Annotated in this window: 46 protein-coding genes (1 of these 46 cut by a window edge); 18 read left to right on the forward strand and 28 right to left on the reverse strand. The window is 59.1% G+C overall.

Features of this window, described 5'->3' with window-relative positions:
• The 10 genes from ABEA08_RS20410 to ABEA08_RS20455 form a co-directional block, all read right to left on the reverse strand.
• On the reverse strand, positions 1-567 hold the 5' portion of the coding sequence (locus ABEA08_RS20410) for a hypothetical protein (RefSeq protein WP_345337276.1). The gene continues 594 nt to the left of window position 1, outside the view; 567 of the gene's 1,161 nt are visible here — the first part of the coding sequence; it begins with the start codon at positions 565-567; the stop codon falls past the left edge of the window.
• The gene (locus ABEA08_RS20415; RefSeq protein WP_345337277.1) at positions 564-1,490 is read right to left on the reverse strand and encodes an ExeA family protein; all 927 of its coding nucleotides are present in this window, start codon (positions 1,488-1,490) and stop codon (positions 564-566) included. Before ABEA08_RS20415 ends, ABEA08_RS20410 begins: the two co-directional genes overlap by 4 nt.
• Positions 1,491-1,534: 44 nt before the next feature.
• A complete protein-coding gene (mshL, locus tag ABEA08_RS20420) occupies positions 1,535-3,211 on the reverse strand; it encodes a pilus (MSHA type) biogenesis protein MshL (RefSeq protein ID WP_345337278.1) in 1,677 nt (558 codons plus the stop codon).
• Positions 3,202-3,516 carry a hypothetical protein gene (locus ABEA08_RS20425; RefSeq protein WP_345337279.1) on the reverse strand — a complete coding sequence of 105 codons (315 nt, stop codon included), beginning with the start codon at positions 3,514-3,516 and terminating at the stop codon, positions 3,202-3,204. Before ABEA08_RS20425 ends, mshL begins: the two co-directional genes overlap by 10 nt.
• A complete protein-coding gene (locus ABEA08_RS20430; protein ID WP_345337281.1) occupies positions 3,464-4,138 on the reverse strand; it encodes a hypothetical protein in 675 nt (224 codons plus the stop codon). The genes ABEA08_RS20425 and ABEA08_RS20430 overlap by 53 nt, the downstream gene beginning before the upstream one ends.
• Positions 4,135-4,737, reverse strand: coding sequence for a PilN domain-containing protein (locus ABEA08_RS20435; protein WP_345337282.1), 603 nt, complete (start codon positions 4,735-4,737; stop codon positions 4,135-4,137). The genes ABEA08_RS20430 and ABEA08_RS20435 overlap by 4 nt, the downstream gene beginning before the upstream one ends.
• Positions 4,721-5,581 carry a hypothetical protein gene (locus ABEA08_RS20440; protein WP_345337283.1) on the reverse strand — a complete coding sequence of 287 codons (861 nt, stop codon included), beginning with the start codon at positions 5,579-5,581 and terminating at the stop codon, positions 4,721-4,723. The genes ABEA08_RS20435 and ABEA08_RS20440 overlap by 17 nt, the downstream gene beginning before the upstream one ends.
• A 208-nt stretch (positions 5,582-5,789) precedes the next feature.
• Positions 5,790-7,682 (reverse strand): EAL domain-containing protein, encoded by a 1,893-nt coding sequence (locus ABEA08_RS20445; RefSeq protein ID WP_345337284.1) that lies wholly within the window; start codon positions 7,680-7,682, stop codon positions 5,790-5,792.
• A gap of 123 nt (positions 7,683-7,805) precedes the next feature.
• Positions 7,806-8,450 carry a single-stranded DNA-binding protein gene (gene ssb / locus ABEA08_RS20450; RefSeq protein WP_345337285.1) on the reverse strand — a complete coding sequence of 215 codons (645 nt, stop codon included), beginning with the start codon at positions 8,448-8,450 and terminating at the stop codon, positions 7,806-7,808.
• Positions 8,451-8,640: 190 nt separating this feature from the next.
• Positions 8,641-9,996, reverse strand: coding sequence for an MFS transporter (locus ABEA08_RS20455; protein ID WP_345337286.1), 1,356 nt, complete (start codon positions 9,994-9,996; stop codon positions 8,641-8,643).
• Positions 9,997-10,204: 208 nt separating this feature from the next.
• Between ABEA08_RS20455 and uvrA the strand changes: the two genes are divergently transcribed.
• A complete protein-coding gene (gene uvrA, locus ABEA08_RS20460) occupies positions 10,205-13,030 on the forward strand; it encodes an excinuclease ABC subunit UvrA (protein ID WP_345337287.1) in 2,826 nt (941 codons plus the stop codon).
• 76 nt (positions 13,031-13,106) lie between these two features.
• Here uvrA and ABEA08_RS20465 read toward each other — a convergent pair whose 3' ends face one another.
• Positions 13,107-13,547, reverse strand: a complete 441-nt coding sequence (locus ABEA08_RS20465) for a YtoQ family protein (RefSeq protein ID WP_345337288.1) — start codon at positions 13,545-13,547, stop codon at positions 13,107-13,109.
• 250 nt (positions 13,548-13,797) lie between these two features.
• Between ABEA08_RS20465 and ABEA08_RS20470 the strand changes: the two genes are divergently transcribed.
• Positions 13,798-14,562: a TerC family protein gene (locus tag ABEA08_RS20470; protein ID WP_345337289.1), complete on the forward strand. Its 765-nt coding sequence runs from the start codon at positions 13,798-13,800 to the stop codon at positions 14,560-14,562.
• Positions 14,563-14,643: 81 nt separating this feature from the next.
• Here ABEA08_RS20470 and ABEA08_RS20475 read toward each other — a convergent pair whose 3' ends face one another.
• The 4 genes from ABEA08_RS20475 to ABEA08_RS20490 all read right to left on the reverse strand — a co-directional run bounded on the left by ABEA08_RS20475 (position 14,644) and on the right by ABEA08_RS20490 (position 16,503).
• Positions 14,644-15,093 carry a MaoC family dehydratase gene (locus ABEA08_RS20475; protein WP_345337290.1) on the reverse strand — a complete coding sequence of 150 codons (450 nt, stop codon included), beginning with the start codon at positions 15,091-15,093 and terminating at the stop codon, positions 14,644-14,646.
• Positions 15,094-15,190: 97 nt separating this feature from the next.
• On the reverse strand, positions 15,191-15,487 hold the full coding sequence (locus ABEA08_RS20480; protein WP_345337291.1) for a hypothetical protein: 297 nt from the start codon (positions 15,485-15,487) through the stop codon (positions 15,191-15,193).
• A gap of 9 nt (positions 15,488-15,496) precedes the next feature.
• On the reverse strand, positions 15,497-16,117 hold the full coding sequence (locus ABEA08_RS20485; protein WP_345337332.1) for a 3'-5' exonuclease: 621 nt from the start codon (positions 16,115-16,117) through the stop codon (positions 15,497-15,499).
• Positions 16,118-16,209: 92 nt separating this feature from the next.
• Positions 16,210-16,503 carry a hypothetical protein gene (locus ABEA08_RS20490; protein WP_345337292.1) on the reverse strand — a complete coding sequence of 98 codons (294 nt, stop codon included), beginning with the start codon at positions 16,501-16,503 and terminating at the stop codon, positions 16,210-16,212.
• A gap of 212 nt (positions 16,504-16,715) precedes the next feature.
• Between ABEA08_RS20490 and ABEA08_RS20495 the strand changes: the two genes are divergently transcribed.
• Positions 16,716-17,135, forward strand: a complete 420-nt coding sequence (locus tag ABEA08_RS20495) for a hypothetical protein (protein ID WP_345337293.1) — start codon at positions 16,716-16,718, stop codon at positions 17,133-17,135.
• 27 nt (positions 17,136-17,162) lie between these two features.
• On the opposite strand, the gene ABEA08_RS20500 is transcribed toward ABEA08_RS20495, so the two are convergent.
• Entirely contained in the window at positions 17,163-18,359 is a 1,197-nt protein-coding gene (locus ABEA08_RS20500) for a response regulator (RefSeq protein WP_345337294.1), read from the reverse strand.
• Positions 18,349-19,794 carry a two-component system sensor histidine kinase NtrB gene (locus ABEA08_RS20505; RefSeq protein WP_345337295.1) on the reverse strand — a complete coding sequence of 482 codons (1,446 nt, stop codon included), beginning with the start codon at positions 19,792-19,794 and terminating at the stop codon, positions 18,349-18,351. The genes ABEA08_RS20500 and ABEA08_RS20505 overlap by 11 nt, the downstream gene beginning before the upstream one ends.
• 183 nt (positions 19,795-19,977) lie before the next feature.
• On the opposite strand from ABEA08_RS20505, the gene ABEA08_RS20510 reads away from it, so the two are divergent.
• The 3 genes from ABEA08_RS20510 (at position 19,978) to ABEA08_RS20520 (ending at position 22,450) form a co-directional block, all read left to right on the forward strand.
• Positions 19,978-20,292 carry a hypothetical protein gene (locus ABEA08_RS20510; RefSeq protein WP_345337296.1) on the forward strand — a complete coding sequence of 105 codons (315 nt, stop codon included), beginning with the start codon at positions 19,978-19,980 and terminating at the stop codon, positions 20,290-20,292.
• A gap of 68 nt (positions 20,293-20,360) precedes the next feature.
• The gene (yegD, locus tag ABEA08_RS20515) at positions 20,361-21,725 is read left to right on the forward strand and encodes a molecular chaperone (RefSeq protein WP_345337297.1); all 1,365 of its coding nucleotides are present in this window, start codon (positions 20,361-20,363) and stop codon (positions 21,723-21,725) included.
• Between the two features lie 185 nt (positions 21,726-21,910).
• Complete coding sequence (locus ABEA08_RS20520; protein WP_345337298.1) at positions 21,911-22,450, forward strand: porin family protein; 540 nt, start codon at positions 21,911-21,913, stop codon at positions 22,448-22,450.
• 233 nt (positions 22,451-22,683) lie between these two features.
• Here the strand turns inward: ABEA08_RS20520 and ABEA08_RS20525 are convergent, their stop codons facing one another.
• Complete coding sequence (locus tag ABEA08_RS20525) at positions 22,684-23,136, reverse strand: hypothetical protein (RefSeq protein ID WP_345337299.1); 453 nt, start codon at positions 23,134-23,136, stop codon at positions 22,684-22,686.
• An 82-nt stretch (positions 23,137-23,218) separates the two neighbouring features.
• Positions 23,219-23,680 carry a hypothetical protein gene (locus tag ABEA08_RS20530; RefSeq protein WP_345337300.1) on the reverse strand — a complete coding sequence of 154 codons (462 nt, stop codon included), beginning with the start codon at positions 23,678-23,680 and terminating at the stop codon, positions 23,219-23,221.
• A gap of 271 nt (positions 23,681-23,951) precedes the next feature.
• Here ABEA08_RS20530 and ABEA08_RS20535 point away from each other — a divergent pair, with 271 nt between their 5' ends.
• The gene (locus ABEA08_RS20535; RefSeq protein ID WP_345337301.1) at positions 23,952-24,674 is read left to right on the forward strand and encodes a response regulator; all 723 of its coding nucleotides are present in this window, start codon (positions 23,952-23,954) and stop codon (positions 24,672-24,674) included.
• A complete protein-coding gene (locus ABEA08_RS20540; protein ID WP_345337302.1) occupies positions 24,671-26,149 on the forward strand; it encodes an ATP-binding protein in 1,479 nt (492 codons plus the stop codon). Before ABEA08_RS20535 ends, ABEA08_RS20540 begins: the two co-directional genes overlap by 4 nt.
• Positions 26,150-26,155: 6 nt before the next feature.
• Here the strand turns inward: ABEA08_RS20540 and ABEA08_RS20545 are convergent, their stop codons facing one another.
• Genes ABEA08_RS20545 through ABEA08_RS20555 form a run of 3 tightly spaced genes read right to left on the reverse strand, consistent with a single transcriptional unit; the run spans position 26,156 to position 27,674 of the window.
• Positions 26,156-26,869 carry a DNA alkylation repair protein gene (locus ABEA08_RS20545; RefSeq protein ID WP_345337303.1) on the reverse strand — a complete coding sequence of 238 codons (714 nt, stop codon included), beginning with the start codon at positions 26,867-26,869 and terminating at the stop codon, positions 26,156-26,158.
• Positions 26,870-26,891: 22 nt separating this feature from the next.
• A complete protein-coding gene (locus ABEA08_RS20550; RefSeq protein WP_345337304.1) occupies positions 26,892-27,152 on the reverse strand; it encodes a TIGR02450 family Trp-rich protein in 261 nt (86 codons plus the stop codon).
• Positions 27,153-27,194: 42 nt separating this feature from the next.
• Entirely contained in the window at positions 27,195-27,674 is a 480-nt protein-coding gene (locus ABEA08_RS20555; RefSeq protein WP_345337305.1) for a glutathione peroxidase, read from the reverse strand.
• 260 nt (positions 27,675-27,934) lie between these two features.
• Here ABEA08_RS20555 and ABEA08_RS20560 point away from each other — a divergent pair, with 260 nt between their 5' ends.
• Positions 27,935-30,106: an OmcA/MtrC family decaheme c-type cytochrome gene (locus tag ABEA08_RS20560; protein WP_345337306.1), complete on the forward strand. Its 2,172-nt coding sequence runs from the start codon at positions 27,935-27,937 to the stop codon at positions 30,104-30,106.
• A gap of 122 nt (positions 30,107-30,228) precedes the next feature.
• On the opposite strand, the gene ABEA08_RS20565 is transcribed toward ABEA08_RS20560, so the two are convergent.
• From ABEA08_RS20565 to ABEA08_RS20575, 3 genes are all read right to left on the reverse strand, one after another.
• Positions 30,229-31,803 carry a methyl-accepting chemotaxis protein gene (locus tag ABEA08_RS20565; protein WP_345337307.1) on the reverse strand — a complete coding sequence of 525 codons (1,575 nt, stop codon included), beginning with the start codon at positions 31,801-31,803 and terminating at the stop codon, positions 30,229-30,231.
• Positions 31,804-32,006: 203 nt separating this feature from the next.
• Positions 32,007-33,461, reverse strand: coding sequence for a hypothetical protein (locus ABEA08_RS20570; RefSeq protein ID WP_345337308.1), 1,455 nt, complete (start codon positions 33,459-33,461; stop codon positions 32,007-32,009).
• 38 nt (positions 33,462-33,499) lie between these two features.
• Positions 33,500-35,563 (reverse strand): alkaline phosphatase PhoX, encoded by a 2,064-nt coding sequence (locus tag ABEA08_RS20575; protein ID WP_345337309.1) that lies wholly within the window; start codon positions 35,561-35,563, stop codon positions 33,500-33,502.
• A gap of 655 nt (positions 35,564-36,218) precedes the next feature.
• Between ABEA08_RS20575 and ABEA08_RS20580 the strand changes: the two genes are divergently transcribed.
• Both ABEA08_RS20580 and ABEA08_RS20585 read left to right on the forward strand, forming a co-directional pair.
• The gene (locus ABEA08_RS20580) at positions 36,219-39,032 is read left to right on the forward strand and encodes a TonB-dependent receptor (protein WP_345337310.1); all 2,814 of its coding nucleotides are present in this window, start codon (positions 36,219-36,221) and stop codon (positions 39,030-39,032) included.
• Positions 39,033-39,051: 19 nt separating this feature from the next.
• A complete protein-coding gene (locus ABEA08_RS20585) occupies positions 39,052-40,899 on the forward strand; it encodes an alkaline phosphatase PhoX (protein ID WP_345337312.1) in 1,848 nt (615 codons plus the stop codon).
• A gap of 200 nt (positions 40,900-41,099) precedes the next feature.
• On the opposite strand, the gene metF is transcribed toward ABEA08_RS20585, so the two are convergent.
• From metF to metB, 3 genes are read right to left on the reverse strand one after another with little or no spacing between them, the layout of a single operon-like run.
• Positions 41,100-41,987: a methylenetetrahydrofolate reductase gene (metF, locus tag ABEA08_RS20590; protein ID WP_345337313.1), complete on the reverse strand. Its 888-nt coding sequence runs from the start codon at positions 41,985-41,987 to the stop codon at positions 41,100-41,102.
• Positions 41,988-42,009: 22 nt separating this feature from the next.
• Positions 42,010-44,349 (reverse strand): bifunctional aspartate kinase/homoserine dehydrogenase II, encoded by a 2,340-nt coding sequence (gene metL / locus ABEA08_RS20595; RefSeq protein ID WP_345337314.1) that lies wholly within the window; start codon positions 44,347-44,349, stop codon positions 42,010-42,012.
• An 11-nt stretch (positions 44,350-44,360) separates the two neighbouring features.
• Positions 44,361-45,506: a cystathionine gamma-synthase gene (gene metB / locus ABEA08_RS20600; RefSeq protein WP_345337316.1), complete on the reverse strand. Its 1,146-nt coding sequence runs from the start codon at positions 45,504-45,506 to the stop codon at positions 44,361-44,363.
• 183 nt (positions 45,507-45,689) lie between these two features.
• On the opposite strand from metB, the gene metJ reads away from it, so the two are divergent.
• The 7 genes from metJ to ABEA08_RS20635 all read left to right on the forward strand — a co-directional run bounded on the left by metJ (position 45,690) and on the right by ABEA08_RS20635 (position 57,249).
• Positions 45,690-46,010: a met regulon transcriptional regulator MetJ gene (gene metJ, locus ABEA08_RS20605; RefSeq protein ID WP_345337317.1), complete on the forward strand. Its 321-nt coding sequence runs from the start codon at positions 45,690-45,692 to the stop codon at positions 46,008-46,010.
• A gap of 64 nt (positions 46,011-46,074) precedes the next feature.
• Positions 46,075-46,818 carry a sulfite exporter TauE/SafE family protein gene (locus tag ABEA08_RS20610; protein WP_345337318.1) on the forward strand — a complete coding sequence of 248 codons (744 nt, stop codon included), beginning with the start codon at positions 46,075-46,077 and terminating at the stop codon, positions 46,816-46,818.
• A gap of 210 nt (positions 46,819-47,028) precedes the next feature.
• Positions 47,029-49,656, forward strand: coding sequence for a glycoside hydrolase family 3 C-terminal domain-containing protein (locus ABEA08_RS20615; protein WP_345337319.1), 2,628 nt, complete (start codon positions 47,029-47,031; stop codon positions 49,654-49,656).
• 117 nt (positions 49,657-49,773) lie between these two features.
• Positions 49,774-50,280, forward strand: coding sequence for a hypothetical protein (locus ABEA08_RS20620; protein ID WP_345337320.1), 507 nt, complete (start codon positions 49,774-49,776; stop codon positions 50,278-50,280).
• Positions 50,220-52,406 carry a glycoside hydrolase family 3 C-terminal domain-containing protein gene (locus tag ABEA08_RS20625; RefSeq protein WP_345337321.1) on the forward strand — a complete coding sequence of 729 codons (2,187 nt, stop codon included), beginning with the start codon at positions 50,220-50,222 and terminating at the stop codon, positions 52,404-52,406. Before ABEA08_RS20620 ends, ABEA08_RS20625 begins: the two co-directional genes overlap by 61 nt.
• A 63-nt stretch (positions 52,407-52,469) precedes the next feature.
• A complete protein-coding gene (locus ABEA08_RS20630) occupies positions 52,470-54,206 on the forward strand; it encodes a family 43 glycosylhydrolase (protein WP_345337322.1) in 1,737 nt (578 codons plus the stop codon).
• Positions 54,207-54,621: 415 nt separating this feature from the next.
• Positions 54,622-57,249, forward strand: coding sequence for a glycoside hydrolase family 3 C-terminal domain-containing protein (locus ABEA08_RS20635; protein WP_345337323.1), 2,628 nt, complete (start codon positions 54,622-54,624; stop codon positions 57,247-57,249).
• Positions 57,250-57,671: the final 422 nt, after the last annotated feature.

The raw sequence follows: 57,671 nt of genomic DNA on the forward strand, positions 1-57,671 counted from the left end.
CTCAGGCGAGATCGCGCTCTGGGCTCTGGCCACAGGCTCTACCGCAGCGTCAGCCACTGGCTCAGGCTCCACCAAAGTGGCCGCATTGATCTCGGCCTGTGCTGCTGTCGTCATCGGCGCCGACGCGCCACGCGCTGCTATCGGTGCTCTCGTGCCTGACGTATCCGCTGGCGGGCTTATCGCCTCAGCGACACCACTCACCGAGGCGCCCTGCGCTTCGTCCACGGATGCCGTCATGGGCTCCGGCGCCTTCGCCAGGGGCTGCTCCAGCGGCGCCTCCGGCGCTGAAACGGCCGGCATCGTGATGGGCTTCGCTGTGTGCTCCACTGTGGTGTCCGCCACGGCCTCGGCGGATACCGACGCCGTCATGCTCGCTGACTGCGGCGGGGTCGACCAAGGTAGCAAGGGCCACCAGATCCCCAGCAGCAACAGCAGCAGCCCCGCCGCCAAGGCCCAACGCCAAGATCGTGTGCGCTTGGCGGGCACCGAGACACGGGGGATCTGCGCCGGGATCCCACGGCGGCCCGCGCGCTCAAGCCGCTGCAATGTCTGGTTGATCACGCTCATTGCCAACCGCCTCCATGAAGCCGCAATACCGTCCCGAGTACGATCAAGCCCAACAATGCCCCCAGCAACAAGCTCCACTGCAGCCGGGTCCCCCCATCCCACTGCCACCAATGGGGCACGATCGCCGCCTCGGTATCGGCGATCGCCGCTCGGATCACCCCGGAGCCAAGCACCTGCTCATTGCGCCCATAGGCCAAGATCAAACTCTTATGCGCCAACACGTTCAACAGCCGCGGAATGCCGCCGCTGGCGCGCCACAACAGCCGACAAGCCAGTGGCGAAAACAGCGTCTGCTCAACCGCTCCCGCCACGCAGAGCCGATGCTGCAGGTAATCCTGGCACTCGCTCAAACTCAGCCCGCGCAGGCGATAGGAGAAGGTGATCCGCTGGCGCAGCTGCCGCAGTTGCGGTTGGGCCAGGCGCTGATCCAACTCCGGCTGACCGAACAGCACCAGTTGCACCAACTTAAAGGTTTCCGTCTCCAGGTTGGTGAACAGCCGCAGCGACTCCAGCGTGTTGTCCGCTAATGCCTGTGCCTCATCCAACACCATCACCACCGGTCGGTTGGCCATGGCGCATTGCAGCAACTTGTCCCCGATCCGGCCGGTCAGTCGCTGCTGATCGGCGCAGGGACGCAACCCCAATTCGAGTGCCACCGCCTGGCGCATCTCGGTGGGATCTAAGCTGGGATTGGGCAGGTAGACCACTTGATGGCGCTCACTGATGTCATTGAGGAACTTGCGACACAGCAGGGTCTTTCCGGTGCCGACCTCGCCGGTGATCTTGATGATCCCCTCCCCAGCCGCCAGCGCCGTATGCAGCACCTGCAGGGCTTCCTGGTGTGGGGCCAATTCGCAGTAAAACTGCGTATTGGGCGTCAGGGTAAAGGGCAAGCGATTGAGCCCGAAATGGTACAGGTACATCCGTGCATCCACTCCTTATTGTCCGCACCGACCACAATGACCACTCAGTGCGTCGCCTCAGTCGAATACCAATCGTCCAGCGTATTGGCGCTGCGCTGTAACTGCTGCTGCCAGGTATCAGGCTCGACGATCACCGGCCGTAATAAGATCACCAACTCGGTTTTCGAGGTGCGATTCGAGCGATTGGTAAACAACTCGCCCAACAAAGGGATCTGCCCCAACACCGGCACCCGGGATTCCAATTGCTGATTCAGCGTCTTCATCATCCCGCCGATCACCACCACATCGCCGCTGCGGGCGCGCACCAGGGTATCGGACTCGCGGATCTCACTCTGTGCCAAGGGCAGTGATAACTCGGTATCCAGTGCGGTGATCACCTTGGTCTGCTCGGTGATATCGGTCACCGACGGGTGGACGTGCAGCAAGACATCGCCGGATTCGCCGATCTGCGGCGTCACATCCAGCGCGATCCCGGAGAAAAAGGGCGTCAGCTCCACATCCGGGCTGGTCACCGGCGTGGTCGAAGCCACCGTGGTGCTGCTGATATCGGTGACAAAGTATTCATCGGTGCCGACCTTGATCACCGCTTTTTGGTTATTCAATGCCGTGACCCGTGGGCTCGACAGGGTATCCACATCCCCTTGCGTATCCAGCAGGGTGACCACCGCGTTGAAATCCGTGCCACTGAAGGACAGCCCGGTCAGCCCGCCAAGGGCCTGGCTGATCTCATTGCCAAAGCTGCCCGCCGAGGTGCCAAATTCGACCCCGACTCGACCCGCATTGCCGATACTGCCGGTGACTTCACTCCAGTTGATCCCCTGTTGATAGCCATCATCCAGCTTCACCTCGAGGATCCGCGCCTCTAAGATCACCTGACGTGACAGGTTTTTCTGCGCCCGTTGCAGGAACTGCTCCACTTGACGCAGTTCATCGGGATAGGCCTTGACCGACACCAATCCCGCCTGCGGCAGGGCCAGCACCGAACGGCCATCGCCTTGACCGATCATGCCCGTCAGCATGGTCTCAAGCTGATCCCAGAAGTGGGTTTCCGTCCGGGTTTCAATAAAGGTCCCATTGCTGAGACCGGACTGCTGAGATCGGCTACCAGAATACCCTCCTGAATCCATTGAACCGGAGCTTTCAGAAGAGCTTCGGTTGCTGGAGCCGCCATTTTGATCCTGATCGCTGATCCGACCCGAGCTGACGGTCGTCAGGCTCACGCCATTGCGCTGCATCAACAAATAATCCACCGGGAAGGTTTCGCTGCGCAGCCCGGCCGGGAAGATCTGCAGCACCTGCCCCTGTCGGCGCACGTCATAACCATAGATATCCCGCACCGTCGTCAGCACATCATCCAGTGTCACCCGGCGAAGATTTAACGAGATGGTGCCCTGCACACCTGGATGAACCGCGATGTTATAGGGGCTGTCTTTCACCAGACCGGCGAAAAACTGTTGCGCATCAACCCCATTGGCCGCCACATCCAGCATCGGCCCTTGCGGCTCGACTGCAGCCGGTGCCAACGGCTGGCGCAATGCCGCCTGGACGGAATCGGGTAAAGGGGGCGGTAATGCCGACTCTGGGTTACTGAGCGCTTGCTGCAGCGCCTGCTGACTGGACACCGGCTCAGGCCGATCCTTGGGCAGATTTTGGCACCCGCCCAGCACCAAGAGCGATCCGAGCAACCCGCCCAGCGCCCAACTTCCTCTGTTCAATCCCATTGCCTCTCCTGGCTTAACTCACTTAACGCGGGAAACAGGCGAATAACCTCGCCATCGCTCAACACGATGCGATCCGCATAGATGGTGCGGATCACGCGCTGATCCCAGCGATCGCCCTCCCTCAGGGTTTCTCCGCCGGCCAACACCAGCTTCTGCTCGCCCTGGATCAGGATCGATTCCAATTTCTGTCCCTCGCTGGGCACCGTCGCCACCGGAGCTGCCCATTGCGGCGGCTCGGTGGGATCGATGCCATCAGCGGCGCCAGCTGGCAGCGCCAGCATCAGCAGTATGATCATGACCAACACGGATCGGCTCCTCCTCTGTGCCCAGGGTATCCAACCGCAGGGTTAACCTGGCAGTGGGGTAGTCACTGACCTGATAGCTAAAATCGCGCCAATAAAAACGCTGCTCTAACTGCTCCATGCGCTGCAGCGCCGCCATCAGATCGAAATAGTTGCCTTGCAGTTCCAGCTCAACGCCATGACGAAATAAGCCGCCTTGCGGCACCAAAGACTCGCTCGCCAGGATCTGCATCCGGATCAAACTGACCCCTTCCGCCCGCGCCAACAACTTGGCCAGCGAGGCCGACATCTGCTCCGGCAAGACCAGATCCACTAGCTCCTGCTCCAGCGCCTCCTGCTGCTGCACGATCTGACGCTCGAGCTGGGCCCGGCGTTGCTGCAGCGGCGCATTGGGATCTTGGTTCAACTGCGCTTCGACCGTACTTATTTGCTGCCGCAGCGTTTGTTGTTCCTGCTGCAACCGCGTCACTTGCTCGGCCTGGCGCTGCTGCTGCACCAATAACGGCTCATAGAGCAGCGCACTGCCGCCCAGCCCCACGGCCAGCCACAAGGATGCGGCGATCAGCACCCGCTCGCGCCGACTGAGTTCGGCGAATTTCACCAGAAACGACCGCAATGCGCTCATGGCCCCTCCTTTTGCGCTGGCAGGCCATGACTCGCCTCAAATCGCACCGGCCCGGAGCCGTCCCCATCGATGACCAACTGACTGAGCGCACGACCTTGCAAGGAAGGCAGCTCACCGAGACGATCGATCCAGGCCGGTACCGCCGTCGCGTTTTGCGCCTGGCCAATGAGGCGAAGCTGATCCCGCGCGACATTAAACTGCTGGAGCCAGACCTGACGATCCGCACTGGTCGACAGATCCTGCATCAGATTGGAAAAGCCGGGCTCGATCAGCAACTGATCCTGATCCAGCAACTGTGCCAGCTGCTGCAAGCCCTGCAACTTCGCCTGAGCCTGGGCCACCGCATCCAGCAATCGTGGATCCGCCGCGTGCCCGCTGAGCTCGCGGCTGCGCACCGCCAACTGCTGCTGCAGCGTCTGCTGCTCATCACGCAACTGGTCCACTTGGCCTGCCAATTCGGCACTGCGCTGACTGGCGTGATACACCAAACCCGACACCAATGCGGCGATCATCAGGGTGACCGCCAATGCCACCGGCGCCGTCAAACGCGGCTTGCGCGGCAGCATCTGCGGCGAAAACAGGTTAATTCGCGTCTTCATCGCTCCCCCTCGCCATGGCGGCAGCGTGTGCCAATATCTGCTGGGGCGAATGGTCAACGTCAACCAGACACTGCACCGACAGGGTCAGATCGCGCTCCAGCATCGGCGCCAGCAGCTGCTGTTGCGCCAGCGGCAACACCAAGGTCAGCCCCTCCGCCGCCGATTGCTTTAACTGCCGCACCAAGTAGTCCCCTGAACGCTGCAGCGCCAGCAACAACTCCTCATACAGCCCCTGACGGATCTCCTCATCGCTCAGCTTATCCAGCAGATTAAAGCCACGAACATTGCGACTGAATAGCAAACGTCCCTCATGGGCCAATAGCAATTTGAGCGGCTGCCCGGGCAGGTGCCATAACAGGATATGTGGGCGGGGCTGAGGCGGCAGCAGATCCAACAACACCAGCTCTTCAATACTGATGAGATCGAGGGTGAGATCGACGTCGTCCGCCCGCTGAACCAAGGCACTCAGCCGGCGCCGATCCGCCACCGCGACGTGTAACTTCTCCCGGCCGTCCGCCGGCGTCGGGGCAGAAAAGTAATCGAGGTGAATGTGTTCGAGCGGGACATTGCTGAGATCCTGCACCAGATAGGGCAATGAGCTTGCCAGCTCCGCATCCAGATGGCCGCTGGGTTTATCGACGGACAACAATTGATAGCAGGGCTCGGATAACACCACTTGCATCCGAACGCGCCCAGCGCGTTGACGCAGCTGTTGCCACGCCGTCGGATCCTTGCCATCCAACGCCGCTCCCTCCGGCCCCTCGGCCAGCCAAAGCTGATCATCCGCCAGCAAGCAGGCGCCAATTACCGGCCGCTCATTCCGATCTTTGCCCCATCCAAGCACGCGATATCCCTTTTCCCGTTCCAGCACCGACTGCCACAACACAGCCCAGTAACGTTTTATTTTCCATTATGTTACACCGCATTATGAACGGATCTTAACCACCAAAGCCAGCCCTCATCACAAAATCACTACCTTTTGCGCCATACGCCACCCGTAAAGTCAAAAAAAACCGGCGAAGAGTCCTCGCCGGTTTTGTTCTGAAGTCGTGTTATTGCGGCAAAATCGCCTTACCTATGTAGTCGCCCTGCACCCCGGCCACCCCAAGTCGCAGCAAACAACGACTCTCCTCTTCGCACTCAACCCCTTCCGCCACCAGCTTGAGCGGCTGATGCGACACCACCTGGCGCAAACTGGTGATCACCAGCTGGCTGTCTCGGCGGGTGTCGATCTGGTGCACCAAACTGGGGTGCAGTTTCAGCCAGTTCAATGGCAGATCATCAATGTAGTGCGCGCCCTCGACCGTGTATCCCACCCCATCGACCGACAGCTGCACTCCGGCCCGATGCCAGGCTTTCAGCAGCGGCACCATCTGATCGGCGTATTGCACCAGCTCGCGCTCATTGACCTCGATGATCAACTGAGTACGGCGCACCGAATAGTTGGCCAACAGCATCATGATCGATTTGCCAAAGCGCGGGTGCAACACCGCTTCAAACGCCAGATTGACCATCACCGGCTCACGCCAACCTTGGGCCTTGGCCTGTTGCAGCGCCAACGCCAGCAGCTCTCGCTCAACCATAGGGATCAAGCCACAACGCCGAGCCATGGGCCGATAGAGCGAAGCGCGCAAGATATTGCCCTGATGATCTCTGATCCGACTGAACATCTCGCGACTCAGGATCTGGCCGTCACCATCAACGATGGGCTGAAATAGGGTCACAAAATCGCGCCGACGCAAGGCCCCGTCCAGCAAGCTGCGCCAACGTACCGAGCCCTGCGCCAGCTCGCGATCCACCGCGCCCTTGTCGTACATAAACCAGTTGCTCTCCCCCTGCAGCTGCGCAGCGCGCAGCGCCTGTTCGGCCTCCTCCAACGCCTGCTCTAGCGGCTCATCCCGGGAGAAGTAGGCTGCGCCGATATGGAGCAGGCGCTCACTGTCCGCCCCTTCCGGCAGATTCAGTCGGTCGCTCAGCTGATGCAATCGCGCGATCAAGGCATCCGCCTCTTTGAGTGGCAACATCGGCACCACCAACCCCAACTCCAGCCAATGCAGACGGGCAAACACCGCATCGGTGTGAGGCCGCACCAAGGGCTGACAGATATCAATGAACTCCTGCAGGACCCACAACCGTACCGGCGGTGTGAGTGCCTCAAGCCCATTGAACTGCAACAGGCAGATCATGCCCTGACTGCGGAACGATCCATTGGGCGCCAGCGAGGCCAAACGGGTATCGAAGAACATCCGATTGCCAAGCCCAGATTCCGGATCCAGACTGGCGTTGGCGCGGATCTGCCGATCCAACTCCAACTTGGCACTGCGCTCACGTCGCCACTGACGATGCAATTTGGTGAGTGCACGCCCGGCGGACAAGGGGCGCTCGCCGCGCACCGGCGTGGCGGCCGCATCAAAATCACCGGCGTTGATCTTAGTGGCCCGAACCACCAACAACTCGACGCCGGCCATCTCCGCCCGAAGCCAGCGACGCCCAAACACCACCATCCCCAGCGCCATGGCCAATCCCATTGCCACCAACAACCACTCTTGGGCACTGAAAGCCGGCAGCAACTGTGGCCGCTTAAGTACCAGCTTGAGCGTTAATCCATTGGACAACTCCCGCCGATAGTGAGCCGTGCCGACGTTGTAGATCTGATCCGGCAGCCATTGATAGACCACCTCTTGCTCCAGCTCAAGCTGCAACTGTTCGGCGCGAAACCCCGCCAGCAGATCCGGCAGCCAATCCTGCATCTGCTCCAACGTCACCCCGCGCTGATACTGATCATCGATCAGCTGTACCAGCGTTTCGACCGCCAAGCGTTGGTTGTGTTTGGTATGAGAGACGCTGGCGCTCCAGGCCGTCAACAGCAGACTCAGGGTCACCACCAGCAGTGACAGCACCCAAAACTGCACCAAGCGTTGAGTCTGTTCGCGATTCTTCTTCATTTCAGCTCCTGCCGTCCCGGCGCTTTATGCTCAACACAGCAATAAAGCGACCCCGTTCTCATCCACTAAAAACACAAATCCCCGCCGAGGCGGGGATGCATAAGACACGATGTTCGCGTTCGCTTAGAACGGGATATCGTCATCCCAACCTTCATCCAGATCTGGCGTGAAGTTTTGATTCTGTTGCTGCTGCGGTGCTTGCTGCGGCTTCGCCTGTGGCGCTGGGGCCGGGCGAGACTGCTGCTGAGGCTGGAAGCCACCTTGCTGCTGCGGTGCCTGCTGCTGTGGTGCCTGCTGCTGCGGCTGGAAGCCACCTTGCTGCTGACCGCCTTGGAAGCCGCCGCCTTGCTGCTGGCCCTGGAAGCCGCCGCCTTGCTGCTGACCACCTTGGAAACCACCGCCTTGTTGACCACCCTGGCCTGCGCCGCGGGAGTCCAACATCTCCATAGTGCCACGCATATCAACAATGATCTCGGTGGTGTAACGATCCTGACCGTTCTGATCCTGCCACTTACGGGTTTGCAGCTTGCCTTCTAGGTACACTTTGGACCCTTTACGCAGGTACTGACCGGCCACTTCCGCCAAACCACCAAACATCGACACTCGGTGCCATTCCGTCCGCTCCTGACGCTGACCTTGCTGATCTTTCCAGCTTTCAGAGGTTGCTACGGTCAGGTTTGCTACCGCTTTACCGTTCGGCATGTAGCGCACTTCAGGATCTTGTCCCAGGTTACCAACCAGGATCACTTTGTTGATGCCACCGGCCATCGTTTTCTCCACGGGTCTATGTCTAATTTCGATCCGCACAGATTACCATAGCCGGCGGGCAAGGATCACTCACCTTATGCCCACCGAAGCAATAAAAGTCCGAACCTACCCAGCGGGTTTCACCCCCACGCAAATAACAAGAGCGTGCCTGGCTCTTTCCCATCAAGCTTAAGGCCAAGGCGGGGAACGACTATGGGTTGAGCGTCGCGCGCGCTTGATCAAGATCGAACGGATCTTCCACCTTGAGATAGGCGGCGTGCTGCTCAGGGATCAGGATCACCTCGATCACGCCGGGCAAGGCTGACAAAGCCGATGCTAAGGCGTCGGTATCACGCCGAGCTAGATCGACGCTTAAGGTCAGGCTGCGCATCTTACGCGGCTCCTGCATCGACCACATAAAGCCAAACCAGAGGGCGATCGCCCCGGCGCACAACAGAAACACCCCTTGCGCGCCCACCGTCTGATAAAGGATCCCACCGAGCACACCGCCAGCAAAGGCGCCAAAAAACTGTGCCGTGGAGTAGATCCCCATGGCGGAGCCCTTATCGCCCGGTGGACTGATCCGAGAAATGAGACTGGGCAGAGCCGCTTCCAAATAATTCAAGCCGGCGAAAAACAGCACCAGACCAATACTCAGGCCCCAAACCGAATCGAGATTGAACGCCATCATCATCGCGGCAGCGAATTGCAGGCCAATGGCAAACAGGAAAGGATTGCGGGTCTGGCCCCGTTTCACCCCGAACAGGATGATCGGCACCATCAGCACGAACGCCAGGATCATCCCCGGCAGGTAGAGGGTCCAATGGCGATCCGCCTGCAGTCCGGCATCCACCAACGCCAGCGGCAGGGCAACGAACATGGCGGTGATCAACAGGTGTAGCACCATAATGCTGACGTCCAACCGCTGCAGATCGCGATCCTTGAGCAAGGCCCACAACCGGGCAGGCACGGCCACTAAGTCACCGGTTGGCGCCTTTTGCACCGCATTGGGCACCAAGGTATGCACCACCAGCAGCGCCGCCAACGCCAACACCGCCGTGATGGCAAACAGGCCATTGATCCCAACCCAATTGGCCAGTACCGGACCCGCCACCAGCGCCACGGTAAAGGCCACGCCGATGAAGGAGCCGATCACCGCCATCACCTTGGGTCGCTGCTCATCTCGGGTCAGATCAGACGCCAAGGCCAAAATGGCCGAGGCGACCGCGCCCGCGCCCTGCAGCGCCCGGCCCACGGCCACCATATAGATGGAGTCCGCCATTGCCGCGACGAGAGAGCCGACCGCGAACATCAGTAAGCCCAAAGTAATGATCAGCTTGCGGCCATAGCGATCCGACGCCATCCCCGCCGGGATCTGCAACAGCCCCTGCGTCAGGCCATAGGCGCCAATGGCGATCCCGACCCACAACGGCGAAAAGCCGTCCAATTCCTGGCCGTAGGTTGCCAGCACCGGCATGATCAGAAACAGACCAAACATGCGCAGGCCGTATACGCCGGCCAATGAGAACGCAGTGCGTCTCTCAATAGGGTTAAGCCCTTGACTCACTTATTACTCCCACTCACAGCAATTGCCTATCGACTCTGGTGCAACAGTGTACCAAAGGTTAGAAAGTTGTAACGCCAATTCTCGGCCGTACATCTGCGCCGAGGCTAAAAGCGATCAGCCTAATAGACAACCTCGTTTGCGATCCTGTCCCGACCGCCCTTCAGTTATGCGATACTGATAACACTTTGATCTCTGAATGCTCGGCCCGATGGACAAAATAGAAGTACGGGGTGCCCGCACCCACAACCTGAAAAACATCAACCTCACCATCCCCCGTGACAAGTTGATTGTGATCACCGGATTGTCCGGCTCCGGCAAATCTTCGCTGGCGTTTGACACCCTGTACGCCGAAGGGCAGCGCCGCTATGTGGAATCGCTGTCCGCCTACGCCCGTCAATTTCTGTCACTGATGGAAAAGCCCGATGTTGACCACATCGAAGGCCTGTCACCGGCGATCTCCATCGAGCAGAAATCCACCTCCCATAATCCTCGCTCGACCGTGGGTACCATCACCGAGATCTACGACTACCTGCGCCTGCTCTACGCCCGGGTGGGCGAGCCTCGCTGCCCAACCCATGGCGCGCCACTGACGGCGCAAACCGTCAGCCAGATGGTGGATAAGGTGCTGGCCCTGGAAGAGGGCTCCAAGCAGATGCTGCTGGCACCGGTGATCCAGGGTCGCAAGGGCGAGCACGCCAAACTGCTAGAGTCGCTGGCCGCCCAAGGCTACATTCGAGCGCGGATCGACGGCGAGGTGTGCGATCTATCGGATCCCCCACCGCTGGATCTCCACGTCAAGCACACCATCGAGGTGGTGGTCGACCGCTTCAAAGTCCGTCTGGACATGAAGCAGCGCCTAGCGGAGTCGTTTGAAACCGCTTTGGAGCTGTCCGGCGGGATCGCCACCGTGACCAGCATGGATCAGGACGACAGCGAGCCGCTGGTGTTCTCCGCCAACTTCGCCTGTCCCATCTGCGGCTACTCCATGGCCGAGTTGGAGCCACGGATCTTCTCTTTCAACAACCCAGCGGGAGCCTGCCCCACCTGTGACGGCCTGGGCAATCAGCAGTTCTTCGACGAAGAGCGGGTGGTCACTAACCCGGATCTCTCCCTCGCCGGCGGCTGTATCCGCGGCTGGGATCGACGCAACTTCTATTACTATCAAATGCTCACGTCACTGGCCGAGCACTACGAGTTCGACATCGAAACCCCCTGGAGCGAGCTGCCAAGAGCGGTGAAAAAGGTCGTGTTGGATGGCTCTGGACGGGAGAGCGTCGACTTCAAATACGTCAACGACCGCGGCGACAAGGTGATCCGTAAGCACCCGTTTGAAGGCATTCTTAACAACCTGCAGCGCCGCTACAAAGAAACCGAGTCCAACTCGGTGCGCGAAGAGCTGGCCAAATACATCTCCACCAGCAGCTGCCGCAGTTGCGGTGGCTCACGTCTGCGCGAAGAAGCGCGCAACGTCTTCGTCAACGAAGTCCCGCTGCCACAGCTGTCCGAATGGTCGATTGGCGAAGCGATGGACTGGTTCAATGCCATCGAGTTTGAGGGCCAAAAGGCGCAGATCGCCGAGAAGATCCTCAAGGAGATCCAGGATCGACTCGGCTTTCTGGTCAATGTCGGCCTCAACTACCTCAACCTGTCCCGCTCCGCCGACACCCTGTCTGGCGGCGAAGCCCAGCGTATTCGACTGGCCAGTCAGATCGGCGCCGGTCTGGTGGGGGTGATGTACGTACTGGATGAGCCCTCCATCGGCCTACACCAGCGCGACAATGAGCGCCTGCTCAAAACCCTTATTCACCTGCGCGATCTGGGCAACACGGTGATCGTGGTGGAGCACGACGAAGACGCGATCCGCGCCGCCGATCACATCATCGATATTGGCCCCGGTGCCGGCGTGCATGGCGGCGAAGTGATCGCCAGCGGCAGTTATGAAGACATACTCACAAGTGAGGACTCGCTTACCGGCCAATACCTGTCCGGTCGAAAATCCATCGCCATTCCAGCTCAACGCACACCGCACGATCCCAACCAACAGATCAAACTGTACGGCGCCAGCGGCAACAACCTGAAGAACGTCGATCTGAGCATCCCGATCGGCCTGATGACCTGCGTCACCGGGGTGTCCGGCTCAGGCAAATCCACCCTGATCAACGACACCTTCTACAAGATCGCCCATCGTGAGCTCAACGGCGCCACGTCCGATGAGCCAGCCCCACACACGAAGGTAGAGGGGATGGATCTGTGCGACAAGGTGGTGGAGATCGATCAATCCCCCATCGGCCGCACCCCGCGCTCAAACCCAGCCACCTATACCGGCATATTTACCCCCATCCGTGAGCTGTTCTCCGGCACCCAGGAGTCCCGCGCCCGCGGCTACAAACCCGGCCGGTTCTCATTCAATGTCAAAGGCGGCCGCTGCGAGGCTTGTCAGGGCGACGGTGTCATTAAAGTGGAGATGCACTTCCTGCCGGACGTCTATGTGCCCTGCGATCAATGCAAAGGCAAACGCTACAATCGGGAAACACTGGAGGTACTGTACAAAGGCAAGAACATCCACCAGGTGCTGGAGATGACGGTGGAGGAGGCCCGCGGCTACTTCGATGCTATCCCCGCCATCGCCCGCAAGCTGCAAACCCTGATGGACGTGGGCCTGTCCTACATCCGCCTGGGCCAGTCGGCCACCACCCTATCCGGCGGTGAGGCGCAGCGGGTCAAGCTGGCCAAGGAGCTGTCCAAGCGCGACACCGGAAAAACCCTCTACATCCTGGATGAGCCCACTACCGGGCTGCATTTCAAGGACATCCAGATGCTGCTGGACGTGCTGCATCGACTGCGGGATCACGGCAATACCGTGGTGGTGATCGAGCACAACCTGGACGTGATCAAAACCGCGGATTGGATCGTCGATCTCGGTCCGGAGGGCGGCTCCGGTGGCGGCACCATCCTCACCACCGGCACCCCGGAACAGGTCGCGGAGTGCGCCGAGTCCCACACCGCACGCTTCCTCAAGCCGATGTTGAGCTAAGCCAACACTTCTTCAGCGCCAGCTCAATTCAAAAACGGCGTCCCGATGGACGCCGTTTTCGTCTGCCTAGTATCGCTTACGCCTTCAGCAGGTAACACAACAACTCAACCACCTGCTCCGGCGTTTGCGCCCAAGCCTGAGCGGCGCCATCCACCTCTTTCAGTGGATGCACCAACGACGCATCGTGCAAGGTGATGTAGGGCTTTCCCAAAGCGGCACAGAAACCGGCATCAAACGCCGCGTTCCACTGTCGGTACTGCTCGCCAAACCGGATCACCGCCAGATCGCAACGCTGGATCGCATTCTGGATGCGGATGGCATTGATCTTAGCGGACTTGTGATCACGCCAGAAGCCCTCGCAGTCCGGTCCCAGGCCGTCGCCCGCCGCGTCACTGGCGGCGTGATCGGTCACGGCCGAGCTGAAAGTGATCGCCAACCCTTGCCGGGCACAGCCGTCGATGATCTGCTGACGCCAGTCGGTGTGGATCTCACCGGAAAGATAAACCTGAAATGCCATGGATGCGCTCCCTGAATCTTTGGTTTTTTTATGGATGGAAAGGCGGCTCTGCCGCAATGACTCGCGTCAGAATAGCACGGTCATCACAGCGCGGATGCATCTACCGCAGCCAACCCGCACCTCAGCTGCGACGCTCGGGCCGGCGCCGATGGTTCACGCTATCGACCCGGAACGGCACGTTAAATGGCCGATGACGAAGGCAGTACTGATCGGCTACAGTGTTGAATACACGAATGAAAGGAGTTCCGCCGTGTTTGACTGGATCTACAGCCCCGAAGCCTGGATCGCCCTCGCCACCTTGACCTCGCTGGAGATCGTGCTGGGGATCGACAACATCATATTCATCTCCATCCTGGTGGCCCGATTGCCGGAGAAGCAGCGGGATCTGGCCCGGCGTATTGGCCTCATGCTGGCCATGGTAGCCCGACTGGCTCTGCTATTCTCGCTAACCTGGGTGATGGGACTGACCGATCCGCTGTTCAGCGTTCTGGGCTTTGCGATCTCCGGTCGGGATCTGATCCTGATCGGCGGCGGTCTGTTTCTGCTGGCGAAGGCGACGCTGGAGATCCACAACAGCCTGGAGGGGGAGGAGCACGAGCACGGCGCCTCCACCGCGGCCAGCATGGGGGCCATACTGGTACAGATCGCCCTATTGGATATCGTCTTCTCACTGGACTCGGTGATCACTGCGGTGGGACTGGCGGATCAGCTGGCGGTGATGGCCATCGCCATCATCATCGCCGTCGGCGTGATGCTGCTGTCGGCCAAAGCGATCGGCGAATTCGTTGATAACCACCCGACAGTGAAGATCCTGGCCCTGTCCTTTTTAGTGCTGGTGGGGGTCACCCTGATCGTCGAGGGCTTCGATGTGCATATCCCCAAAGGCTACATCTACTTCGCTATGGCGTTCTCGGTGGGGGTGGAGATGCTCAATCTGCGCCTGCGTCGCAAACGCCGTGAGCCGGTAAAGCTGCGCAAACCATTAGAGGCGGAAAACACCGAGCCACCCCATTAACCCAGAGCCACTTAGTGTACCGGCCGCCGAGCGGCCGGTACTGGCCCAAAACGGCACGCGCTGCCGGTGCCCCATGCGAACTCAGGCTTGTGCCTGACACTGAGCCAGAAAGGTGATGCGGTAGGTCATCACGACCTGCTCATCCTGATTGAGAATACGCAGGGCGTAAGTGACGATGCCCTGTTGTGGGTTGCTCTGGGAACGACGCTTGTCCGCCACCTGGGTTTCCAGGCAAAGACGGTCGCCGCCAAACACCGGCGCTTTAAAACGCAACTCGTCCCAGCCGAGCCCGGCGATGGCGACCGGGCGGGGGCGTTGTTCGTTGCCCAACTTGGTGGCAATGGCGATGATGTGAGGCCCGCAGGCGAAGATCCGCCCAAGCTGATGCTGCGCCGCCGCGGCCGGATCGATATGGTAAGGCTCCGGATTCCAGCTCAAGGCAAACTCGACGATCTCCGCCTCGGACACCGAGTAAAAGCGGGTCCGATCGGTTGCCCCCACCTCGATCTGTTCGAAATACTGCTCGGTCATTGCACGCTCCCTCGTCATTCCAGCCGCCAGTGTGACCCGTCCGGCCCTGTCACATCCTCGTCTTTATGGAGTAAGAAGCGCCATTATGAGGGTAAGATCACTCTATGGCGTCGGCGGGTGCAGCGCAAAACTGAGCGACTGCGTCGGGCCGCTCTTCCAATTGATGGCGCAGACCCAACTGCCAGGGGCGTTCGCACTGCTCGGTGCGAGCACACCAGATAAAGCCGGCCGACGCCTTACAGCCATGCTCATCTTCGTCCGCGCCCACCAAGGCCGCCTCCTCATTCGATGCCGGACTCGGGGCAGCTTCTTCAGGCATTGGCTCGTGACGCTCGCAGCCAATGAGCACGGCGGACAGCAACAGCGCCACTGCGCCCAAGGTTGGCTTTCTCATGTTCCGCCCCTAACGCTGTTTCTGCAGATACGCCGCAACGGCACTTTTCGGCTTCTTGGCCAAGGTTTGCATCAGAGCAAAGTCCGGCGTGTCGATGCCATACGTGCGTTGCAGATCCGCCAGCATCGCCAGCCAAAGCCCAGCGGTCATCTCAGAATCCGCCAAGGCCCGGTGAAACACGCCGTCGTGCTGGATATTTTTCATCGCCACTAGGCTACCCAACTTATGATTGGGCGCATCCTGATACAGGCGGCGGGCGATCAATAACGAACAAGCGAACTGGCCCCCATAACCACGACCGATGCGGGACAATTCAGCGTCCAAAAAGCGCTGATCAAAACTGGCGTTATGGGCCACCAAATTGTGATCCCCCAGCCAGTCGGCAAACTGGGCCATCACCGCTTCACACGGCGGGGCGTCCCGCAGCATCTCATTGCTGATCCCAGTGAAGTTTTCGATGAAACCGCTGACTCGGCGTCCAGGGTTCATCAATTGTTGAAAGCGGTCGACCACCTGGCCGTTCAGCAATCGGACCGCCCCGATCTCAATGGCGCGATCGCCTTGATTGGGCGACAAGCCCGTGGTTTCAAAATCAAGAACAACAACGGAGCGAGCAGAAACGGTTTGCAGCACAACAACAACCTGACAATCTTGGTGAGATGGCCTGCCATTCTAACGCAACGTCACCCAACGCGGCGAACCCAAACGGGCTGACCCGCTCTTTAGCACCGCCCTTTCACGACGATCTGATCGCCCCGGCTTTCCGGCTCGCTCAACTCATACCCTTCACGGCACACCTGTCGACGCACCAACTCGCCCTGGATCAGCTCCTTCATCTGCATCTGCCCCTGTGCTTCCGTCAAGGACTGCACACTGCTCTGCGGATAACTGAAACGGAACTGGTAGCCACCTAACTCTCGCTCGCCATCAAAGCGATACTCGCGAGGTGCGGTACTGGTGCACGCCGTTAACCCGAGCAGCCCAGCCCATATCGCCATCCCAATGCTCTGCTTCATATCTTCTCCTAACCGTTGCTTGGCGATCCCACTCATTGAGATCCACTCACCGCCATTACAACGCAAACTCTGCTGTGATCTTTGTCACTTTCACCGCAATTTGTCGCAGCGTGTAACGGCAGCGGCCAAGGCGGTTCGCGATCCCGGTCACGGCCCCCCGCGCCCTGCCCACGTACTATCGACAAAAACGATCAAAACAGAGGCCTGGGTTTATGAATACTCAGAAAAATACCTATCACTTTTCCTTGGTGCTGAGCAGCAGTCACGTCACCCTCGACTTGGCTGAAGTACTGGCTCCCTTTGGTATGACTCGGGTCTTGACCGAAACCGTCAACCAAACCACCTATCTGGACATCGAGGCCGAAGGCTACGATCTGGGCGAAAGCATGCTGGAGGCGATCGAACAGGTGGAGCAAGCACAGCCTCAGCTGAGCATTGAGTTTGTTTGTGAAAACAGCTTTTATCGGGCGCTGTGTAAAGAGGAGCGCGCCCTGGCGAACGCGCCCCAGAATGGCCGAGCGCTCTATCTGCCTACCGAAGGAAAGGTGGACCCGATCCGCGCCCAGAACACCATCGCCATCCATCGCATCAACCGGGCGCTGCAAGCCCGCAAAGCGTTGACCCAGAGCTGAGGCGCCTTGGCGGTGCTACTGCGCCGCCTACTCCACCATCACTACCGGCTTACCACTGACAAAGCCGACCTCATTGCCGGACATGGCCAAGCAGCCGATCTTGCGTTGTTTGATCAGTCCGTTCTCGAAGCAATTCCGCAAGATCCGCAGGATCGGCGGCGTCACCCGATTGCCCTTCGCCACCACCAATTGCCCTCGATGGGTGTAGATATTCTCATACAGAACCGTATTAAGACTCAGCTGGCTCAGATCCCGCTCGACCACACGATAACTGGGCACCCGCCGGCCTGGCGCCGCGCTCACCAGCGGCAAAAATGACGCCAAGATCTCGACATCATAGTCTGCGGCCTGGGCCCGCATCTGCTCGACCGCTTGCGGCACATCGACACAGATCCGCTGGAAGTGCAGAAAGTCCTTACAGATCTTAAGCATGCGCGCGCGATAGGGGATGGTTCCGCCCGCTTCGTTGGCCTCAGCATCATTGAGCGCACGATCCTGCGCCTGGATCTCCTTGGCGATCGTCGCCAGCCCTGGAATATTCACCAACAGATCATGGCTCAGCCGACCGTTATCCGCCAACAGCGCCAGCTCATCGGCATCGAGGCACTCCCCGCGCAACTGTTTCTCCACCAAGGCCGCCGGGATCGCGACATAGCCCAACTGGGACAACAGCACCATGGGCTCAAACGCCCAGTCGGTCTCGTGCTCAAGCCGATGCGCCAATCGGATCATTAACTGCAGCATCGCATCCACCTGAGCAAACGCCTTCGGGTTCGCCAACGCCAGCAATTGACTCAAGGTTTGCACCAATTCATCCCGGGTTTGCTGCAGCAATTGCCTCTCAGCACTCGCGCCACTATGCTGCCCCAGGGCCGCCTCGATCGCCGCCGTCAAAGCCTCTCCGGTACAGGGCTTAGATAGGAAACGAAACACCTCCCCTTGGGCGAAGGCATCGACAGCGGTCTGCTGATCCGTGAGCCCAGTCAACGCGATCCGCACCACATCCGGGTACGCTGACTTCATCACCGTCAGCAGCTCAATGCCGTCCATCTCCGGCATGTGCAGATCCACCACAATCACCTCGAATCCGCTCGCCATTCGCATCGTTTCCAACGCCTGCGCGCCACTGACCGCTAAGGTTATCTCATAGTGGCTCGACAAGATCCGACGATACGCCTCCAGGATCTTCTCCTCGTCATCCACCAACAGGATCTTACGCTTCATGGCTCGTTTCTCTCTCACTTATATCGGCCGAGGTCCCCGAAGGCCCAACCCGTGGCAAACGCACGGTAAAACAGCTTCCTCCTTCCGCAACACTATCGACCCAGATCTCCCCGCCATGCCGCTTCACCACCTTCTGCGCCAGGCTTAAGCCCTGCCCCGTGCCCTTGCCTACCGGCTTGGTGGTAAAAAAAGACTCGAAGAGCCGGGGCCGGATCTGCGGATCGATGCCACAACCGTTATCGCAGATCACGACTTCAAGCCAGCCCCCTTGCTGTCGCGTGGTGAGCTCGATCCGCCCCTTGAACTCCGGCTCTCTCACCTGCCGCGCCTCAATGGCGTGCGCCGCATTGACGATCAGATTGAGTAACACCACGCTCAGCTCATCCCACACCCCTGATACCAGTGGCAACCGCGTCGCCAGCTTCGTCTCCATCGTCGCGCAGTGATGCCATTCATGCCGGCTGAGCTGGATCGCGGTCTGCAGGATCTGATTAAGATCGACCGGTTGGCGCTGGCCTCGACTGGGGTGGGAATAGGCTTTCATCGCCGCGTTGATCTCAAGGATCTGCGCGATCCCTTCCTGCGATTGCGCAAAAGCATTCGGGATCTCCTGCAGATCGTCCGCCGCCCGCTCGTCCCAAGCCGCTCGATCGCGCAGCAAGGGCTCCAATCGGTGCATCGCATCCTGCAGAAAGCTGAGGTTGTTCTGTACATACTGACTGGGCGTATTGAGTTCATGGGCGATCCCCGCCGCCAATTCGCCCAGCAACTCCATCTTTCGTGCCTGCACCAAACGGTGTTCCAACGCCAGACGCTGCGAGATATCGCGGATCAGCAGAGAGTAGCCCCCATCGGCGCCGAAAGCCGGCAACCCCGACACCGCCAACTCGATGGGAAACTGGCGACCATCTCGGTGTTGGCCCCACTGATGGCCCCGCATGATCTGATCCAGCCAACCGTCGCCCCGCAGGGACGCCGGCCCCACGCCCTCACCCAGCAACGCATCCACATGACCCCCTAACAAGGCTTCGGCTGGATAGCCAAACATCTCGCTCAAGGCCCGATTTACCCGGACGATCCGATCCTTGCCGTCAAGCAGCAACACCCCATCGGGCAGGGAGTCGAGCAGGGCACGTTCACGCTGCAGTGCAGACTCGGTCGCCTGGGCTTGCGCCATGGCGGCGAGCCGCCGTGCCCGACAACGCGACAGCGCGACAGCGCCAAGGCAGAGCAAAAGAGTGACGGCGATCAGCCCGAGCCCCCAAGGCACGGAGACAACGACGCCCGCGGCAGGCTGAGCCTGTACCGGCACACGCTCAGCCTGAGCGCTCAGGCTGGCCCAAGGGAGCATCAACACACTGGTGCCAAACACCACCCACAACCGAACCCGCCTCGCCACACCACAGAGCCAAGCCAGGCACCACAAATCGACCATAGCAACATCCTTGTTGAGATCCGCCATCGATATCACGGCGGGATCCTAACTATAGAAAAGATCTGCGCTTCTCTCCCCGAGTTCACACCTTTGACTAAGCCGCGACGATCGGTCAGCTTCGGTTCATCCGCTCGTGTTAGCATAAACACCCCTCATCCGGCACCGCCAAATAAGGAGGCTCGAATGCTCAACCCATTACTTGCTCGCTGGCAGCAATTGCGCCATCGCCTGTTTTCCTCGCCTCCAGGCGCCACCCGCTCGCCATTGCAGCTGCTGCTCGCCATGGCCATCCTGGCGGGTCTGTTCCTAATGCTGCTGCCGGTCTTATTGCTGGCACTGGCCATTGCACTGGCTATGCTGATCTTGGCGGCACTGGCGCCGCTACTGAAAGGCCGTCGACCGAAGATCCGCCCCAACCCCTTCCATTACACCCGAGCCGGCAGCCGCAATCGCCACCCCCGCGAGAAGGTGATCAACCCGGAGGTGGGCAAAGACTGATCGCCCTTGCGACCTGCCAGCCATTTCGCTACCCTCCTGCCCCCATTTTCCCATTGAGGTCGCGCCGCATGTCTGGCATTGCTGGTTTTGATTTTGGAACATCCAATTGCGCCATCGGCGTTATGGCCGCAGGCGCGCCGGAGTTGATCGCCCTGCCGGAACACGGGCGTTACATGCCATCGACCCTGTTCGCACCCCGCTCAGAGATGATCAGTGGTTGGCTATATCAACAATTGGACGCGGCGGGCCGAGGCACGCGCTACCAACAAGCACGGGGCCATCAACTCAGTGCCAGCCTTGGTGCCCTGCGCGAGCTCAAGCTGGACGGCTATGGCGATCAGCTGGCCTTTGGCCAGTCGGCATTGAGCCACTATCTGGAGGATCCCGCCGACTGCTACTACGTGCGCTCCCCCAAGTCCTTTTTGGGCGCCAGCGGCATCAGTGCCCGCCAGCAACAGCAGTTTGAAGACATCGCCGCCGCCATGATGTGGCACCTGAGCAATCAGGTCGGCCTGACCGGCGCCGCGCCGCTGAAAAAAGTGGTGATCGGCCGCCCCGTCAACTTTCAGGGACTCAACAGCGAGCAGAGCAACCAGCAGGCGCTCACCATCCTCACCAACGCCGCCCATTTCGTCGGTTTCGATCAGGTGGAGTTCCTGTATGAGCCGATGGCCGCCGGACTGGCCTATCAACAGCAGCTCACCCAAGAGCAGCAGGTGCTGGTGATCGACATCGGCGGTGGTACCAGCGACGTCTCCCTGCTGACCATGGGGCCCGGCTATCTGGACAGCGGCGATCATCAGGATCGGGTGCTGGGCTACAGCGGCGAGCGGATCGGCGGCAACGATTTCGATATCGCGCTCAATTTTAATGCGTTGATGCCAGCCCTCGGCGCGGGCTCGATCCTGCCGAGCGGCAAGACGGTGCCGATCAAACCCTTCAAAGATGCCGCCGCCGTCAACGATCTGCCCGCGCAGTCGCGCTTTTACCAGCGCGACACCCGCGCGCTGCTCACCCAACTGCAGCGCGAACCAGGTCTGGCCCACCTCTCGCGCCTGCTCACCCTGCAGGCGGAGCGAATGACCTTTCAGCTCAGCGCCAGCGCCGAGCGCGCCAAGATCGCCCTGAGTCAGGACGATCAGACCCTCATCGATCTCGGCTACCTGGAGGCCGCGCTCGACACCCAAGTGACCCAGGCGCAGTTTGCCCAGGCCAGTGAGCGCCTGCTGCAACACATCGCCACCCTGACCGATGACGTGCTGGCTCAGGCGGGCTGTCAGCCTCACGCCATCTTCCTCACCGGCGGCAGCGCCAACTCACCGCTGGTACGCCAATTCCTCAGCGAGCGCTATGAGGCGCCCTTGGTGTGTGGTGATAACTTCGGCAGCGTCACCGCTGGCTTGACCCTATGGGCGGATCGGATCTTCCGCTAAGCTCGGTGATACAACGCCCGATAGACAAACAGAACATGTATTGAGGGTGCTCGCTCAACTAAGCCGTGCGTGTGCAAGCAACCTGAGCGCACACGACGGCTTCGCCTCTAGACACATTTACTTACACTCATATCGACGTGCCCCGCTGTCTGTGCATCGCATCACCCTTCACAATGTTCTGACACATGGAACCTGGTGAAGATAAGATGAAACGGACAGCTCTTGCGGTACCTTTGCTTGCGATATTGTGCGCTCCTGCCTCCTTGGCTAAAACTGGCCATTTCTACGCAGGTGGTCACGTAAATTACACCCAGTTCAAGACGATCAATGGGGATCTTCAGCCTCTCGCCGCCACCGCGCAGGTTGGCTATCAGTTCAACGAATATCTCGGGACAGAATTACGAGCTGGGGCAGGGGTAAACAGTGATGACGAGGCATCGCTTGAAGCCAAAATCAAAGATCATTACGGCCTCTACATCACCGCAGGTACGCCACTCTCTGATTGGTCTCGGCTCTATGCCATCACCGGATTCAGTTCCATCAAGGCAGAACTCCACGTTCCCAATGAGAGACTCTCGCACTCTGAAAGTGGATTGAGTTACGGTGCGGGCGTCAGTTTTAGTGCCACAAAGCAATTCAAGGTACACATTGAGTATCTGCAGTTACTCGACAGAACAGATTTTGATATCCGTACCCTCAACCTTGGTGTCACCTACCATTTCTAGTTCATCCACAATGAACAAAACGGGGATCGCTTACGGCATCGAAGCGTCCCCGTTTGAAAGTAGCAAGCCAGCAGTGTTGTGATCGGTGTGCCACCAAGGCCGAAGCACCTTTCCAACACACCGGCGATCCCCACATGGCGGCGAGACAGCATCGCGAACGGCTTAGATCTCCATGCTTAAGCAGTACAGAGAGCCAAAGCACCGGCGCCAAATGAAAACGCAGACTCGCCGGTCTATTTCACCGAACAGGTTCCGCGCAGCGCCACCCCATTGGCAGTAGGCCGCTGCTCCAGGATCTCATAACCCTGTGAGCACAGCTGATGGGCATCCAGCTCCTGCTCCAGCAACAGCATCAACTGCCCGTGCGTCAGACCTTCGCCGCTGGGCACCGGACCGGAGCTCTTCCCATCAGTGCCGCGCTCGCCACCGCCGCGCTTGCCTCCGCCGCGCTCGCCCGAACCTCGTCCGCCCTGACCGCGCCGGCCGCCTTCCTGAGCCTGTGGGCCTGCGCCCTTTCCGCCACTCGCGCCGTCCCGTCCCTCGCCATTGCGCGCGCCGAAATAACTAAAAGTGAACGTGGGCGTGCCCTGCGCATTCAACCCATGCTGAAACGCGTGATCAACCGGCTCTGGCTGACTGGCACAGCCCACTAACAACAGCGGGACGGTAAACAACCAAACTTTCATTCAAGCCTCCAAACAAGAAAAGGTGCCCCGTATAGGGACACCTTAGACATCGCGATTTTCCAACTTCAGCGTGTGTTCCCGCTTACTGGCCAGACTTCTCCGCTTTGCGGGCTTCACGCTTGGCTTTGTGCTCCAGTGCCTTGGTGTAGCGCTCCATCGGCATGCCGTTGCGGGCCACTTCACGGGTTTCCACCAAGGCGCCTTCGGCCTTAGTGACGATGCTGATGGTGTAGCCCTCAGCGGTCGGCTCAACCGCGCCGATCTGCAGATTGTCGTTGCCTTTCATGATCAGGCGGGCCTCGGCCAGGGTCTGGATCTCCTCCTGACTGAACTCGCGATCAAATCGCTGCTGCATCTGGGCACGATCGTGGCCGCGCTTACCTTTCATCTGATGCTTGCCGCGCTCACCGCGCTCACCCTTCATGTAGTGGGCACGCTCACCGCGCTCGCCCTTCATCTGATGCTCACCGTCAGAGGCAATGACAGGGGCGGCGACGGCGGTGGTGGCAGCCAACACGGCTGCGATGATCATTGTGCGTTTCATGATGACTTACCTCGATTTGATTCGTTTGTCTGGGTTGACGGTGCCCATTTAACCACTCGGACGTCGCAGAAATATCTCCGCTTTGCCTGAGCTTGTCGCAGAATGTAACCGCGCCGACCAGCCCCACGAAGAATGAACGCCAAAAGACAACAGACCATCTCTATCCTCATGAAATAAAATGACTTTGTGACAGTTAAACTTTGATACATTCCCCTTAAGCTCAAGGCCGTATAATGGCCCCAATCCCTTTTGGTTCGTAGCGAGGCGCTCTATGTCCCAGCAACACATCCTGGTGGTCGACGATCACGACGAGATCCGCGATCTGCTGGGCAGCTATCTGCAGCAGCACGGGTTCCAGATCACCACCGCCAACGGCGGCGAGCAGATGAAGGCGGTCTTGGCCGAGCACCACATCGATCTGGTGGTGCTGGATCTGATGATGCCCGGTGAAGATGGCCTCAGCCTGTGCCGTCAACTGCGCGAGCAGGACGGGCCGCCGGTGATTATGCTCACCGCCATGAGCGAAGACGCCGATACCATTGTCGGGTTGGAGATGGGCGCCGACGACTACGTCACCAAACCCTTTAGCCCCCGGGTGTTGCTGGCCCGGATCAAAGCCGTGCTACGCCGCAATGAACATCAGGAAGAAACTGGCAGCCACGCAGCGGGCGACGCCAGCCGCATCGCCTTTCCCGGCTGGGTGCTGGACATCCATCAACGTCAATTGGAAAACGCCCAAGGCGTCCTGCTGCCGCTGAGCACCGCCGAATACCGACTGCTGAAAGTTCTGCTGGAGCACCCGCGCCAAGTGCTCAGCCGGGACCAATTGATGGATCTGACCCGTGGCCGGGAAGCGATGCCATTTGATCGCAGCATCGATAATCAGATCAGTCGGCTACGCAAGAAGATCGAGCCGGATCCCAAAGTCCCGACCCTGATCAAAACCGTCTGGGGCGGCGGCTACATGTTCACCGAAGAGACCCAAATTTCATGATCAGCCAGCGTCTGCGCCGACTCTGGCCCCGCCGCCTGGCCGGGCAGATGATCGCCCTGGTGCTGCTGGTACTGACTCTGGCGCTGGGGATCAGCGTCTGGCTGCTGTCCGGTGCCCATCGCGAGTCGTTTGGCGCCCTCAGTCAGGGCCAGCTGCTCAAGCAGTACGTCTCCATTGTCAAACTGCTGGAGAGCAGCGAGCCGGAGTACCACAAGACCATCCTACGGGCGACGCGTAACACCAGCACCCGGGTCCATATTGACGACAGCAGCACCCTCAGTGCCCAGCCGGAAACCGACATGGATCGCCGCCTACAGGCCCGCCTGTTGGGCATGCTCGGTCCGCAATACCAAGGGCGGATCCGCGCCAGCATCGGCTATCGTTTCCAGTTACCAACGGAGAAACAGCTGCGGGAATATCAATTCTCGGAAGAAGAGCAACGGGGCCGCGGGCCGGATCGGGCCCGTCACATGACCGAGCGACAGCGGCGCATGCTGTTTGAACGCTCTATGGAGAAGGATCAACGCACCCGCCCACGGCTGGAATATTTGAGTATCTCCTTAAAAACCAAAGAGGATCGCTGGCTCAACTTTGACATGGTGGTGCCTAAGCCACCGGCACTGATCCCGCGGCAAACCTTGATCTTCCTGCTGCTGGCAGGCGGTGCACTGATGATCGCCCTGCTGTGGATGGTGCGACGGATCGCCACCCCAGTGAAAAGCCTTTCCACCGCGGCCAATCGAATGGGCCGAGGAGAAACCCTGCCGCCATTACAGGAGCAGGGGCCAGAGGAGATCCGCGAGCTCACCCGCGCCTTCAATCAGATGCAGGACAGGCAACAACGCTTCGTGTCCGATCGTACCCGCATGCTGGCGGCGTTCTCCCACGATCTGCGTACCCCGATCACCAGCCTGCGGCTGCGGGTGGAGATGATGGAGCCAAGCGAGCATCAACAACGGCTGCTGGACACACTGGATGAGATGCAGCAGATGAGCGAGGCCACACTGGCCTTTGTCCGCGACGGCTCCGACACCGAAGCCACCCGCCAGGTGGATCTGAATGCGCTGCTCGACAGCCTGTGTGATGATCTGGCCGAGCAAGGCAAAGCGGTCAGGTTTAGCGAGAGCGAACAATCGGCTGTGATCGCCTGCCGCCCGCTCAGCCTAAAGCGGGCGCTGCGCAATCTGATCGAAAACGCGGTGCAATACGGTGAACAAGCGGATGTGGCCATCACCGCAGACAATCAGACCGTCAAGATCACCATCCGAGATCAAGGCCCGGGGATCGCGCCGGACAAGATAGAGCAAGTGTTTGAGCCCTTCTTCCGACTGGAAAGTTCGCGTAATCGACATACCGGCGGCGTGGGCCTGGGGATGTCCATCGCCCGCAATATCCTGCGTAGCCATGGCGGCGACATTCAGTTGCAAAATCAACATCCGGGTTTGCTGATCACCCTCACTATCCCGAACCGCTAACGGCCATTAAGCCCGTCGCTGCAGATACGCGTGTCGCTGCTCGACGGGCAACTTCTCAATCGCATAGCGCAGCATCACCCGCGGCATCCGCCCAGCATGCTCATCGAGAAACCCCAACAGCGCCGCCTCATCTCGCTTACCCATCTCCCGCAGCATCCAGCCGACCGCCTTATGGATCAGATCGTGCGGATCGCTCAGCAGCGTCCGGGCCTGTGCCAAGATCGGCTCGCTCTGGCCAGCGCGGATCCCCGCCAGCGACGCCAGCACCGCCACCCGCCGATCCCACAGCCGGGGACTGCGCAGTAGCTGGGCCTGCTCAGCCACAAACTGACCGCGCAGTACCGGCTCACCGAGCAGGCGGGGCGCACTCCCATCGATCAGATCCCAGTTGTTCACCGCCGCCAATTGACTCAGATAGAACGCCGTCAGCGCATCGCGTCGCTCGGCCGACTTCGCCCGCTCATGCTGTAGCACCAGAATGAATAACCCGAGCTGGCGCACCTCGTGCCACTCACTGGCCAGCAGCACTTCGACCGTCGCCAGCGGCAGTTCGCGCTGTTGCCGCGACAGCTTGCGCACATTCGGCACCGTCACGCCGAGGAAGCGGTCTCCCTCGCCATAGCCGCCGGGCCGGGCTTGAAAATACTTGGGGTAAAAGTCGGCTTTGTCCGGATCAGACAACGCCTTGAGTTCATTAAGCAGCTTTTGAGCGGTGATCATATCTGGCCTGATTAAAGGAGATTCAGCGCCAACCTGGCAACCAGATCGCGTCGTCATTGAGCTCGCGCCAGTCGATACGGTATCGCTTGCGATTGATAATGGCTTCAATATGGCAGAGCACCACTACCCCGTCCTCATCGATCGTCACTTTAACCACCATAAAGTGCTTCTGCCAATCGATGGGTTCGACGCGTGTCCACTTGCTGGACAGCAGTTTTTTGGGGCTGAGCTTATGTCGCCTGCGCCGGCTCGGGCCAGGCTTGTTCGGGCTGAGAGCGGACATGCTGCTTCTACGCTTCACAGCCCGACAGTGGATCACCTACGCTTACAGCAGAGCCTTGATGTCCGCCGCGATGGACTCCGGCTTATCGGTCGGCGCGTAGCGCTTCACCACCTTTCCATCCCGATCCACCAGAAACTTGGTGAAATTCCATTTGATCCCCTTGCTGCCCAGCATTCCCGGCGCGGCCTTTTTCAGGTATTCGAACAGCGGATCCGCACCACTGCCGTTGACCTCCACCTTAGCCATCAGCGGAAAGGTCACGCCAAAGTTGAGCTGACAAAACTCACTGATCGCCGCGGCATCGCCCGGCTCCTGCTGACCAAACTGGTTGCAGGGAAAGCCCAGCACCACCAAGCCTTGCTCCTTGTATTGCTGATACACCCGCTCCAGCCCCTCATACTGCGGGGTAAAGCCGCATTTGCTGGCGGTATTGACGATCAACATCACCTTGCCCTGATACTCACTTAGGGACTGCGGTTGACCCGCATTGGTGCTCACTTCAAACGCGTAAATCGGGTTCATAACACTGACTCCTTGTTGGCCGAACCGACGGAACACAACGCTCTGCGAACCATCACCATAACCAGTTTCCACGCTGGACTCAAAGTGGTCGAACTCGGAGCGCTTTCATGCGTTTAAACGCTCGTTTGAGTGTTCTCTTGATCTTGCGCAAACAAAGGTTGAGTTTCAGTCATAAACATCTACGTAACATCTTCCGCCATGTTAAAACCATAACTGAGTGCTTCTGTCCCAAGACAATTTTGCGCTAAGGAAGGATGATAATGCGAGTTCACAAAAGCAAATTAACCGCCCTCGTTTTGATGGGCCTGTTGACCCTATCTGGCTGCGGAGATGATGGCAAAGATGGTGCCGATGGTGCCGATGGTGCTGTTGGGCCCCAGGGACCCGATGGCAGCCCAGGCCTACCCGCCGGCAGTTTTACCCAAAGTGCGGAGAACATTAACGAACTACAGTTTACCCTGGCACCAGAGAACATCGACCTGTCCGAGAATTTCCGTATTGAGTTTCAACTGGACGGTCAAAATCCCCTCGGCGAGGTCGTGCCTTTCGTCGGCTTGAATAGAGTCTCGATCTACGCCTCACACCTCACCCTCAACGACACTGATATTGGCGCGCCAACCGCTTGGGCCAGCCACAGCTACCTGAGTAACGAACAAACCGCCATGTACTGTGATATCGCCGGTGGCGAGATCACCGTACGCGGCACCACCTACCAAGCCTGTACCCTGACAGAGACAGAGCCCGGCTATTATGTCGGTACCTGGGAGCACGAGGGGAGCACGCCGCCGGTCTATCTCGAGGGCGATGACACCAACCTGACCCACCGTCTCTGGCTGCGCGGCTACAACATCGTCGACAGCACCGGCGAAGGCATTGACGACAAAGTCTTGTCCGAGCGACTCGACTACATCCCGGCCACCGGCGAGATCCTGACCGATTCTGGTCGCGATCTGGTGATGGACAGTGCCTGTCAGAATTGTCACGGCGGAGATGAGGGCTCGCCCATCGTTAACCTGCACGCTCACCACAATTACCAAAGTGTTGGTAATTGTGTGAACTGCCACAACACCTACTATGAAGCCACCGATGAGCAGATCGCAGAAGGCTGGAATGAAGGCAACTGGGATCTGACGGTATTGATCCACCGCCTGCATGCCGGCGCCCACATTGCCGATAGCCTCAGTGGCGAAGCGCTCGAGTATATGGGTGATATCCACTATCCGGGCGAGCTCAACAACTGCGTCGCCTGCCATGAAGGCAACACCGCCTGGGTCGACAACATCTACCGCGATGCCTGTGTCGCCTGCCACATCGAGACCGATCCCCGCACCGGCGAAAACCATGCAGATGTCGTGGTCGACAATGACGCGGATTGCGCCGTCTGTCATGGCGCCGGAGGTCTGCTGCCAGTGATGGCCAGTCACGAGATCGGCATTCGCGATACCTTGCGCGACGCCTTCTACGCCAAAGTGGATCCGGCCACCATCACGGTCGTCGCCAATGTTGACCCCACCTTGGTGGACGTCACCTTCGGCTTCAAGGCCTACCTCAATGGCGCAGCCTATACCGAAGATCTGGCAGCACTAGACTTTATTTCCGGCGATCAAAAGTGGCTGGTTAACTTCCAAGCCGACAGTGGCTATGCCTTGGCTTACAGTGCCTATGGCACCGGCTCTGCCCCGTTCCAGGAAGCCAGCTTTGATGGCACCCACTACCTCACCAGCACCACCGCGCCGGCCGAGATCGTCAGTGGCACCGGTGTGATCATCGGTGACGTACGACTCTGTGCCAAGGAGGGCGCGTTGGCTACCTGTGGCGCCGAAATTGATGACACCACCTCATTAGCAATGAAGTCCGAAGCGGTGTACTTCGATACAACCGATCCCACCAGCACCGATGTGGTCCTGTCTCGCTACGCCACCGAGGAAGGTGGAGTCGTGTCCATCGCCAAGTGCAACGATTGCCACGGCGATATCGCCTATGGCAAACGCGGCCATCACGGCGTCGACAAGATCGAGCAGTGCGTCCATTGCCACAATGAAAATGTTATCTCTTTCAGAGGCAGCAGCCGGGATCTTGGCCTGAATTCCCACAAGTTCCACGCGAATCACAGCGATTATGTGGATGATGGGGAAACTGGGATCCACTATCCCAACCTGCTCACCGACTGTGCGGCATGCCATGTCAGTGACGAATGGTTCGATGGCAGCGGTGCGTTGCAGTCTGGTAAAACCGGCTTCCGCGTCAGTCTGGATCTGGATAACGTCGATCGGGTCAGCCCCATCGCCACCACCTGCCTGACCTGTCATACCAGCGAGGCGGTCGCCGCCCACGCCGCCAGCCAAGGTGCCATCATTGACCCGGCCAACGCCGTACCGAACCCGCCGGTCGAAAGCTGCGCCGTGTGTCACGACGGAGTTCACAGCTTCTAACCTGACCCGCGGATAAACCGCTCTACATAAAGAGGGGGGAGATCTTAATCTCCCCCCTCTTCTTTATCTGCTGCTCAACCCGCCCGAGCCGCCGCATCTGGGCGGGCAAGATAACTGCGCGATCAATTACCTCGGCCAACGCCCTGTTGCCAGAACTGCTGAGACAGCTGCGACTGCTTGGAAGCCAGTCGTGACATATCCTCACCCCGCTTCGCCGTCTCCGCTGCTTGATCCAAGCTGCACTGGGCCAGATCACTGATGGTTTGAATGGCCTGACTGATGTCCTGGGTCACCACCCGCTGCTGGCTCATGGCCGCGGCGATCTGCTCACTCATCTGATTGATCCGATCGATCGCCTCGCGCAGCGAAGCAAACGCCTCATCGACCCGGCGGGTCAGGATCACCGTCTGCGATGCGGCCTGCTCACCTTCGCGCATGGCCACGCTGGCCGCCCGACTGGAGCCCTGGAACTGCTTGACGATCCCCTCGATCTGCACAGTGGAATCCGCCGTGCGCTGCGCCAAGGTGCGCACCTCGTCGGCCACGACGGCAAAGCCGCGGCCCTGCTCGCCGGCCCGCGCCGCCTCGATGGCGGCATTGAGCGCCAGCAGGTTGGTTTGATCGGCAATGCCGCGGATCACATCCAACACCTCGGCGATCGCACCGCTGTCCTGCTCGATGGTCACCACATCACCGGCGATCCGCGCCACATCCTGGCTTAAGGTTTCGATCGCCGTGGTCACCTGCGCCAAGATCTCACTGCCCTGATCGGCGGTCTCTACGCTGTCACGCAAAGCCTGAGCCACACCGGTCGCATTGTCGGCCACCTCATTAAAGCTGACGCTCATCTCCTCCACTGCGGTCGCCGCCGCCGCCGTTTGTTGGCTCTGCTCCTGCGCCCGCTGCTGGGTGTCCACCACCGTCGTGCTCAGCTCCCGCCCCATGGTGCACAGATCACCGGCCGAATCCGCCATTCGTCCGACGACGCCACCGAGCTCGGTCGACAGAAAGTCCAGGGTCAATCCGATCTGCCCCAACTCATCCTGACGGCCACTGAACACCGCACGGGCAATGGGATCGTCGATCACCGCCTCGCTACGCGCCACCAGAGCACGAAACGGTTGCAACAACCACCACAGCAGCGCCAAGGTCGCCGCCAAACCAAGCCCCGTCCCCAACAAGGGTTGCCACAGCGCCAAAAGTGCCGTCAATAAGCCGCCCCCGGTCGCCGCCAGCAGCAATCGATTGGCGAACCCCAGCCGGGCGGGCCGCAGCGACTTCGGCTGCTTGCCGGCCTTTAACGCGCCATAGACCGCTTCCGCTTGCTCGACATGCTGCGGGTTGGCCTTGCGCCGCACCGACTGGTACTCATGGATCTTACCCTCCTCGTACACCGGAGTGACATAGGCATTGACCCAATAATGATCGCCATTTTTGGCGCGATTTTTAACGATGCCAAACCAGGGATTGCCCTGCTGGATCTGGCCCCACATCGCCGCAAAGGCCTGCTCCGGCATGTCGGGGTGACGCACTATATTGTGAGGCTGGCGCCGCAGCTCTTGATAGCTGTACTGACAGATCTGACTGAATCCGCTGTTGGCATATTTAATGTTGCCCTTCAGATCGGTGGTGGACAGCAAGATAACGTCGTCGGCAAAGGGGGTTTCCCGTCCCGTGACAGGCTGGTTGTTGCGCATGGCTCAGCTCCAAAACGGCGATGTGTCGCGCTATGGTGCCAGTGCCAATATCAGGACGCATAGCGCTGGATCACAGCGGCGCAAGTTTTTGAATTTATTTTGATTTAGATCAGTTGCCAGCGTGTGAGCAAGCCCTCATGACAGCAGACAAACAAAAGGGAGCCGTCCCTGGCTCCCTTTTTTACCTATCGACTCAGCGTGGTTTAGCGATCAGTGCGTTGGCACCCATCTTCGACACTGCAAAGCCCATCAATACCGAACGTGGCATACAACTGAACCACGTCGTTCCAGGCGTCCGCCCCCAACGCATTCACGATGTAGTGCTCGACGTCATTGCGCAGGCTGTCAGCGAAGAAGCTAGCGCTGAACAGCGCCTGATGCAGTGAGGACATCTTAGATCCGGTCAGGTAAGACACGGAGTCGCTCTGTTCGTCGTACTGATACTCATACAGACTGTACCAACCGGCCGCGTTGGCGATCGCTGGCAGCTGCGTCTGCAACTGGCTTAGCTGATCCACCGCATCCATCGGTGCCAACAGGCCGTACAGCGCGCTGGCATAGGGCGCGCCAATGGCCGTCTGATTGGAGTCACCGTGCTGATAATAGCTTTGCGATACGCTGTCCAGACCGTAGACCGTGGCTTTGCCAAACTTGTCAAAGCTGTCAGAGAGCAGGGGGATCCCATACTCAGCCGCATACTCAACATGCAGCCCGGCAAAATTCTCAAACGGACTGAAGTCGGTGATCAGCTGGGCCTCATCAAACCACAGGCCCGGTACCATCGCGTCGGCAAATCCGCCATTGGGCGTCACCAGAGACGTCAGCGACTCACCACCATCAGTGGCGATCTGTGTCCCCCAAGTGGTCATGCCGGTAAACGCCTGTGCTGGGATCTCACCGCCGCTCAGCAACACCGCCCACAAGGCACCAAGTCGCTGGTTAGTGGCTTGATTATCCGCCAGCGCCGGCAGGTAATCATTGGTTTGATAATCCCAGCCCTGACGCAGTAGGCCGCTGTCGTTTTCTTCAACGTCATACAGCTTGTGCCAACCGGGCACCGTCGCCAGGATCAACCGGTGAGCGCGCTGAGCAAGCTCAGCTAACTCGGCGTCCTCATGCTGCCAATAGGCCCCCGCCAACGCGGCCAAACTGGACAGGATCTGACCATTGTCTCCTACTGTCACCTTGCCAGCATTGCGCTTGCTGTCATCTTTGGGGCTGACCAGATAGCGGTTCTCATACTCATAATCACTAAGGAACAAGCCGCCGAACCTGCCCGCTTCTTCCAGTTTGAACAAAGCCTCACTCAGACGACGACGGGCGACGCTATCACCGCTCCGCTCCATCTCAGTCAGGATGTTCAGATACAGCGCAATGGCCGTGGTATTGGCGTTGTTATCGACCACATAGGTGTCGTGGAAATACACGTTCATGGTGTCAACTGGCAGTTGATTGTAGAAATCCACCGCCACCATATCGGCAAAAAATTGCAGGTTGTTTTGTACCTGCTCTTTAAAGCCGATGGGGTAGTACTGCTCGCCAATGGCGATTTTAGTCAGTGCCGGCTTGCTGTCCACCTTGCGGTCATCGTCGTCCGAGCAACCGGTCAGCAACACTGCTGCGGTGGTCAAAGCCACCAGAGTTTTCTTTGTAGACACGAAGTCACCTCTAAATTCGTTGTGCTTTGGGTTGCCAATCAATCGACCGGATGGAACATCCACATGGACGCATTTTGCTGACCACCACGTCCTCCGTTGTTGCTCGACTTATACTCTTCGGCCACGATCAGGATCCCGTCATTGCGCACCACGATCTCCTGCGGAGAGGTGATCTGATCCCAATCACATCGATATTGGTGGTCTGCAAAGGGCAGGTCGCCGCCCATGATCACCGGTTCAATCCGTGTGACTTCATAGCCCTCTTGCACGGGCATTCGATAGATCCCGCCGCACTTGGCATTGCTGTAGTCCAGACGGATATCGCCGCTAGGCGCGGAGCCGGTCGGCTTATGGGAGGCGTCAAGTGCCTGCGCCATCGAGCCAAAAAACTCAGGAATGGCAAAATAGAGATACGCCACCTCAACGTCGTCGGATAGGCCCGTCCCTTCGATGGCTTTCTCCACCCTAGCCAGGTTGGCGGTCAATCCGGATAGGTTGTACCACTCGGCGGTGGCACCTTGAGCTATAGCCGCTTGCCGGCTTTCCAAGAAGGCAACGCGATCGTCCATCGGCTCGCTGGCGGTGGTGGCGTTACCCCCCTCCTCTACACTCGGGTAGCTGTGGCCATCGGCGGGACGCCCGGCGTCCACCCAGCGAGACCAGGCTTTAACATCTTCCAGAGTCAGGTAGCTGGATTGTTCATCGACAAAATCGGCTAGGCCGATGCCATCAAAGTCACTGATCCAAGCCTCCACCTGAGCACTACTGGTATGGCCCAGTTCGATCCACTCAAGCTCAAACTCAACCCGCTCTGGGTGGTCCAGATAGGTATCAGAATCCTGGTTCACTTTCGCTGCGAACAGGGTTCCCTCGCTGAGATGCTCAGGCGCATCGGCGACAAAACGGTACAGGACGCCATCTTCGGTGCGCTGTGACAGGTAAACGGTTTGACGATCCGGCATGATCACCGCGCTGTGCTGCTCAAAGCGGCCCATGGCAAAGTGTTTTACGACCGTCGGGATCTCCAGTGTAGGCTCAGTGATCTCCACCTGATAGCCATAGCGGTAGGGATTGGGGAATCGATCATCCTGCTGTACAGCCTGCAGGGCCGCCACATAGGGATCGTCTGCCACCAGCCCATCGGTGGATTGGTTCCAGGTGGCAGAACTGGTGCTCTTACTGGTGCTCATCACCACACTGTTTTCGGCAAACAGCGGTGTCTGCCAAGGGGTCATCTGACTGGCGGCTATCCCGGCTGTGCCTTGCAGCGCCTGCAGATCAAAGAATTCGCTACCGGCCACATCCCAGCTTTGCACCACAGGCACGTCGCAATTGGCAACCACGCCTTCTTCACACTCTACCGGGGGCAGTTCTGGGGCGGTTGCTGCCCGTGCGATCTGAGTACGGGTAAAACCGCCGGGGAAGGTGTCCCAGAAAGAGAACAGGTAACCCTCGGTACCCTCTGGATTGCTGGCAACAAATCGGTTGCCGACTGGACGTTGGCTCAATGACTCCAGCACGCCAGTGTTAAGGTTGGACTCCTGCAGATGCTCGATCGCTCCAAAGCCCAAATGGGCATCATCACCGTCGGCTTTCAGTAGGTAGTGATATTCGCGCTGGATCAGCGCGTCAGTCTCATCTCCCGCACCATGAGCGATGCGGATCCGGTGGTTGGCATAAGCGTCGGTGCCGCGCTCCACCGAACGAAAACGGTGCACCACGACGTCATCAATGGACTCGCCATACAGGCCGCCGATTAAAGCTTGTTTATAAAAACCGCCATAACCGCCGTTTGCCCCCATGTTTCCGTACTCTTCATACCCACGGGTAGCAAAGAACAGCTCACCATCACGGATTTCCAAACCGCTAAACCCAATACCAAGGGGCGCAGTAGCCAGGCGCATCAAAGCGCCCGGACCTTCCGGCGGACGGGGCAGACCGGTTTCGCAGTCGTACAGGAGTTTATTACAATCCTGCGGTTTTTCCGGCAGCTCAATGCAACTCGGCCCGTCACACTCGACGTGCTGGCGCGCATCTCCACCGCAGCCAACCAATGCTACGCTCATCGCCGTTGCTAACAGCGATAGCTGATACTTTCTCATACCAACCTCTACAAGTTATTTCGTACCTTTTATATAAGGACGAAATTATTATTTTATTGCTCTGTTATCGGCGGAGCGTTTTCTTGTTGAGTTCAATGTAATGAGTATCTAAGGCTGTTCTTCTCTTATAACTTACCCCCAGAATGTAAATTAATGTCTTACAACATAGCAAGCCAGACCTAAGGTTAATCTGCCCCCCGATTCTACGTAATGTGAGCGCCATCACCCAGCTCGCACCACCAGGGTGAGACAGATCACCACTCATCACCACAGAGTGACGCTGAATGACGCTTACTTATACAGCCGTAACAAATCGTCATCCTGACAACCCATTGAGCGGAGTTCGTGAGTACATTCTGAATATTTACAATGTAAATGTTGTTCAACCTCATTGTCATAGCATTGGTCAATGACCTTATGTAATCTGGCATTGAGTCAGCTTGGTCTGTACTTAAACACGTTATCGGCACAGTGTTTTTTTGAGTTATAGAGGAATAAACCCCTCTCCAATGTAAAGAAAGGTCATGAAATGTCTTCATGATCGATTTTATTTAAGGTTGGGACGAAACTGCCATAAAAATAAAAACTGGCAGTTGAACATTTGCTGTGGTGCCCAGGGTTAGTGCACCACTAAAGCGATATATCGAGGTGTTTAATGCAGTTCCCTGCTTCTAAACTGTCTCCCATTGCTGCCTTCCTGGTAGTAATGTTTCAAGGCGGCGGATTGGCTTATGCGGCGGAGGCGGATGCTTCCACCGATAAGGTAGATGAAGACATTGAAGTGATCCGTGTCACTGGCACCCGCGCCAGTCTAGCGGATGCCATCAATGAAAAACGTTTCAGTGACGCACAGATCGACGTGATCTCCGCCGAAGACATCGGCGTCATGCCCGATGCCGACATCGGCGACTCGCTCGAGCGGGTGTCCGGTGTACAGATCGACCGCAGCGAAGGCGGTACCGCCCGTGAGGTTAATATCCGCGGCATGCCAGGTTACTTCACCAAGACCCTGTACAATGGCCGCACCATTACCACGGCATTGAACCCCAACCGTAACTTCTCCTACGACATCATGCCGTCGGCCTTTATCTCCCGCGTGTCCGTGCAGAAAAGTACCTCGGCCGATCTGGAAGAGGGCGGGATCTCCGGCACAGTGAACATGCAGAGCCACCGCGCACTGGATCGCAAGCAGGCCCAGACCCGTGTGATCGGTCGGACCACCTATCAGGGCAACTCCGGTGAGCCCGGGGTCGATCTCTCTTTCATTCATACCAATCCGATCATTGAAGATACCCTGGGGATAGCGTTCGGCCTGAACTATATGGATCAGACTAACGCCTCGCAGAAAATCGAAAACAACCCACTGGGCACAGGTCGTTACTACTACAACACCAACCCGGACAACCCGGAAGATGGTGAGAAGATGAACGCCTACGGCACCAGCCAAACCCGGGCTGTGTTGCAGGATAACGTACGGGAACGTGCGGCAGGCTTCATCAATATGCAATGGAACCCGAGTGATAACCTATCACTGTGGGCAGAGTCGCTGTACACCAATTACAAATCCTCCGAGCACCGTCAGCGCCACGTGTTTAACCTGCAAAATGAAGACATCACCAATTGGGATGGCTATACGGTGGGGGACACCACCTATGTGACCAGTGCGGATTTTGAGGGGGTGCGTAACTGGGTTGAGGATGGACCCATCTCCAAAGACACCAACATCTTCCTCAACACCTTAGAAGCCACATACACCGTCGGCGACTGGACCTTTGATGCCGGGCTAAGCAGCTCACGCTCCGATCAAGATTGGGACAACATGATGTTGCTCACCGATCTCGACGCCATGGACATGACCTTTGACTGGGGCACGGCGGGCAACGGCGATCCGGTTCGCTACACCTACAACACCGCAGGAATGGCGGAGTACCTGTCCAATCCGGGCAGCTATGGCCGCTACGATCCCAACGTCAATAACTCGGGCCTACGCCTAGCCGGACCGCAATTGGGCAGTACCCAAGAAACCAACGCCAGCTCGGTCAATCTGGACATTACCCACGACTTCTATCGTGACTATGGCCTGCTCGCCGTTAACAAGATCCGCTTTGGCTTTAGCTATGCCCGCGAGGAGTCGTTGACCTCCAAGCACAGTTTGCACGCCCAGATGGATCATGAACAAGTCTTGGGCTTGCTTGCGGCCAACGGTTACGATGAAAGCCTGATCCGCTTTATCACTGCCCAGCCCGGTAGCGGTGGCTGGTTTAACAGCTTGAACCAGGGTGGCACGCCATACAACTACCTGACCCCGGATGCCATACATTTTCGCGATCACATTAGCGTCTACGATGTGCGTGACTACGCCTCCAACATCACCCTGGCAAACGGCAACAAGATGTATCAGAACGAGGTCAGTAACCTGATTGAGGATAACTTCGCGGCCTACCTGCGAACCGATTTCTCTCTCGGCTACGACATGAGCGGTAACATGGGCGTGCGTTTCATCCACACCGACCAGTTACAGCAGGGGGTCGGCGCCGACTTGACCCAAGGGTTGGTTGAGGACCGCGATGGTTCCTTGATCCTGCGCTCCGCCACCGATCAGTTCGTCGATCGCGAGCACCAATACTGGTGGGTGCTGCCCAGCATGAACCTACGTTATTCGCTGCGTGACGACATGACCTTGCGTTTTGGCTACGGCCGCTCACTGTCGCGCCCCAACAAGAACGATCTGAACCTCAACACCAACTTCAACTTCAACGACGGTTCGCCGCGCCTGAACACGACAGATCCGGACTTGATGCCCTTTACCGCCGACAATATCGATGTCAGCTGGGAGTGGTACTACAATCCGGAATCCATGTTGGCCGCCGCCTACTTCTACAAGGACGTAGATAGCCTGATCCACCGTAAGGAGCAGGACATCAGCATGGATGTCTTCAACAGCTCGGGTGCCTTCCTCCGCTCCGAAAACGTCACCTTGATTGGGCCAACCAACGGCGACGGTGTGGTGCTGCAAGGCTTCGAGGTGGCTTACCGGACGCCATTTACCTTCCTGCCGGGCCTGCTCAGCAATATGGGGATGGACGCCAACTACACCTTCACGGAGAACTCCAATCAGGAGGTGTTGACGGCGGCCTCTCGCCACAACGCCAATATGTCGCTGTACTACTCGGTACGTAAGTTTGATGTGCGCGCCTCGTTCAGCTATCGCTCCGAGCGTCTTAATGACATCTACGAGATGTGGGATCAGGCCAACAACAACCAGGCGGACAAGCCAGCGACCTACTCACCAGCGTCGCAGCGCCTGACCGTCAACATGTCCTACCGCCCAACCCCGAAACTGCGCTTCAACCTGGGCCTGAGTAACGTCACGGATGCGGGCAGCGGCAAGTACGCCGAGGGTGGCTGGGGCCAAAACTATAACGACTTTGGCCGCACCATCAGTGCTGGCGTCACCGTCAACTTGTAACAATGTAGGGCTTATTGCGATGAAACAATTTCAACTTTCCCTGGTTGCCGTGGCCGCGTCCCTTGCATTGACCGGCTGCTGGAACAGTGAACAAACACAACACGCACCCGAGCCTCCTGCGGAGGCGCCGGTATTCCCTTTACCGGCCCCCCAGGGCACCTTGATGCGCTTTGCCACCGCGCCTTTGGCGGCGGATCTGACCGGTTTGATCCTGCTGGACGATGGCACCTTGCAATTTAATGTACGTCACCCAGGTGGCAACAACGGCACGGTCGATGATCGCTATAAAAAGGCCTCGGTCGGCGTACTGGCAGGCAGCAATGTCTACGCCACCGAAGCGAATAAAGCGGATGAGATCCCGGTACCGCCAAACGCCAGCACGCGTCAGCGCGTGCTCGGGGTCGACAGTGAGTATCAGTTTATCGGCGTCGAAGGCCAGGAGGGTCTGGGCGTGATTGATGGCCTGCTTAACAACGCCATGACCCAGCCGATGGACAGCAACCAGCCCAACTTCAGCGGCCTGTTGAGTACAGGCGAAGACAGCGCCGTGATCGTCACCAGTTGGGGCACGGTGCCCGGCGGGATCAGCCGCATCGAGGTGGTGCGTAACGCCGAGGGTGGCTGGGATCCGGTCGACACTGAGCAGGTGGACCTGACCGGGCTGCGTGGCGGCCTGACGGCCGCCACCGGCATTGGTGTGATGACCCCTTGGGGCACACCGCTGATCGCCGAAACCGAAGCGATCGAAACCGCCCGTAACGCCACCACCTTCTTTGAATGGAACCAGCCGGACCCGGAAGACCCCGGTCGCGCCCTGTTGGATCTGGCCGCCAAGATGGATCATGCCTTGGGCGATGGAGTATTCCCGAACCCGTATGACTACGGTTATATGATGGAGGTGCTCGACCCCAATGGCGACTTTGAAGTCATTCGCCGCTATGCGATGGGTCGGGTCGAGTACGACCGAGCCATTGTCATGCCGGACAATCGCACCCTTTACCTGTCGCAAAACGCCGCGGGCGGCGCGTTCTATAAGTTTGTTGCGCACACCGCGGGCGATCTGTCCGAAGGCACCCTGTCCGTCGGTAAGGTGACCCAGGAAGAGGGCAAATGGTTCGCCCACCCGGCGGTCACCAGCTTTGACATCGACTGGGTCGAACTGGGCAGCGCCTCGGAAGCGGAGGTATTGGGTTGGGTCAGTGACTTCGATGGCATCGACATGAGCCACTTTGTCGATGGCCAAAGCAGCTACCTGACCGATGCCGATGTGGTGGCCTGGGCCAATGGCGACGCTAATTACCCCAGCATCGCCGAAGGCGGTAACCCGGTCACCGCAGGCTTGCCGATGGATGATCGTGTGGTGTTCCTAGAGACTCGCCAGGCCGGTCAGCTTGCTGGTGGCACGGTGGATTGGACCCACATCACTGGCTTTGCCCATAACTATGCGCGCACCGAGAAAGCCCTGGTGGGGACTGGTGATTTGGCCGAAGACGTGACCGAGGCCTTCGCGTACTTCTCCATTCCGCGCTTCGAACAGCACATGTTGTGGAACTTTGGCGATATCTTCCTTGCCGGTGACAACGGCCCTTGTGGCGGTGTCTACCAGATGAAGATCGAAGAGGGTTACGATATCCGCCGCATCGAGCCGGTGCTGATGGGCGGCGATTATCCGGCGTCCACCACCCATGATCGCTGCGATGGAGAACGGGTGTCCCAGCCAGGCGAGATCCTAGTGATGGACGACGGTCGCCTGTTGATCTCCGAAGAGTACGAGGTTCAAGGGAACGGCGGCCAGCTCAACTCCTCCATCTGGCTATGGGATCCGCTGCGCGAAGACGACTCCGGCACCGAGGAGCCTGAGGAGTAATGCCCATTAGCGGTTCAATGGATTGAACCCAATGAAAACCCCCGCAGCGTGCTGCGGGGGTTTTGTTTTATCCGTCGCCTGAGTTCAACGGCTCACTCTTCGGGCCGTGAGCGCACCTACCTCCAGAATAAAAATGCCGATCCGCAGAGCGGATCGGCATGACCCAAAGGATCGCTTTCGCCTAGATTCTGCGCTTAGCTTCAGACGCCGGGGCGCACACCCAAAGCATGGCAGATGGCGTAAGACATCTCGGCCCGGTTGAGCGTATAGAAGTGGAAATCGTTGACCCCCTCTTTGGCCAATACCTTGGCCATCTCAATCGCCACGTTAGCCCCCACCAGCTTACGGGTGGCGGGATCATCATCCAGGCCATCAAACATGTGATGCAGCCAGTTTGGCACGCGGATCTTGGCAAAATCGGAGAACTTCAGCAGTTGCTGATAGTTGGTGACCGGCAAAATGCCCGGCACGATCTCCACATCGATCCCCGCCGCGGCGCAGCGATCGCGATAGCGCAGGTAGGCATCGATATCGAAGAAGAACTGGCTGATGGCCCGGTTTGCACCGGCATCCACCTTGCGCTTCAGGTTGACCAGATCCGACTGAGCCGAGGTGGCCTCCGGGTGAACTTCCGGATAGGCCGCTACCGAGATCTCAAAGTCATGCTCCTCTTTGAGCAGCTTGACCAGATCGGCTGCGTAGCGATTTGGATTGGGCTGCCCCGCCGGCACATCGCCGCGCAGTGCGACGATATGACGCACACCCTGTGCCCAATACTGACGCGCCAGCTCACGCAGCTCATCGTTGCTGGCGTCCACCAAGGTCAGGTGCGGCGCTGCCTGCAGCTCGGTCTCGGCGTGAATACGCTCAATCACTTTATGGGTGCGATCGCGTACGCCGGAGTTGGCGCCGTAGGTCACCGAAACAAACTTAGGCTTGAGTGGTGCCAACCGCTCGATAGAGCCCCACAAGGTCTCCTCCATCGCCGGACTGTTGGGCGGGAAAAACTCGAAGGACACATTGATGTCTTTCAGAGAGCTGAGGCGCTCGTTTAATGCTTCGACTTGCTGGGCGTGATGAAATGCCATGAAAATTCTACTCCCTGAAAAATTAATGCAATAGGCGACGACAGATCGCCACCAGATCCGATTGCACCGCGGCGGCCGTAACTTCACGTCCCGCCCCCGGCCCTTGGATCACTAAACCGTTGGGGTAATGCTCGCTGCGCAGCAGAAACTGGTTATCACCTGGCGGCAGACTGGCGAAGGGGTGATCGGGGCGAACCGACTCCAGCCCCACTTTGGCTTGCAGCGTATCGCCCTCGATGGCCAGCGCGGCGGTGTAGCGCAAGGCTTGTCCCTGCGCCTGCGCGCGCGCCAATGCCTGGGCCATTGGGCCATCCAACTCAGCGATCCGCTCAATAAACTCGGCGGTACTGCACTGGCTCAGCGCGGCTGGGATCAACGACTCCAGCCCCACCTCGGACAACTCCAGCTTCAGCCCCAGCTCACGCGCCAAGATCAGCAATTTACGCTGCATGTCGACACCGCCGAGATCCTCGCGCGGATCCGGCTCGGTAAAGCCCTTCTCTTTAGCCTCCAGCACCAGCTGGGAAAACGGCCGCTCGCCATCAAAGTGATGGAACAGCCAGCTCAAGGTGCCGGAGAACACGCCGTCGATGCTGCGCAGGCGATCGCCACCGCGCTTAAGATCGTCAATGGCATAAAATACAGGAAGGCCGGCGCCCACCGTGGCGTTATAGCGCCAGTACAGATGGCGCTGGGCTAGGTGCTGTTTCAGTTGATCATAATCGCGCTGCAGGCCCGATCCAGCCTGTTTATTGGCAGAGATCAAATGGATCCCCTGCTCCAGCAGCAGGGGGTAGGCCGCGGCCAGCTCGGCACTGGCGGTGATATCCAGCAGCAACAACTCATCGTAAGGCCAAGCGCTGGCCTGCTCGATGATCTCGCTCAAACGATAGTCCTGCGCCTCGGCCTCAAAGCGTGCACGCCAATCCGCCGGGGCGATCCCCTCCGGTGCCAACAGTGCCTGCGCTTTACCCAGCACGGCCACGAGGGAGAGCTCGGCCTCCAGCTCATCGCTGATCTGACGCTGATAGTCGGCAAACTGCGCCAACCAGGCCGCGCCGATATTGCCCTTGCCCGCCACGATCACGCCGATCTGCTTAAGCGGCCCGGCGCAGCGGCGATGCACCCGCGCAGTCAGATCCGCCACCTGTGCGCTCGGCACCAGGGTGATCAACGCCAAAGGCTCACGGCGTAACGGCCAAGCCTTGCGCCCCAGCAGCCGGGAGAAAGCCCCCGCCAAGCGGGGGGCATGCCGGCTGATCAAGGCCACCAGACCCAGCCCCCGCTCGGTGCGAACCGAGCCGCCAAACTCCTCCACCAGCGCCACCTGCGCCTCCTCCGCCAGCTCCTCACTGATCACCAAGGCGCCCAGATCCGGATAACACACCAAGGGCATCAACCCATGCGCATCCAGGTAGGCTTGGGCTTGCTTGACGTGATCGCTGTACAACACCACCACCTTATCCAGGCTGGTGATCACCGGCTCCGCCTTGGCCCCTTGCGCCAGGATCCGGGTATAGGGCTGCTCCGGGGTGTAGCTGGAGCGTACGTTCAGCGCCATGGCATGCTGTCGCAGCGGCTGCAGGGTACGCGCATGCAGCACCGGCGAGCCCAGACGAGCGAGGCTGTCCGCCTCCGCCAGCGACAACTCCGCCTGCAAACGCGCGTCTTGCAACCGATTCGGATCGGCATTGAACACCCCCTGAACATCGGTCCAGATGGTGGCCTGCTCGACTTGCGCCAATGCGCCGATCACCGTGGCGCTGTAATCCGAGCCGTTACGGCCCAGCAGCACACTCTGACCCGTTGCATCCACCGCAACAAACCCGGTGATGACGATACGGGTGTCCGGCCAGTCACGCAGACAGGTCTCGAGACTTTCCCGGCTGGCCTCATAGTTGGGACAGCGGTCTTCACCGACGGTTAAAAATCGGCGCGCGTCCAACTCCTTCGCCTTCACCCCGAGCTGCTGTAACAGCGTAGCCAACAGCCGTGCAGACCAAAGCTCACCCAGTGACTGGATCTCGGCACTGTGCGTGGCCGGTGCCACCAGCCAATCGCGCAGACGAACCAGATCGGCGCTGAGCTCAAGCTGCACCGCCCCCGCCTCCGGGCCCAATAACAATTTCTGGATCAATTGGCTTTGATACTGCTCCAGCTCCGCCAGCTCGGTCGCCAGCTCCTGCCCCTTACGCGCCCGGCGGATCAGGCCGATCAACCGGTTGGTGGTCTTGCCGGCGGCAGACACCACCACCAGATCATCGCTGTTGCCCTGGGTCAGCAGGATATGCGCCACACGGCGGTAGCAATCGGCATCCGCCAGGCTGCTGCCGCCAAACTTATGTAAGATCCGACGTGTCATCACTGGGTTCCTTATCCTAATGCCTGTTGCAGATCGGCCAACAGATCGCGGGGATCCTCGATCCCCACCGAGATCCGCAACAGGGTCTCAGCGATCCCAGCGGTGGCCTGCGCCTCCGGTGCCATGGCGCGGTGGGTCATGGTGCCGGGATGGCAGATCAGCGACTCCACTCCGCCCAGACTCTCCGCCACGCTGAACACCTGCAGGCGATCGAGCAAGGCGCGTACCTCGGCCTCGCCGCCCTCTAATTCAAAACTCAGCATGGCGCCAAACCCAGCCTGCTGGCGTCGAGCCAGCGCATGCTGTGGGTGATCGGCCAGCCCGGGGTAATGCACCGCCTTCACACTCGGGTGCTCAACCAACAACTCAACCACCGCCTTAGCATTGCGTTCATGTTGCTGCATCCGCAACGGCAAGGTGCGTAGGCCACGCAGGGTCAAATAGCTGTCGAGCGCGCCGCCGGTAAGGCCGAGGCAATTGGCCCACCAGTCCAGTTGCTCCACCAATTCGGCGGTGTTGGCCACCACCGCGCCGCCCACCACATCTGAGTGGCCGTTGATGTACTTGGTGGTGGAGTGGATAACAATGTCTGCACCCAAGGCCAGTGGCTGCTGCAGTACGGGAGATAAGAAGGTGTTGTCGACCACCACCAAGGCTTGTTTGGCTTTCGCCTTGGTCGCGATGGCCGCGATATCCACCAGACGCAACAGAGGATTGGACGGGGTTTCCAGCCACACCATCTTCGGGTTTTGTGCCAGCGCCGTATCCAGCGCGGCCTCATCGGTTTGATCCACCACCAGCAGTTCAAACTGACCCTTGGCCGCCAGCGACGTGAATAAGCGGTAGCTGCCGCCATAACAGTCATGGGGCACCAGGATCAGATCCCCCGCCTGCAACAAGGCCACCGCGGTGCTGATCGCCGCCATGCCGGTCGCCGTCACCACCGCGCCAGCTCCCCCCTCCAACTGAGCCAGCGCGTTCGCCAGCGTGCCGCGAGTCGGGTTGCCACTGCGGGCATAGTCGTACTGCCGGGGTTGGCCGAAGGCCTCAAAGGTATAACTGGTCGACAGGTAGATCGGGGGCACAACCGCACCATGCTGGGTGTCACTTTCTATCCCTTCACGGGCGGCGATGGTAGCGAACTGGCGCTGAGTCATCGAATGCATCCTCCAGACTGACGCAACAAAACGATTTTGTGATGGTTCATTAACTTAAACCGCCACAGTTCGGGCGTCAAGACGTTTAGCCGTCTAAACGTTTACAGGTTAAGACGGCAATCATTGACTCTCTCGGGCATGGGTTTAAAATTGGCCCCGTTATCAAGACTTATAGGTGCATCGATGAGTATCGAGTGGAACGGCGAATACATCAGCCCGTACGCAGAACACGGCAAGAAGAACGAACAGGTCAAGAAGATCACAGTGTCCATTCCGCTCAAGGTTCTGAAGATCCTCACCGACGAACGCACCCGTCGTCAGGTCAACAACCTGCGTCATGCCACCAACAGTGAGCTGCTGTGTGAGGCCTTCCTGCACGCGTATACCGGCCAGCCGCTGCCCGGCGATGATGATCTGCGCAAGGATCGCCCGGACAACGTCCCCGCCGCCGCGCGCGAAATGATGTTGGCGCTGGGGATCGACCCGGACCAGTTAGACGACTGAATGTCGTCACCAGGACAAAAAGCCTGCAGTCCGCAGGCTTTTTAGCGTAAAAAAGGCCCTCTCCATGAACCCAGTTCCAGGCATCGAGCTCCTTTTGGTCTGGCTGATCGTCTTCGCCGGTGCCATCGTACAGAGCGCGGTGGGGTTTGGCTTGGCCGTGGTGGTGGCGCCGCTGCTGTATCTGATCGATCCAGCTTGGGTACCGGGCCCCATCATCATGATGGGGTTGCTGATCTCGCTGTTTACCCTGCGTCGTATAGGGATCCGCCTAGAGATGGGCATATTGACACCCGCCCTGATCGGACGCATTCCCGGCGGTATTCTGGGCACCTGGTTGCTGGTTGTCGCGTCGACCCAGTGGCTCGGACTGGGGATCGGCATCATTGTACTCAGCGCCGTCTTTCTCACCCTCGCCAAGTGGCGCGTGCCGTTGACCAACGCCAACCTGTTTGGCGCCGGCTTTGTTTCCGGGATCTTTGCCGCCATCGCCGCCATCGGTGGGCCCCCGCTGGCGCTGCTGCTCAACAACAATCAATCCGCTGCCCAGATGCGCCACACCCTATCCGGCTTCTTCGTCTTCAGTGCCGCTCTATCTCTAGTGCTGCTGGCCATCGCCGGTAAGTTTGGCACCTCTGAGTTAGTACGCGGCGGGCTGTTGATCCCCCCTGCCTTGCTGGGCTTCTGGTTGGGCGACAAGATCGTCCAGCGGGTCGAGCCGGAGCAACTCAAGCACGCCACCCTGCTGCTTTGTGGTTTGGCCGGCAGCTTGCTCATGCTGCAATCCTCTCATCAACTCGTTACTTTCTGACCCCAAAAGAAAGTGAGTTCGGTTTAAGTCACACCCCCAAAGCAACAAACTCGATCCGCTTCACATTCTGTCGAGGCTGAAGCGTCATTGCCTTGCAGCACTGTGTCGAATCATCAATTCTGTCGGTATCTTACGCATGTTTGTTAACGCTAACCTTGGAGGTGGTTCGCCCCTCCAAAGTCGCATTCCGCGCTCCCTGGCAGGATAATAATGAAAAAAACCGCACTCGCCATCTCCATGGCACTCGCTTCGACCAGCGTTTTGGCCGCCATGTCGGCCGAAGAGATCGCCCAGTACGATATCCCGTTTTACGATCACACCCTCGACATCGAAGACCGCCTGAATGACATCAGCCAGCGTCTGACCGACGAAGAGAAGGGTCATATGATCACCCTGTGGAACAAGGGCGTACCCCGCTATGGCTTGAAATCATTCCCCCCAGGCGAAGCCCTGCACGGTCTGGTGACCCCGCGTGAAATACCGCATACCGTGTTCCCCCAATCCATTGGCCTAGCCGCCACCTGGGACCCGGCTGCGATGAAGCGCATGGGCGATGCCGTCTCCGACGAAGCCCGCGCCCAGTACCACAATGGCCCACTCGACAACAGAGGCCAGAAAGGGCCGCTGACCTTCTGGTCACCGGTGATCAACATCGCCCGCGATCCGCGCTGGGGGCGCACCCAGGAAGCCTATGGCGAAGATCCGCTAGTCAACGGCACCTTTGCCACCGCCTATGTGCAGGGCCTGCAGGGTGACCATCCGAAATACCTGAAGACCGCCGCCGGTGCCAAGCACTTCGTTGCCAATAACGAAGAGCACAACCGCTTCAACGGCAACGCCGATATCTCCGAGAAACAACTGCGCGAGTACTACTTCCCCGCCTACAAACAGGTGGTGCAGGAAGGCGACGCCAAGATCATCATGACCGCCTACAACCGCCTCAACGGCGAGCCAGCAGTGACCAACAAGTGGCTGGTCAAAGACGTACTGCGCGGCGAGTGGGGCTTTGACGGCTTTGTACTGGGCGATTACGGCTCTATCCTGATGACCACCAAGGGCTGGGGTGAGCGTGGCTTCCAGGGCCATGAGATCTACGAAAACTACGTCGAAGCCACCGCCGCCGTGCTCAACGCCGAGACCCTGGATTTCGACAACACCCGAGTGTTCCGCCGCGAAGCGCTGACCGCCATCGAGCAGGGCAAAACCACCTCCGCGCAGCTGGACCGCGCCTTCCGCAACACCATGCGCGTCGGCCTGCAGTTGGGCATGTTCGATCCGGAAGAGCTCTCGCCCTGGAAAGATCTGCCGTTTGAGACTTTGACCACCTTCAAGGATCTGGCCCTGGAGCTGGCCGAGAAGTCCATGGTGCTGCTGCAGAACGAGCCGGTGAACGGCACCCCGCTGCTGCCACTGGACAAATCTGCCCTGAAAACCGTGGCGGTGATCGGCCCCAATGCCGATGTCCTGAACTACGGCACCTACTCCGGCACCGCCACCGATCCGGTCACCCCGCTGCAAGGCATTCGTGACTACCTCGGCGACGACGTCGAGGTGCTGTACGTGCCTTGGGCGACAGACGAAGATGAACTGACCCACATCGCGATGGACAACATCAGCACCCTGGACAACCAAGGGTTGGGGGTCTGGCGCGCCGTCTACCATGACGATCAGATGGCTCGTGGCAAACCCGCTGGCCGCGAAAACGTGGCCCACATCGACTTCAGCTGGACCGACGACAAGCCGCACGAGGCATTGACTAAGGATCGCTACTCCGTCACCTACACCACCACCGTCGTTCCGCCACAAAGCGGCCTCTACACCCTGGGCCTGGAGCACCAGGGCGGCGACGTCGTGATTAACGTTAACGGCGGTCCGCTGATCCGCGATCATGGCGATGCCAACAAGCTGCTCCGCTCCACCCAGGAGATCGAGCTGGACGCCAGCCAGGCCTATGAGATCACCGTGGTCTCCATGCGCAAAGGCAATGCCAAGGATCACGTGCTGCGCTTCGGTTGGCAGTTGCCACAAGAGGAAAGCCAGTTTGAAGGCGGTGAGCTGGAAGTGGCCAAGCAAGCGGATGCGGTGATCGCCGTGATGGGCCTGTCGGTCGATTACGAGCGTGAGTCCATTGACCGTGCCTTCGAAGGCCTGCCACAGGCGCAAACCGACATGCTGCGCTCCGTGGTGAACGCCAATCCGAACACCGTGGTGGTGATGCAGTCCGGCTCTTCCATCGAAAGCCCGTGGCTGAAGGACAATGTGCCGGCCATCCTGCAATCCTGGTACCCGGGTGAGCAGGGCGGCAACGCCATCGCCAACACCCTGTTTGGCGATAACAACCCGGGCGGCAAACTGCCACAAACCTGGGTACGCAGCTGGGACGATCTGCCGCCGTTCAACGACTACGACATGACCAAGGGTCGCAGCTACTGGTACTTCGACAAAGAGCCGCTGTTCGCCTTCGGTCACGGCCTGAGCTACACCGACTTCACCATGGACAAGCTGAAGCTCAAGTCCAACAAGGTGAAGCAGGACGGCACCATCGACTTAAGCGTGCGCGTGAAGAACACCGGCAAAGTGGATGGCGACGAAGTGGTTCAGGTTTACGTTCACGACAAGTTCGACCGCAGTGACAAGCCGCAGCAGCGTCTGAAGGCGTTCGAGCGCGTGTCCTTGAAGAAGGGCGAGCGCAAGACCGTGGATCTCTCCATCGACGTGGCCGACTTGGCCTACTGGGATGAGCAGACCAAAGACTGGGCTCTGGGCGACCGCTACGAAATTCGGGTCGGTAACGCCTCGGACAACATCAAGCTAACCGACACGGTTCGCGTGAAGTAATCGCACAGCAAACGACACAAGGCGCCCCATCGGGCGCCTTGTTTGTATCTGCGCATTTACAAGAGTTCACAAAGAACATTCGATCTGGTTTTACCCATTTCAGTTAAAGGAAGAACGATGATAAAAAGAACCGCTCTGGCCGTTTCCGCGGCCCTGCTCTGTGGCCCGGCCATCGCTGGTATGCCCGCCGCGGAGATCGCTCAATACGACATTCCGTTTTATGATCACACCCTGCCCATCGAAGCGCGCCTCGATGACATCACCGCCCGGCTGACACCGGCGGCAAAGGGCCAGATGATCAGCATGCGCAGTAACGGGGTGCCCCGTCTTGGCCTCAAGCCCTTTGAGCCAGGCGTGGCCCAGCATGGCCTCTCCACGCCACGCTCCAATTCGCATACGGTCTTCCCAACCTCCATCGCTATGGGTGCCACCTGGGACAGAGAGCTGATCTTACGTACCGGCGATGCCATCTCCGATGAGATCCGCGCCCAGTACCACAACGGTCCTGAGTTCAACAAGTTCGGACAGCGTGGGCCCTGTTCATGTACTCCCCGACGATCAACATGGCACGCGATCCCCGCTGGGGCCGGACTCAGGAGGCCTACGGCGAGGATCCTAAGCTGACCGGGGACATAGTGACCGCGTACATCAAGGGTCTTCAGGGGGACCATCCGACCTACTTGAAATCCGCCACCGGTCCGAAGCACTTCGTCGCCAACAATGAAGAGCACAACCGCTTCGGCGGCAACGCCGACATCAGTGAGAAGCAGTTGCGTGAATACTTCTTCCCGGCCTATCGACAGGCCATCGAGGAGGGCAACTCCAAGATCGTCATGACCGCCTACAACCGCCTCAATGGTGAGCCGGCGGTGACCAACACCTGGCTAGTGCGCGATGTGATGCGCGGTGAATGGGGCTTTGATGGTTTTGTGATCGGGGATTACGGCTCCATCCTGATGACCACCAAGGGCTGGGGTGAGCGCGGCTATACCGGCCATGAGATCTACGACAACTATGTCGAAGCCACTGCTGCCGTCATGAATGCTGACACCCTGGATTACGACAATACCCGGCTATTTCGCAGGGAACTGATGACCGCCATGGAGCAGGGCAAGGTACCGCAGGAAAAGCTGGATCGCGCCTTCCGCAACACCATGCGGGTCGGCCTGCAGCTGGGCATGTACGATCCCGAGTCTTTGTCTCCGTGGAAAGATCTGCCCTTTGAAACCCTGACCAGTTTTAAAGACTTGGCACTCGAGGTGGCCCAGAGCTCCATGGTGCTGCTGCAAAATGAGCCGGTCGATGGCACGCCGCTGCTGCCGCTGGACAAGTCCGCCATCAAAACCGTGGCGGTGATCGGCCCCAACGCCGATGTGCTCAACTACGGCACCTACTCCGGCACCGCCACCGATCCGGTCACCCCGCTGCAGGGTATCCGTGACTACCTGGGCAATGACGTCGAAGTCCTGTACGTGCCTTGGGCCGAAAACGAAGACGAGCTGCAGAGCGTCCCCATGGATAACATCATCCAGTTGGACAACCAGGGCTTAGGCGTCTGGCGCGCCGAGTACTACAACAACGGTCAGGCTGCGGGTCAGCCCATCGCCAGCGACAACGTCGCCGACGTCAATTTCGACTGGCTCGATACCTACCCGCACGAGTCCCAAAGTGGCCAATTCTACGCCGTCCGCTACACCACTGAGATCGTGCCTCCTATCGGCGGTGACTACACCTTCGGCATCGAGTACCACGGCACCGAGGCGAAGGTCTCGGTCAACGGGATCTCGGTGATCGACGCGCACCACCGTCCGGGCCAGGATCACCGCGAGACCCGTCCAGTCCGCCTGGACGCCAACCAGACCTATGAGATCGAAGTGGTGACCATGCGCAGAACCAACGAAGGCAAGCACCAGGTGCGCTTCGGCTGGCAACTGCCGAAACAGGATGACACCTTCGAAGGCGGTGAGCTCGAGGTGGCCAAGCAGGCCGACGCCGTGATCGCCGTGATGGGCATTTCCGTTAAGTACGAGCGTGAGGCCTACGACCGTACTGTGGAAGGCCTGCCACCGGGTCAGGAAGAGATGCTGGCCGGGATACTCAAAGCCAACCCCAATACCGTAGTGGTGCTGCAATCCGGCTCCTCCATCGAGAGCCCGTGGCTGAAGGACAACATGCCCGCCATCCTGCAGTCCTGGTACCCGGGCGAGCAAGGCGGTAACGCCATTGCCAACACCCTGTTTGGCGAGCATAACCCGGCTGGCAGACTGCCGCTGACCTACGTCAAAAGCTGGAACGATCTGCCGCCGTTCAGTGATTACGATCTGACCAAGGGACGTACCTACATGTACTTCGACAAGGAGCCACTGTGGGCCTTCGGCCACGGCCTGAGCTACACCGACTTCACCATGGACAAGCTCAAGCTCAAGTCTAAGAAGGTGAAGTCCGATGGCACCATCGATCTCAGCGTTCGGGTGAAGAACACAGGTAAACGTGATGGCGATGAAGTGGTTCAGGTGTACGTGGTGGACAAGTTCGACCGCAGCGACAAGCCAAAGCAGCGTCTGAAAGCGTTCAAGCGTGTCAGCGTCGCCGCCAGCAAGTCCGAGACCGTCAAGCTCTCCATCGACGTGGCCGATCTGGCCTACTGGGATGAAAAGACCAAAGACTGGGCCCTGGGCAATCGCTATGAAATTCGCGTCGGTAACGCCTCGGACAACATCAAGCTGACCGACACGGTTCGCGTGAAATAAAAACAAAACAAACCGCACATGGCGCCCATCGGGTGCCTTTTTCCACTTTTAAGGAGAGACTCAATGCAACGAACTGCCCTTTGCGGCCTGATCACAACCCTGCTACTGGGTTGCGCCCAAGTCCCCAACCAGACGCCTGACACCACGGCGATCAAAACCATCGCCAACCCACTCGATCTAAATTACCGCTTTATGCTGAGTGGACGCTTTCGTGAAGCCGCCGACGCCACCGTCGTCCGCTACCAAGACAAATACCTGATGTTCGCCTCTAAATCTGGCGGCTACTTCGTCTCAGACGATCTGGTGGATTGGCAAGTGGTCGAAACCGACCAGTACAACGTCGAGGACTACGCCCCCTCTGCCGTGGTGATCGACGACACCGTCTACCTGCTGGCCTCCTCCCACAAGAAAACCAGCCTATATCGCTCCGACGACCCGCTATCGGGCAACTGGGAGGTCGAGGTACAGGAGATGCAGTACGGGATCTGGGATCCCGCCTTCTTTATGGATGACGACAAGCGCCTCTACCTCTATTGGGGCTGCTCCAACAGCCACCCGCTGTGGGGCGTCGAGCTGGACTACCGGGATCAGTTCCGCTTTATCGACCGTCGCAAAGGATTGGTTGAAACTCACCAGGCCCTTCACGGCTGGGAAGTGTCCGGCGATGACCATACCAACGATGAGCGCAAAGCCTGGATAGAAGGCGCCTGGGTGACCAAACACGACGGCCGCTACTACCTCTCCTACGCCGGCCCTGGCACCGAGTACAACACCTACAACGACGGCATGTATGTGTCTGACTCACCGCTCGGCCCCTTCACGCTGGCCGAGCACAACCCCTTTGCCTATAAGCCCGCCGGATTTGTCGCCGGGGCTGGCCATGGCAACACCTTCGAAGATAAGTACGGCAACTATTGGCATATGGGCACCGCCTCCGCCTCAACCGTTAACACCTTCGCCCGCCGCCTGGGGATCTACCCCACCTTCTTCGACGAGGACGGGATCGCCCACGCCGTCACCAAGTACGGCGACTACCCGATGATCGTGCCGGATCATAAGATCACGGATTTTGATCAGCTGTTCCCGGGCTGGATGCTGCTCTCCTACGACAAGCCGGTCACCGTCTCTTCCAGTCAGGCAGACTACCCGGCCAGCCAGATGGTGGATGAGCAGATCAAGACCTACTGGGCTGCCGAGACCGGCGGCGAACACGAGTGGGCCATGGTGGATCTGCAAGGGGACTACCAGGTCCACGCCATCCAGATCAACTTCTCCGAGCACAACGCCAAGGCCAAAGGGCGCCAGCCCGACTTGCGCCACCGCTATGTAGTCGAAAGCTCGCTGGATGGTCAGCAGTGGCAGACGGTGATGGATCGCGCCGATGCCGAGCACGACAACCCCCACGCCTATCTGCAACTGCCACAAGCGCAACCGGCACGCTACGTGCGCCTGCGCAACCTGGAAGTAGCCAGTGGTGAGCTCGCCCTGTCCGGTTTCCGTGTGTTCGGCCTGGGTGACGGGGCGAAACCGGCCGAGGTCACCGGTCTGCGCGCCGAGCGCCAGGCGGATCCGCGCCGGGTGGCGCTGAGCTGGATGGCGGTCCCCGAAGCCACCGGCTACACCGTCAGCTTCGGCACCCATCCGGGCAAGCTCTACAGCCATCACACCGTCTACGGTAACAATCAGGTCGATATCAACGCCCTGCACGGCGAGCGTGACTACTACTTCGGCATTGAAGCCTTCAATGAAAACGGGATCACGCCGAGCCCGTCCGTCGTCAAGGTGACCGCTCCCCGCTGATCACCGGCGCGCCAGGTGCTGTGTCCCCCGTGGTCGCAGCGCCTAGTCTAAACGCGATAAAAAACTGCAAAGAGCACGCAAAGTTCGCCAACCGAAACGGCGTTCAGCCCGCCTCCTTTGCCTGGCGCTTCCCCCCCTTGGCCTGCAACCAATCTCATACGCCTGGCAACTCACCATAAACCAGATTCATGAGCCCCCAACCCAATCTGCAAAAAAAGCCATCCCCTAGCGACTTCTTGCCCATTTTTTTTCAAAATAGTGATTCAATAACGAACGTTGATAGCGATAACAAAACAAGTGGCGCACGGCACACTCCCTGAAACCAAGCAGCACGGTAGTAGACGATCGTTACAGCGATCTCGTGAGCCCGCACGGCCAGATCATCTCTCCCAAGAGATCTTGAAAGGAAACCACAATGAAATCTAAGTTAGCGACGGCGGTCAGTGCCGCACTTCTCATGGCACCTGCCTGGGCCAATGTCTCCGACAACCAGCCCGACATCCCCTTCTTCGATCACACCCTGCCCATCGAAGAGCGTCTAGACGACATCACCGCCCGCCTCACTAACGAGGAGAAGGGCCATATGCTGACCCTATGGAACGAAGGCGTGCCACGCATGGGCATGCTGGCGTTCGAGCCCGGCGAAGCCCTGCACGGATTGGCCTCACCACGGCACAACGTCGCCACCGTATTCCCCCAATCCACCATGCTGGCCTCCATGTGGGATCCTGCGTTGATGAAGCGCATCGGCGACATCGTCTCCGACGAAGCCCGGGCCCAACACCACCACGGTCCGGTGATGCCCCGTGGCCGCAAAGGTCCGCTGATGTTCTGGTCACCGGTGATCAACATCGCCCGTGACCCACGCTGGGGCCGCACCCAGGAAGCCTATGGCGAAGATCCACTGCTCAACGGCATCAAAGCCACCGCCTATGTGCAGGGCCTGCAGGGTGACCATCCGAAATACCTGAAGACCGCCGCTGGCGCCAAGCACTTCGTTGCCAACAACGAGGAGCACAACCGCTTCAACGGCAACGCCGATATCTCCGAGAAGCAGCTGCGCGAGTACTACTTCCCCGCCTACAAACAGGTGGTGCAGGAGGGCGACGCCAAGATCATCATGACCGCCTACAACGCCCTCAACGGCGAGCCGGCGGTGACCAACACCTGGCTGGTGAAAGATGTGCTGCGCGGCGAATGGGGCTTTGACGGCTTCGTACTGGGCGATTACGGCTCGGTGATGATGACTCGCAAGGGCTGGGGTGAGCGTGGCTACATCGGCCACGAGATCTACGACACCTACAAAGACGCCGCCGCCGCGGTGATGAACGCCGAGACCCTGGACTTCGACAACACCTCACTGTTCCGCACCGATCTGGTCCAGGCCATCGAAGAGGGCATGGTGCCGCAAGAGAAGTTCGACCGCGCCTTTAAGAACACCATGCGGGTCAGCCTGCAGTTGGGCATGTGGGATCCGGAAGAGCTGAGCCCATGGAAGGATCTGGCGTTTGATATTATGGCCAGCGACGCCCACAAAGCCGTTGCACTGGAAGCCGCCGAGAAGGGCATGGTGCTGCTGCAAAACGAGCCGGTGGCCGAGCAGCCACTGCTGCCGCTGGACAAGTCCGCCATCAAGACCGTCGCGGTGATCGGCCCTAACGCCGACATGGTCAACTTCGGTACCTACTCTGGCAACCCGAGAGATCCGATCTCGCCGCTGCAGGGCATTCGTGACTACCTCGGCGACGACGTCGAGGTACTGTACGTGCCTTGGGCCGAGAACGAAGACGAACTGCAGACCGTACCGATGGACAACATCGTCCTGCTGGACAACCAAGGTCTGGGGATCTGGCGCGCCGAGTACTACAACAATGGTCAAGCCGCCGGTAAGCCGATTGCCAGCGACAACGTCGCTGACGTCAACTTCGACTGGCTCGATACCTACCCACACGAGTCCCAAAACGGCCGTCACTACTCCGCCCGCTACACCACTCAGATCGTCCCTTCTGTTGGCGGTGACTACACCTTCGGCGTCGAATACCATGGCACCGAGGCGAAGGTATCGGTCAACGGTGTGTCGGTGATCGACGCTCACCACCGTAAAGGCCAGGATCACCGCGAGATCCGTCCGGTGCGGCTGGAAGCCAACCAGACCTATGAGATCGAAGTGGTGTCCATGCGCAGCACCAACGAAGGCAAACACCAGGTGCGCTTCGGCTGGCAGTTGCCAAAACAGGATGACACCTTCGAAGGCGGTGAGCTCGAGGTAGCCAAACAGGCCGACGCCGTGATCGCCGTGATGGGTATTTCCGTTAAGTACGAGCGTGAAGCCTACGATCGTACCGTGGAAGGCCTGCCACCGGGTCAGGAAGAGATGCTAGCCAGCGTGCTTAAAGCCAACCCGAACACCGTCGTCGTGCTGCAGTCCGGCTCCTCCATCGAAAGCCCTTGGCTGAAGGACAACGTGCCCGCCATTCTGCAATCCTGGTACCCGGGTGAGCAGGGTGGTCGCGCCATCGCCAACACCCTGTTCGGCGACAACAACCCGGGCGGCAAACTGCCGCTGACCTGGGTTCGTAGCTGGGGTGATCTGCCACCGTTCAATGACTACGACATCACCAATGGCCGTACCTACATGCACTTCGATAAGGAGCCGCTGTGGGCCTTCGGTCACGGCCTGAGCTACACCGACTTTAAAATGGACAAGCTTAAGCTCAAATCCAACAAGGTGAAGCAGGACGGCACCATCGACTTAAGCGTTCGCGTCAAGAACACCGGTAAAGTTGACGGCGACGAAGTCGTACAGGTCTACGTAGTGGACAAGTTCGATCGCAGCGATAAGCCGAAACAACGCCTGAAGGCCTTCGAGCGTGTCAGCGTGAAAGCCGGCAAGTCCGAGACCGTTAAGCTCTCCATCGACGTGGCCGACTTGGCTTACTGGGATGAGAAAACCAAGGATTGGGCCCTAGGCGATCGCTACGAAATTCGCGTCGGTAACGCCTCGGACAACACCACGCTGAGCGACACCGTTCGCCTCAAGTAATCACAGAAGCAACGACACAAGGCGCCCAGTCGGGCGCCTTTTTGCTGCCCCTAAATATGAGTAACGTTCACCGCAGCCAGCACCCCTTGCAACTTCATTACAGTTCTTTACTGACCTTGAAGGGCTATGCCCTTGGGCTTAGTGATTAAATGACCACACTGATAGCGCTAACCAAATACGCACTCCGCAATCGCTCCTGTCGTTCACTGCAACCACAGTCTTTAATGAAAAACGGATAGAAGTAGCCAATGAAACTGCCGTTGAGCTTCACAGCCCCCACCGTCTTCGCCGCATTTGCCGCGCGAACCCAAAGAGGGCTGCCCAATCACCAGACTCAAAGCCCCCTTCGGGTCGGTTGGCTCAATCACAGCTCAGACGGCCTGCCGCGCTTTGCATGCACCCCATTGACAGCAAACACCTCA

The organism is Ferrimonas pelagia (assembly GCF_039543565.1).
Classification (GTDB): domain Bacteria; phylum Pseudomonadota; class Gammaproteobacteria; order Enterobacterales; family Shewanellaceae; genus Ferrimonas; species Ferrimonas pelagia.

What these genes read in the sequence shown, in the direction of transcription:
- ABEA08_RS20415 (WP_345337277.1), bottom strand. Translation starts at nt 1,490, where the DNA reads ATGTACCTGTACCATTTCGGGCTCAATCGCTTGCCCTTTACCCTGACG.
- mshL (WP_345337278.1), bottom strand. Translation starts at nt 3,211, where the DNA reads ATGGGATTGAACAGAGGAAGTTGGGCGCTGGGCGGGTTGCTCGGATCG.
- ABEA08_RS20430 (WP_345337281.1), bottom strand. Translation starts at nt 4,138, where the DNA reads ATGAGCGCATTGCGGTCGTTTCTGGTGAAATTCGCCGAACTCAGTCGG.
- ABEA08_RS20435 (WP_345337282.1), bottom strand. Translation starts at nt 4,737, where the DNA reads ATGAAGACGCGAATTAACCTGTTTTCGCCGCAGATGCTGCCGCGCAAG.
- ABEA08_RS20445 (WP_345337284.1), bottom strand. Translation starts at nt 7,682, where the DNA reads ATGAAGAAGAATCGCGAACAGACTCAACGCTTGGTGCAGTTTTGGGTG.
- ssb (WP_345337285.1), bottom strand. Translation starts at nt 8,450, where the DNA reads ATGGCCGGTGGCATCAACAAAGTGATCCTGGTTGGTAACCTGGGACAA.
- uvrA (WP_345337287.1), top strand. Translation starts at nt 10,205, where the DNA reads ATGGACAAAATAGAAGTACGGGGTGCCCGCACCCACAACCTGAAAAAC.
- ABEA08_RS20465 (WP_345337288.1), bottom strand. Translation starts at nt 13,547, where the DNA reads ATGGCATTTCAGGTTTATCTTTCCGGTGAGATCCACACCGACTGGCGT.
- ABEA08_RS20475 (WP_345337290.1), bottom strand. Translation starts at nt 15,093, where the DNA reads ATGACCGAGCAGTATTTCGAACAGATCGAGGTGGGGGCAACCGATCGG.
- ABEA08_RS20480 (WP_345337291.1), bottom strand. Translation starts at nt 15,487, where the DNA reads ATGAGAAAGCCAACCTTGGGCGCAGTGGCGCTGTTGCTGTCCGCCGTG.
- ABEA08_RS20490 (WP_345337292.1), bottom strand. Translation starts at nt 16,503, where the DNA reads ATGAAGCAGAGCATTGGGATGGCGATATGGGCTGGGCTGCTCGGGTTA.
- ABEA08_RS20495 (WP_345337293.1), top strand. Translation starts at nt 16,716, where the DNA reads ATGAATACTCAGAAAAATACCTATCACTTTTCCTTGGTGCTGAGCAGC.
- ABEA08_RS20500 (WP_345337294.1), bottom strand. Translation starts at nt 18,359, where the DNA reads ATGAAGCGTAAGATCCTGTTGGTGGATGACGAGGAGAAGATCCTGGAG.
- ABEA08_RS20505 (WP_345337295.1), bottom strand. Translation starts at nt 19,794, where the DNA reads ATGGTCGATTTGTGGTGCCTGGCTTGGCTCTGTGGTGTGGCGAGGCGG.
- ABEA08_RS20510 (WP_345337296.1), top strand. Translation starts at nt 19,978, where the DNA reads ATGCTCAACCCATTACTTGCTCGCTGGCAGCAATTGCGCCATCGCCTG.
- yegD (WP_345337297.1), top strand. Translation starts at nt 20,361, where the DNA reads ATGTCTGGCATTGCTGGTTTTGATTTTGGAACATCCAATTGCGCCATC.
- ABEA08_RS20520 (WP_345337298.1), top strand. Translation starts at nt 21,911, where the DNA reads ATGGAACCTGGTGAAGATAAGATGAAACGGACAGCTCTTGCGGTACCT.
- ABEA08_RS20525 (WP_345337299.1), bottom strand. Translation starts at nt 23,136, where the DNA reads ATGAAAGTTTGGTTGTTTACCGTCCCGCTGTTGTTAGTGGGCTGTGCC.
- ABEA08_RS20530 (WP_345337300.1), bottom strand. Translation starts at nt 23,680, where the DNA reads ATGAAACGCACAATGATCATCGCAGCCGTGTTGGCTGCCACCACCGCC.
- ABEA08_RS20535 (WP_345337301.1), top strand. Translation starts at nt 23,952, where the DNA reads ATGTCCCAGCAACACATCCTGGTGGTCGACGATCACGACGAGATCCGC.
- ABEA08_RS20540 (WP_345337302.1), top strand. Translation starts at nt 24,671, where the DNA reads ATGATCAGCCAGCGTCTGCGCCGACTCTGGCCCCGCCGCCTGGCCGGG.
- ABEA08_RS20545 (WP_345337303.1), bottom strand. Translation starts at nt 26,869, where the DNA reads ATGATCACCGCTCAAAAGCTGCTTAATGAACTCAAGGCGTTGTCTGAT.
- ABEA08_RS20550 (WP_345337304.1), bottom strand. Translation starts at nt 27,152, where the DNA reads ATGTCCGCTCTCAGCCCGAACAAGCCTGGCCCGAGCCGGCGCAGGCGA.
- ABEA08_RS20555 (WP_345337305.1), bottom strand. Translation starts at nt 27,674, where the DNA reads ATGAACCCGATTTACGCGTTTGAAGTGAGCACCAATGCGGGTCAACCG.
- ABEA08_RS20560 (WP_345337306.1), top strand. Translation starts at nt 27,935, where the DNA reads ATGCGAGTTCACAAAAGCAAATTAACCGCCCTCGTTTTGATGGGCCTG.
- ABEA08_RS20565 (WP_345337307.1), bottom strand. Translation starts at nt 31,803, where the DNA reads ATGCGCAACAACCAGCCTGTCACGGGACGGGAAACCCCCTTTGCCGAC.
- ABEA08_RS20575 (WP_345337309.1), bottom strand. Translation starts at nt 35,563, where the DNA reads ATGAGAAAGTATCAGCTATCGCTGTTAGCAACGGCGATGAGCGTAGCA.
- ABEA08_RS20580 (WP_345337310.1), top strand. Translation starts at nt 36,219, where the DNA reads ATGCAGTTCCCTGCTTCTAAACTGTCTCCCATTGCTGCCTTCCTGGTA.
- ABEA08_RS20585 (WP_345337312.1), top strand. Translation starts at nt 39,052, where the DNA reads ATGAAACAATTTCAACTTTCCCTGGTTGCCGTGGCCGCGTCCCTTGCA.
- metF (WP_345337313.1), bottom strand. Translation starts at nt 41,987, where the DNA reads ATGGCATTTCATCACGCCCAGCAAGTCGAAGCATTAAACGAGCGCCTC.
- metL (WP_345337314.1), bottom strand. Translation starts at nt 44,349, where the DNA reads ATGACACGTCGGATCTTACATAAGTTTGGCGGCAGCAGCCTGGCGGAT.
- metB (WP_345337316.1), bottom strand. Translation starts at nt 45,506, where the DNA reads ATGACTCAGCGCCAGTTCGCTACCATCGCCGCCCGTGAAGGGATAGAA.
- metJ (WP_345337317.1), top strand. Translation starts at nt 45,690, where the DNA reads ATGAGTATCGAGTGGAACGGCGAATACATCAGCCCGTACGCAGAACAC.
- ABEA08_RS20610 (WP_345337318.1), top strand. Translation starts at nt 46,075, where the DNA reads ATGAACCCAGTTCCAGGCATCGAGCTCCTTTTGGTCTGGCTGATCGTC.
- ABEA08_RS20615 (WP_345337319.1), top strand. Translation starts at nt 47,029, where the DNA reads ATGAAAAAAACCGCACTCGCCATCTCCATGGCACTCGCTTCGACCAGC.
- ABEA08_RS20620 (WP_345337320.1), top strand. Translation starts at nt 49,774, where the DNA reads ATGATAAAAAGAACCGCTCTGGCCGTTTCCGCGGCCCTGCTCTGTGGC.
- ABEA08_RS20625 (WP_345337321.1), top strand. Translation starts at nt 50,220, where the DNA reads ATGGCACGCGATCCCCGCTGGGGCCGGACTCAGGAGGCCTACGGCGAG.
- ABEA08_RS20630 (WP_345337322.1), top strand. Translation starts at nt 52,470, where the DNA reads ATGCAACGAACTGCCCTTTGCGGCCTGATCACAACCCTGCTACTGGGT.
- ABEA08_RS20635 (WP_345337323.1), top strand. Translation starts at nt 54,622, where the DNA reads ATGAAATCTAAGTTAGCGACGGCGGTCAGTGCCGCACTTCTCATGGCA.